General features: G+C 41.0%; 40 protein-coding genes and 1 pseudogene (1 of these 41 running past the window's edge). 16 read left to right on the top strand and 25 right to left on the bottom strand.

Annotated elements, in window-relative coordinates; genetic code table 11:
• From IQ274_RS28035 to rsmI, 4 genes are all read right to left on the bottom strand, one after another.
• A protein-coding gene (locus IQ274_RS28035; protein ID WP_194144129.1) for a response regulator crosses the window boundary here: on the bottom strand, positions 1 to 2,253 show its 5' portion. Its footprint begins 1,383 nt before the window's first position; 2,253 of the gene's 3,636 nt are visible here — the first part of the coding sequence; the start codon lies at positions 2,251 to 2,253; the stop codon falls past the left edge of the window.
• Between the two features lie 989 nt (positions 2,254 to 3,242).
• Positions 3,243 to 4,136: a hypothetical protein gene (locus IQ274_RS28030; protein ID WP_194144128.1), complete on the bottom strand. Its 894-nt coding sequence runs from the start codon at positions 4,134 to 4,136 to the stop codon at positions 3,243 to 3,245.
• A gap of 58 nt (positions 4,137 to 4,194) precedes the next feature.
• The gene (locus IQ274_RS28025; protein ID WP_114083839.1) at positions 4,195 to 4,473 is read right to left on the bottom strand and encodes a GlsB/YeaQ/YmgE family stress response membrane protein; all 279 of its coding nucleotides are present in this window, start codon (positions 4,471 to 4,473) and stop codon (positions 4,195 to 4,197) included.
• A 241-nt stretch (positions 4,474 to 4,714) separates the two neighbouring features.
• Positions 4,715 to 5,575 (bottom strand): 16S rRNA (cytidine(1402)-2'-O)-methyltransferase, encoded by an 861-nt coding sequence (gene rsmI, locus IQ274_RS28020; RefSeq protein ID WP_163928654.1) that lies wholly within the window; start codon positions 5,573 to 5,575, stop codon positions 4,715 to 4,717.
• Between the two features lie 132 nt (positions 5,576 to 5,707).
• Between rsmI and IQ274_RS28015 the strand changes: the two genes are divergently transcribed.
• The 3 genes from IQ274_RS28015 (at position 5,708) to IQ274_RS28005 (ending at position 8,420) form a co-directional block, all read left to right on the top strand.
• A complete protein-coding gene (locus IQ274_RS28015) occupies positions 5,708 to 6,604 on the top strand; it encodes a sugar kinase (protein ID WP_194144127.1) in 897 nt (298 codons plus the stop codon).
• A 264-nt stretch (positions 6,605 to 6,868) separates the two neighbouring features.
• A complete protein-coding gene (locus tag IQ274_RS28010) occupies positions 6,869 to 7,729 on the top strand; it encodes a 3'(2'),5'-bisphosphate nucleotidase CysQ family protein (RefSeq protein WP_194144126.1) in 861 nt (286 codons plus the stop codon).
• Positions 7,730 to 8,105: 376 nt separating this feature from the next.
• Complete coding sequence (locus IQ274_RS28005) at positions 8,106 to 8,420, top strand: RNA recognition motif domain-containing protein (RefSeq protein ID WP_012408942.1); 315 nt, start codon at positions 8,106 to 8,108, stop codon at positions 8,418 to 8,420.
• 126 nt (positions 8,421 to 8,546) lie between these two features.
• Here IQ274_RS28005 and IQ274_RS28000 read toward each other — a convergent pair whose 3' ends face one another.
• The 5 genes from IQ274_RS28000 to IQ274_RS27980 all read right to left on the bottom strand — a co-directional run bounded on the left by IQ274_RS28000 (position 8,547) and on the right by IQ274_RS27980 (position 13,550).
• A complete protein-coding gene (locus tag IQ274_RS28000; RefSeq protein ID WP_194144125.1) occupies positions 8,547 to 9,509 on the bottom strand; it encodes a HEAT repeat domain-containing protein in 963 nt (320 codons plus the stop codon).
• A gap of 26 nt (positions 9,510 to 9,535) precedes the next feature.
• Positions 9,536 to 9,763 (bottom strand): 4Fe-4S dicluster domain-containing protein, encoded by a 228-nt coding sequence (locus IQ274_RS27995; protein WP_012408944.1) that lies wholly within the window; start codon positions 9,761 to 9,763, stop codon positions 9,536 to 9,538.
• Positions 9,764 to 9,929: 166 nt separating this feature from the next.
• Positions 9,930 to 10,637 carry an HAD family hydrolase gene (locus IQ274_RS27990; protein WP_228058406.1) on the bottom strand — a complete coding sequence of 236 codons (708 nt, stop codon included), beginning with the start codon at positions 10,635 to 10,637 and terminating at the stop codon, positions 9,930 to 9,932.
• Positions 10,638 to 12,347, bottom strand: coding sequence for a fumarate reductase/succinate dehydrogenase flavoprotein subunit (locus tag IQ274_RS27985; protein WP_163928657.1), 1,710 nt, complete (start codon positions 12,345 to 12,347; stop codon positions 10,638 to 10,640). It abuts the gene before it with no gap.
• Between the two features lie 132 nt (positions 12,348 to 12,479).
• Entirely contained in the window at positions 12,480 to 13,550 is a 1,071-nt protein-coding gene (locus tag IQ274_RS27980; protein WP_194144124.1) for an Mrp/NBP35 family ATP-binding protein, read from the bottom strand.
• Positions 13,551 to 14,091: 541 nt separating this feature from the next.
• On the opposite strand from IQ274_RS27980, the gene IQ274_RS27975 reads away from it, so the two are divergent.
• From IQ274_RS27975 to IQ274_RS27965, 3 genes are all read left to right on the top strand, one after another.
• On the top strand, positions 14,092 to 15,090 hold the full coding sequence (locus IQ274_RS27975) for a formylglycine-generating enzyme family protein (protein ID WP_194144123.1): 999 nt from the start codon (positions 14,092 to 14,094) through the stop codon (positions 15,088 to 15,090).
• 88 nt (positions 15,091 to 15,178) lie between these two features.
• A complete protein-coding gene (locus tag IQ274_RS27970; RefSeq protein ID WP_194144122.1) occupies positions 15,179 to 17,515 on the top strand; it encodes an arylsulfatase in 2,337 nt (778 codons plus the stop codon).
• Between the two features lie 221 nt (positions 17,516 to 17,736).
• Positions 17,737 to 18,612, top strand: a complete 876-nt coding sequence (locus tag IQ274_RS27965; RefSeq protein WP_194144121.1) for a bile acid:sodium symporter family protein — start codon at positions 17,737 to 17,739, stop codon at positions 18,610 to 18,612.
• A gap of 365 nt (positions 18,613 to 18,977) precedes the next feature.
• Here the strand turns inward: IQ274_RS27965 and IQ274_RS27960 are convergent, their stop codons facing one another.
• The 3 genes from IQ274_RS27960 to IQ274_RS27950 all read right to left on the bottom strand — a co-directional run bounded on the left by IQ274_RS27960 (position 18,978) and on the right by IQ274_RS27950 (position 22,176).
• A complete protein-coding gene (locus IQ274_RS27960; RefSeq protein ID WP_194144120.1) occupies positions 18,978 to 19,517 on the bottom strand; it encodes a DOMON-like domain-containing protein in 540 nt (179 codons plus the stop codon).
• Entirely contained in the window at positions 19,514 to 20,632 is a 1,119-nt protein-coding gene (locus IQ274_RS27955; RefSeq protein ID WP_194144119.1) for a phosphotransferase enzyme family protein, read from the bottom strand. The genes IQ274_RS27960 and IQ274_RS27955 overlap by 4 nt, the downstream gene beginning before the upstream one ends.
• Before the next feature lie 233 nt (positions 20,633 to 20,865).
• Positions 20,866 to 22,176 (bottom strand): Tudor-knot domain-containing protein, encoded by a 1,311-nt coding sequence (locus IQ274_RS27950; RefSeq protein ID WP_194144118.1) that lies wholly within the window; start codon positions 22,174 to 22,176, stop codon positions 20,866 to 20,868.
• A 469-nt stretch (positions 22,177 to 22,645) separates the two neighbouring features.
• On the opposite strand from IQ274_RS27950, the gene IQ274_RS27945 reads away from it, so the two are divergent.
• Positions 22,646 to 22,855 carry a hypothetical protein gene (locus IQ274_RS27945; RefSeq protein WP_163928665.1) on the top strand — a complete coding sequence of 70 codons (210 nt, stop codon included), beginning with the start codon at positions 22,646 to 22,648 and terminating at the stop codon, positions 22,853 to 22,855.
• Between the two features lie 44 nt (positions 22,856 to 22,899).
• Complete coding sequence (locus IQ274_RS27940; protein WP_194144117.1) at positions 22,900 to 29,034, top strand: SdiA-regulated domain-containing protein; 6,135 nt, start codon at positions 22,900 to 22,902, stop codon at positions 29,032 to 29,034.
• 637 nt (positions 29,035 to 29,671) lie between these two features.
• Here the strand turns inward: IQ274_RS27940 and IQ274_RS27935 are convergent.
• Both IQ274_RS27935 and IQ274_RS27930 read right to left on the bottom strand, forming a co-directional pair.
• Positions 29,672 to 31,111, bottom strand: a complete 1,440-nt coding sequence (locus IQ274_RS27935; RefSeq protein ID WP_194144116.1) for an MlaD family protein — start codon at positions 31,109 to 31,111, stop codon at positions 29,672 to 29,674.
• Positions 31,112 to 31,225: 114 nt separating this feature from the next.
• On the bottom strand, positions 31,226 to 32,008 hold the full coding sequence (locus IQ274_RS27930) for an ABC transporter ATP-binding protein (RefSeq protein ID WP_163928668.1): 783 nt from the start codon (positions 32,006 to 32,008) through the stop codon (positions 31,226 to 31,228).
• Positions 32,009 to 32,756: 748 nt separating this feature from the next.
• Between IQ274_RS27930 and IQ274_RS27925 the strand changes: the two genes are divergently transcribed.
• Entirely contained in the window at positions 32,757 to 33,800 is a 1,044-nt protein-coding gene (locus tag IQ274_RS27925; protein ID WP_163928669.1) for a low specificity L-threonine aldolase, read from the top strand.
• 100 nt (positions 33,801 to 33,900) lie between these two features.
• Here IQ274_RS27925 and IQ274_RS27920 read toward each other — a convergent pair whose 3' ends face one another.
• The 4 genes and pseudogenes from IQ274_RS27920 to IQ274_RS27905 all read right to left on the bottom strand — a co-directional run bounded on the left by IQ274_RS27920 (position 33,901) and on the right by IQ274_RS27905 (position 36,928).
• Positions 33,901 to 34,341: a thermonuclease family protein gene (locus tag IQ274_RS27920; protein WP_228058405.1), complete on the bottom strand. Its 441-nt coding sequence runs from the start codon at positions 34,339 to 34,341 to the stop codon at positions 33,901 to 33,903.
• A gap of 82 nt (positions 34,342 to 34,423) precedes the next feature.
• Positions 34,424 to 34,987 carry an HD domain-containing protein gene (locus IQ274_RS27915; protein WP_163928670.1) on the bottom strand — a complete coding sequence of 188 codons (564 nt, stop codon included), beginning with the start codon at positions 34,985 to 34,987 and terminating at the stop codon, positions 34,424 to 34,426.
• A gap of 87 nt (positions 34,988 to 35,074) precedes the next feature.
• Positions 35,075 to 35,422: pseudogene (locus IQ274_RS27910) on the bottom strand (ATP-binding protein); the annotation flags it as partial.
• A gap of 396 nt (positions 35,423 to 35,818) precedes the next feature.
• Positions 35,819 to 36,928, bottom strand: coding sequence for an S-(hydroxymethyl)glutathione dehydrogenase/class III alcohol dehydrogenase (locus tag IQ274_RS27905; RefSeq protein ID WP_163928671.1), 1,110 nt, complete (start codon positions 36,926 to 36,928; stop codon positions 35,819 to 35,821).
• Between the two features lie 369 nt (positions 36,929 to 37,297).
• On the opposite strand from IQ274_RS27905, the gene IQ274_RS27900 reads away from it, so the two are divergent.
• The 3 genes from IQ274_RS27900 (at position 37,298) to IQ274_RS27890 (ending at position 42,112) form a co-directional block, all read left to right on the top strand.
• Positions 37,298 to 38,581: a valine--pyruvate transaminase gene (locus tag IQ274_RS27900; protein WP_163928672.1), complete on the top strand. Its 1,284-nt coding sequence runs from the start codon at positions 37,298 to 37,300 to the stop codon at positions 38,579 to 38,581.
• A gap of 121 nt (positions 38,582 to 38,702) precedes the next feature.
• Positions 38,703 to 39,515, top strand: coding sequence for a ribosome maturation factor RimM (gene rimM / locus IQ274_RS27895; protein WP_175586613.1), 813 nt, complete (start codon positions 38,703 to 38,705; stop codon positions 39,513 to 39,515).
• A 215-nt stretch (positions 39,516 to 39,730) separates the two neighbouring features.
• On the top strand, positions 39,731 to 42,112 hold the full coding sequence (locus tag IQ274_RS27890) for a phosphoketolase (RefSeq protein WP_194144115.1): 2,382 nt from the start codon (positions 39,731 to 39,733) through the stop codon (positions 42,110 to 42,112).
• Positions 42,113 to 42,331: 219 nt separating this feature from the next.
• On the opposite strand, the gene IQ274_RS27885 is transcribed toward IQ274_RS27890, so the two are convergent.
• Positions 42,332 to 43,711 (bottom strand): HlyD family efflux transporter periplasmic adaptor subunit, encoded by a 1,380-nt coding sequence (locus IQ274_RS27885; protein WP_194144114.1) that lies wholly within the window; start codon positions 43,709 to 43,711, stop codon positions 42,332 to 42,334.
• Positions 43,712 to 43,781: 70 nt separating this feature from the next.
• Positions 43,782 to 45,968 (bottom strand): peptidase domain-containing ABC transporter, encoded by a 2,187-nt coding sequence (locus tag IQ274_RS27880; RefSeq protein WP_194144113.1) that lies wholly within the window; start codon positions 45,966 to 45,968, stop codon positions 43,782 to 43,784.
• Between the two features lie 50 nt (positions 45,969 to 46,018).
• Between IQ274_RS27880 and IQ274_RS37510 the strand changes: the two genes are divergently transcribed.
• Positions 46,019 to 46,153 (top strand): hypothetical protein, encoded by a 135-nt coding sequence (locus IQ274_RS37510; protein ID WP_265578573.1) that lies wholly within the window; start codon positions 46,019 to 46,021, stop codon positions 46,151 to 46,153.
• A 138-nt stretch (positions 46,154 to 46,291) separates the two neighbouring features.
• Here the strand turns inward: IQ274_RS37510 and IQ274_RS27875 are convergent, their stop codons facing one another.
• Both IQ274_RS27875 and IQ274_RS27870 read right to left on the bottom strand, forming a co-directional pair.
• A complete protein-coding gene (locus IQ274_RS27875; protein WP_194144112.1) occupies positions 46,292 to 46,510 on the bottom strand; it encodes a hypothetical protein in 219 nt (72 codons plus the stop codon).
• 242 nt (positions 46,511 to 46,752) lie between these two features.
• Entirely contained in the window at positions 46,753 to 47,115 is a 363-nt protein-coding gene (locus IQ274_RS27870; protein WP_194144111.1) for a hypothetical protein, read from the bottom strand.
• Positions 47,116 to 47,884: 769 nt separating this feature from the next.
• Between IQ274_RS27870 and IQ274_RS27865 the strand changes: the two genes are divergently transcribed.
• On the top strand, positions 47,885 to 49,396 hold the full coding sequence (locus IQ274_RS27865; RefSeq protein ID WP_194144110.1) for a DUF1565 domain-containing protein: 1,512 nt from the start codon (positions 47,885 to 47,887) through the stop codon (positions 49,394 to 49,396).
• Between the two features lie 427 nt (positions 49,397 to 49,823).
• Positions 49,824 to 52,040: an FUSC family protein gene (locus IQ274_RS27860; RefSeq protein ID WP_194144109.1), complete on the top strand. Its 2,217-nt coding sequence runs from the start codon at positions 49,824 to 49,826 to the stop codon at positions 52,038 to 52,040.
• 80 nt (positions 52,041 to 52,120) lie between these two features.
• On the opposite strand, the gene IQ274_RS27855 is transcribed toward IQ274_RS27860, so the two are convergent.
• From IQ274_RS27855 to IQ274_RS27845, 3 genes are all read right to left on the bottom strand, one after another.
• Positions 52,121 to 54,559 (bottom strand): hypothetical protein, encoded by a 2,439-nt coding sequence (locus IQ274_RS27855; protein WP_194144108.1) that lies wholly within the window; start codon positions 54,557 to 54,559, stop codon positions 52,121 to 52,123.
• 287 nt (positions 54,560 to 54,846) lie between these two features.
• Positions 54,847 to 55,734 (bottom strand): S-formylglutathione hydrolase, encoded by an 888-nt coding sequence (gene fghA, locus IQ274_RS27850; RefSeq protein ID WP_163938218.1) that lies wholly within the window; start codon positions 55,732 to 55,734, stop codon positions 54,847 to 54,849.
• 84 nt (positions 55,735 to 55,818) lie between these two features.
• Positions 55,819 to 56,610 (bottom strand): ion transporter, encoded by a 792-nt coding sequence (locus IQ274_RS27845; protein ID WP_163938214.1) that lies wholly within the window; start codon positions 56,608 to 56,610, stop codon positions 55,819 to 55,821.
• A gap of 88 nt (positions 56,611 to 56,698) precedes the next feature.
• Between IQ274_RS27845 and IQ274_RS27840 the strand changes: the two genes are divergently transcribed.
• A complete protein-coding gene (locus tag IQ274_RS27840) occupies positions 56,699 to 57,124 on the top strand; it encodes a nucleoside deaminase (protein WP_163938211.1) in 426 nt (141 codons plus the stop codon).
• Positions 57,125 to 57,671: the final 547 nt, after the last annotated feature.

Genomic DNA, 57,671 nt, shown 5'->3' with positions numbered 1-57,671 from the left:
GGTGCTTCCCTGCCCTGGTTTGCTGACTAATTCAATTCTCCCTCCCAACAGTTGAGCCAATTCTCGGCTGATGGACAAACCTAATCCAGTGCCACCGTACTTGCGGCTGGTTGTGCCATCTGCCTGCTGAAATGCCTCGAAAATAATCTTCTGCTTCTCGGCTGGAATGCCTATACCCGTATCGCTAACTGCAAAAGCAATCATCGGATTATCAATTTCGGCTGCGTCAGAAAACATACTAATTTCTAACTTCACGCCTCCCTGTTCAGTAAACTTAAAGGCGTTAGCTAGGAGATTTTTCAGCACTTGTTGCAGACGTTTAGAATCGTTATAAATTGTCGGGGGTAACTTGTCATCTAGTTCAACAGTAAAACTGAGTTCTTTATTGTGGGCAAGTTGCTGGAAAGTCTGTTCTAGAGATGTTGCCAAATCTGCAAAAGCAATTTGCTCAATATCGAGCGACATCGTACCCGACTCAATTTTGGCTAAATCTAGAATGTCATTGATCAATTCCAGCAAATCAGTACCAGCTGAGTAAATAGTCCGGCTGTACTCTACCTGTTTATCGGTCAAGTTGTTAAGAGAATTATCTGCTAACAGTCTGGCTAAAATTAACAAGCTATTTAAGGGTGTCCGTAATTCGTGGGACATATTCGCCAGAAATTCCGACTTATATTTGGAAGACAAAGCCAGTTGTTCAGCTTTTTCTTCCAAAGACTTCCTCGCCCTTTCAACTTCCTGGTTCTTACGAGCGACTTCCCGATTTTGAACTTCTAACAGTTCTGCCTTTTCTTCTAACTCCTCATTTAGTTGCTGTAATTCTTCATTAGACTGCTTGACAAGAAATTGTGATTCCTCCAACTCGTGCGCCTGTTCTTCTAAACGTTGATTGCTCTGTTGTAGTTCTTCTTGCTGAGTTTGCAGTTCTTCTGTCAAAGCAACAGACTCTTCAAGTAGTTGCTGGGTTTGCAATTGTGAAGCGATGTTATTTAAAAATACACCCAGATTTTCACTCAATTGCTCTAAAAATGTCAGATGTAGATGGCTGAAAGATCCAAAAGAGGCAAGTTCAATTACGGCACTCACCTGCGTCTCAAACACTATAGGCAAAACAATAATATTTAGCGGTGGTGATTCTCCCAAGCCGGAACTGATGCGGATATAGTCACTAGGAACTTCTGTGAGGAGGATTCTTTGTTTTTCTAGAGCGCATTGTCCCACCAATCCTTCACCCAAGCGAAACTGATTTGCTAAGTTTTTTCGTTCTTTGTAAGCATAACTACTCAACAACTTCAGTACTGGCTGATCGTCTATAGAGGCCATTGCATAAAAAACGCCCTGTGATGCCCCAACCAGTGGCGCCAAATTCGACAATATCAAGCTAGACGCAGTTTCCAGATTTCGCTGCCCTTGGAGCATCTGGGTAAATTCAGCTAAGTTAGACTTTAACCAGTTTTGCTCTTCATTTTTTTGAGTTGTATTTCGCAGATTAACGATCATCTGATTGAAGGTGCGCGTCAACACGCCAATTTCATCGTAGCGATCGCTATCTGCTAAACTCACCGATAAATCCCCATCCGCCATTTTTTCTGCTAAATCAGAAACTTGCTTTAGAGGTGCTGAGATATGTCTGGTCAAGGCAAATCCGATCAAACCTAAAATTAAAGAAAATAAGGGAATACTATAGACAATACTGGCGATCGTTTGCCGGCCAGCTGCTCTTGCTCTCTCAGAGCGCTGTTTCAGCAGTGCATTCTCCTCAGTTTTCATCGCCTGGATAACTTTCTGAATCTGATCCATTAGCTGTTTACCCTGGTCTGTCAGGATAGCTTTCTGGGAAGCTTCTAAACCCTGGCCTTCCCGTAGCTCAATGACATCTTTCATTACAGCCATTCTTTGAGTTATCAGTGGCTGCAAAGTATCAAGTCGATTTTGTTGGTTGGGGTTATCTGCTGTTAACCTTTGAAGCTCCTTAACTTTTTGATTCAGTAATTCAATTGCAGCGTTATAAGGTTCTAAATAGCGCTGTTCGCCCGTAATAATGTAACCACGTTGACCAGTTTCAGCATTTGTCAGTTGCAGATTGAGGTCTTCAAGCTGACTTAGCACCTGGTAGGTATGAGTTTCTTTGCGCGAAGTTTCAATTAGATCGTTCGTGCTTTGGTAGGAGATTAGACCAATGGTGGTCAGAGTTGCCAAACTCAAGGCAAAACTTACTCCAATCTTGGTTCCAATCTTCAAACGGTTAAACATTATTCCAGGCAGGTATTTAAACTATTTCTGTTTTTCAGACTATTTCGATTACGTTCTAACTATCTAAATTAACTGTAGGATGTTTTGTTTATCTGGGATATGCCTAGTTTTTGGTACGGCAAATATTATCAACTTTAATTCTATATATATATATAAATGTAACGTTATTTTAAATAATTCTCTAAATAAATTTTTCTAACGTTTTTATATTTTAATAAATTTCAACCCTTTAAATAGCATAATCTCTTTCAAAAGAAGCAACAATTTTTTTGAAAATTTAATATTGCATTGCGGTGGATATTTAAACAGTTGTTCTTAGATTATAAATTTAACATCAGACTTTACAAAAACAGGTTGATTTTTATGATCGCAGTAATTGACATAGCAAGACTTAGATTCTGCAAAGGGCAAAAGGTAGAATTTATTGTTGGATTGGGAACCATAAGAGAATGTCATCCTAACTCTGGAAACTGATCGTATCTTGTAGAAATGGAAATGGGCTCAGAACCGAAAATGGGTAGGATTGGTTATGAGACGACTATTTTACTATTTGAAACAGATATTATTTTACTCTAAGGCTAACCTCTTGTTGTCGCTTAGATTTAATTTGACATCATCTTTTTATCAAAAACCCCTGGAGGAGATTAAATAATTTCACAAGATTTTAATATTCTATAGTGAAAGTTAAACCATTTTAGGAATAGACAAAAATCTTGAATAGTAAAATTAAGCTGATGGGATACAGAAAATTAACTTCATTTTCTATAAATGCTAAATATAGTAGTTTTGGCGGCTGGATAAAATGCCATTACTATTGTACACCAATATTAAGAACAACCTTAACCTTAGTTATCGTAAGCAATTTTATGCTAGAAAACTAGGGTTTTAAAAGGCAATATATACTTACGTAAACTATTTCATCTATATAAAAAAATATACTTTCCCTATAAATTTCACGTTATTGAGTTTAACTAGAAGTTAGTAATACTCTAGCGATCGCTTCTAGCCAGATCAAGTTCAGATTGGCTATGTATACTAAAATCTTGGATATTGTTACTTTCTAAAACCGCTCTTGCACCTGCTATATAGATATCAGTGCCTTTTATGACTACTAGATAATTTCCACCTGCGACCTGATGCTGATAATATCTGGCGAGATCGTTAGGAATTCCTAAAGTGGGGTAAATATCTTGAGAACTGCTGATATTCATGTCAAGAATATCACTTATTTTGCTGGTAATTTTAGCAATTATTGATACTTGACTCATCGGAAAACCAGCAGTTCTCAGTTCAGTAAGCGCTCTTTTGAGATTATGGTACTTAGAAAAAACACCAATAGCGTGCTTATAACGGCTATTTGGGGTGGAGTATGGCTCATAAACACCCGAATGTTGAAGATCGCGGCGATTAAAAATCCTCTTAGCTAGACAAATTTCTATGTCTATGCCGGTTATCATCACCAAATGATAACCTTTACAGACTAGATCGCTGTAACCTTCTGCTTGCTCTTTAGGAATTCCTAAACTTACCAATACATCCGGTAAACAACTTGCTAGATTGCTAGCGATCGCTATTGCTTGTGCGCCGGCTACCATGACTTGGCCTACACCAGGAACTACCCAGAAGACTAGACCAGCTAATAAGTCATTCAAATCGCCTAAAGCACTACCAGTAAAAGCTCGATCGGTGTCTTCTGAGGATGTATTGCTAGTGCTATCTTTAACTTCAACACCAGCAATATCACTTTGTTCTTCTGCATTTTTTGCAATTACAGAAACTTTGTGCATTGGAAAATTAGAAGCTTTTAGTTCCTGAAGTGCCAATTGTGCGTCGGAACATTTAGCGAAAACTACTATAGTTCTTCGCTCTTTTTCTAATGTCATTTTATCGGTTTATTGCAGTTAGAAGTGATTCCCAAGATTATTAGCTAATTGAAGGTAATTATACAGCTCGGCGAGTCAGTAAACCCCACAGGAAAATCAGTAGCATAGCACCCAGAACAGCAAATAAAATGCTTCCCAAAGATAAAGCTCCTACAGATGCGGCGGCTGCGGAACTACTCCCTAGTAAAACTTGACCCAAATAACCACCGACTACCGCTCCAAGTATTCCTAATATAATCGTGGAGAGAATACCGCCACCTTGGGTTCCTGGATAAAATAACTTAGCTAACGCACCTGCAATTAAACCCAAAACCAGCCAAGCAATAATGTTAGTCATTGAATCTTTCCTTTGTGAGAATGTGCTTTGTCGTTTTCTTTCGACTATTTCATATTAAAGTTTGCCTCTAAAATTACCGATCTATCTAGAGAACTAAAATCAAAAATCTTTAGATATCATTTGAATATTCACTGATTCTCCGGTAGGGTAAATACCCTACGGAAAGCGTCTCTGCGTCTACATAAATCGCCCCTACAGGGTATAATTTTGCGTAAGCCCTAGTAGTATTTTTATTAGTGTTTCAAGACTCAGGAGTAACGACTAAAGAAAGAGCTAGTTGATAAAGTTGGCGACGGGGAAGGGAGGTAAATTTTGCTAACTGACGGCTAGCTTGCGATCGCGATATTCCCTGACTAATTAAAAGTTTCAATTCGGCTTTCAATTCCTCTTCTGTCAGTTGGGGCTGACTGGCTGGAATTCCTGCCACGACTAATGTATATTCACCTTGGGGTTCTCGTTGGCTGTAGTGAGCGATCGCTTCGGCAATTGTCCCCCGCCAAAATTCCTCATACAATTTTGTTAACTCCCGTCCTAGCACAATTTGGCGATCGCTTCCCCAAACTTGTGCTAAGTCTTGTAAAGTATCTCGCAAGCGGTGAGGCGATTCGTAGAAAATCAATGTACGAGATTCTGTTTGCAGAGATTCTAAATATTCTTGTCTCTGTTGAGTTTTCGCCGGAAGAAAGCCTTCAAAGACAAACCTATCTGTTGGTAATCCAGATGCACTCAAAGCGGTAATTGCTGCACTAGCGCCAGGAATGGGAACTACTGAAATCCCCGCCTCAATGCAGGCTTTTACCAGTTCATATCCAGGATCGGAAATTCCTGGCATTCCCGCATCACTCACAAGTGCGATCGCTTTATCGTTAATTAAATGCTCTAATAATTCTGGGATGCGACTGGTACGATTGTGTTCGTGGTAACTCACCTGGGGAGTTTTAACTTGAAAATGCTGTAATAATTTCCCTGTGTGACGGGTATCTTCCGCAGCAATGATATCCACAGTCTGCAAAATTCGCACCGCCCGAAAGGTTATATCTTCCAAGTTGCCAATGGGTGTACCGACAACGTAAAGTGTTCTTGGTTTTGGATCGGTTTGCATAAGAGAAAGTTAGGAGTTTTTGTAGAGACGCGATTCATCGCGTCTGTGCAGGAGAGACAAGAGAGACGCGATTCATCGCGTCTGTACAAGAAAGAGTTAAAAATAATAATTTATGCAGCTATACGAACATATATGACAAACGGATCGTCCAAAATCCAAAATCCAAAATCGGATCATGGGTTATTTGTCGGTTTAGTAACTTTAGATTTGATTTACCTTGCTGAATCTCCCCCCAAAAATAATCAGAAGATTGTCGCTACTGACTATACTGTAGCGGCAGGTGGTCCAGCAACAAACGCAGCTGTAACTTTTAGGCATTTAGGTAATCAAGCTACAGTCTTAGGTGTAGTGGGTTCTCACCCAATGACACAGCTAATTCGAGGTGATTTGGCAAATTACAAAGTTGCGATCGCAGACCTTGAGCCTACCACTGATTTAGCACCGCCTGTCTCCTCAATCATTGTCACCCAAGCCACAGGTGAAAGAGCCGTGGTTTCCATCAATGCTGTCAAAACTCAAGCCAGCAGCGCATCTATCCCACCAGATATTTTGCAAAATGTCAATATAGTAATGATTGATGGGCATCAGATGGCTGTAAGTTATTTCATAGCCCAAGCAGCTAAAGCCAAAAATATCCCAGTAGTAATCGATGGTGGCAGTTGGAAGCCTGGATTTGAGCAAATTTTGCCATTTGTAGATTATGCCATCTGTTCAGCTAATTTTTATCCGCCCAACTGTCAGACTGGAGAAGACGTTTTTGCCTATCTGGCCGGCTTTAACATTCCTTACATCGCCATTACCCACGGACAAAAACCAATTGAATACTTGAGTCGCACTAAAGCTGGTATCGTAGATGTGCCGCAAATACACGCGGTTGATACATTAGGGGCTGGAGATATTTTCCACGGTGCTTTTTGTGATTACATTTTAAGGGAAAGTTTTACTGATGCGCTGGCACTGGCAGCTAAGATTGCTGCTGATTCTTGTAAATTTTTTGGCACTCGGCGCTGGATGGATTTAAAGTGCTGAATGAAGAAAGGGAAGGGGGAAAGGGGAAAGGGGAAAGGGGGAAAGGGTAAAGGGGAAAGGGAAGCAGTAACTTAAAAGTAGGGGTTTCAAATATGGACACTAATTTTTATAGCACTACGTGTCTTAAAAATCTTCTTTTTTATTCGACCTAGTTAAAAATAGTAGCTTTATACCTTGTGGGGAAAAGTTCTTTATCCTTTCCTTTCCCCCTTACCCTTTCCCCTTTTCCCCTTTTTGGTAATCAGATTAATAAAGGTAAATTTAATGAAAGACTTACAAGAAATATTAGCGATCGCTCGTGAGATAGGTTGGGGTGCAGCAGATATACTGCGATCGTATTACCACGGCACCGCAAAAGACCCTAACTTAGATGTGCAATATAAAGAAAATGAGCCTGTTACCGTTGCCGATGTAGCCGTGAGTCAATATATCTTGCAGAAGCTACAAGCAACTTTGGGTAACGAAGATTTTGCTTACATCAGCGAAGAAACCTATCAGCCGCCAACAACAGGCGCACACCCTTCTACCCCTTGGGTATGGATAATTGACCCTTTGGATGGCACACGAGACTTTATTGAAAAAACTGGGGACTATGCAGTTCACATTGCTTTAGTCAAGGAAACACGCCCGGTTTTAGCAGTGGTGGCAGTACCAGAGTCAGAAAAGTTATATTACGCTACCAAAGGTGGGGGGACATTTGTAGAAACCAGTGATGGTTCTGTTCCTTTACAAGTGTCGTCAGGTAAACCAATTGAGGATTTAACCTTAGTGGTTAGTCGCTCTCACCGCAACCAGCGCTTAGATTACTTACTACAAAATTTACCCTCTCAAAATCAGAAATCTGTAGGTAGTGTAGGCTGCAAAATCGCCACTATTGTCGAGCAACAAGCAGATATCTACATTTCTCTTTCTGGTAAGTCTGCGCCCAAAGATTGGGATATGGCAGCACCAGAACTGATTTTAACAGAAGCTGGTGGTAAGTTTACCCACTTTGACGGCGCTCCGTTGCAGTATAATACCGGTGATATCAACCAATGGGGAGGTTTGCTGGCGAGTAATGGTGAATATCACGAAGCACTGTGCCAGCAAGCAGAAAAGATTTTAGCGCAGTTCGACCATAGCTAATGGGACATTTGAGGATGAATATTTTTTAATTTGCTTTTAAAACAGCTAGTCATGTTATGATTGCACCCACTGCCGATAATAATCTTTACCTCTAAGTCCACAGCTTAATTTTCAAAACACTAAATACCTGCGCGATCGCAGATTAAAAGTGTAACTTTTATAGTACAAGCAACAAAAGCCAGCCTTAGAAAGTCTGCAAACCCGCCTTAAGGGTTTGATTTGTGAATAAAATTCACTATTAGACGATATTCAAAGGCTGAAGGCTGTGTTAGACTCATGGACATAAAGATTATTTTCGGTTGAGTAACTAGTTTTGATTTCTAAAAACCGTCTCTCCGAATTTAACTCTCTACACTCCCTGAATTCGGAGACTTCTATGTCAATTTACGTCGGGAACCTGTCATATCAGGTTACAGAAGAGGACCTAAAGCAGGCTTTTGCAGAATACGGAACAGTAAGTCGTGTTCAATTACCCACAGATCGGGAAACAGGCCGGCCTCGTGGGTTCGCTTTTGTGGAAATGGAATCAGACACACAAGAACAAGCTGCCATTGATGCACTTGATGGTGCTGAATGGATGGGACGTGACTTGAAAGTGAACAAAGCTAAACCTCGCGAGGATAGAAGCAGTTCTCCTCGTGGTAGCTGGGGTGGTGGTAATGCCCGCCGCAACAATAACAATCGCTACTAAAGCCGATTCCTAAAAGTTTCACATTTAGAGTCTCCAGCAGATAAAGCCAAAAGCTGCCCTCTGCTGGGATATTTTTTGTATCTAACCTTAAACCATTCATCTATTGCAGCTTCATAAAAAATGGTACTAGGGAAGAAAGTTTTTATCTACTTGAGCCTTTTGAATTGCGCGTTGCGCTTGGATGGAAACTTCTCTATCGGGATCATCCAACACTTGTTGTAAGGGATTAATAGCATCAGGATGAGCTAAATTACCAAGTGCAATTACTGCTTCTTTGCGAACATCTGCATATTCATCTGTTAATGCTTGAATTAATCTCGGCATAACTTGAATATCTGGGATTTTTTGCAAAGCTTGTGCTGCTGATTTCCGCACTTGCCAATGTTCATCATTTAAAGCTATTTCTAATGCTGAAATTGCTTGATGATTTTCATGAATAGCCAGAGATTTCGCTGCATTCCGACGAACTTGCCAGTCATTATCATTTGTGAGTGCTTGACAAAGTATTGTAATCACTTCTGCATCTTGTAAATGTTCTAAAGTTAAAGCAGCAGCACGACGTACACTTGCTTCCTCATCAAAGATTAAATTTAAAGCTTGTGGACATTTTTTTAGTTGATTGATATATCGTAGTGTACTAACGGCTGTTTCTCTTAACTCAGAATTTTTTGATTCTAAAAATAGCAAAATATAAGGCAATGATTGAATATCATGTATCTTCCGCAAAAGCACCAAAATATTTAATTGAAGATTTACATCATTATTTTGAAGCTTATCTAGTAAAAGTAACAAGTCATCTTGTGTTATTAACTCACTTAATGCTGATGCCGCTTCAGTGCGAATATCTGTATCCGATGAACTAAGGCATTCAATTAAAGCAGGTATTGCTACAGGATTAGCAATTTCCCAAAGGGCGGATATCGCTATTTTTTGAACAGTAATATGTTCATCTTTCAAAGCGATGAGTAAAGCATCTATTGTTTCTTCATCGCCTAAATGCTGTAAGGTTTTTACAGCTACTATACGATCATTTATATCAGGCGATTGCAGCATTTCTAGCCAATACTGGAGGTTGTTATCTTCATTCATTGTTTAAAAGCATAGAAAGAGAATCTTTAACGTAATAAAAAGGGAATCTGCACAGTAATTGCATTCGTTGGACATTCTTTTTCACAAGGTAGACAAAACCAACATTCATCATATTTCATATAGGCTTTGCCTGTTTCTGGATTTTTTGCCAACACATCCAAGGGACAAACCTCAATACAGGCTGTGCATTTTTCTAAACATTTCGATTCATCAACGATCACAGGAACATCTATTCTCTGATTAATTAAAGCCATAAAATAACTCCATGATTTCGTACTCAAACTGCTAATCGGTAAAATAAACGGGGTAAGCTTATATGAATTTTTTCACGATTGTAGGTTGTTTATAGGCATTATCCCGATTTCATGTGTTGGGTTCCACTACGTTCCACCCAACCTACAGGAGAGAGCGATCACACTATTAGTTAAGCAACTCTAGCAATTTTAAGAGTTTACTTATCATAAATTTTGGTTTTGCTTCTTGTGTTAAAGTTTGATTTTTTCTGTTGTAATAGCAAAAATCCATTTTGACTTGTGTTGCTCCTGCATAGTCGTGCTTTAGAGAATCTCCAACGTAAATAACTTCTGCTGGTGTTAAATTTAACCTAGATAAAGCATGATGGAATATCTCAGGAGATGGTTTCGCAAAACCAATTGCTTCAGAAACTACAACTTCTTCAAAAAAATGCTCAATTCCAGCAGCTTGCATTCTCGGTAGTTGCGCTGATACAAACCCGTTCGTAATGACAGCCAAACGATAATTGTGTGCGAGAACAGTTAGCACTTCATTTACATCAGGTTCCATTACGCCCGAATGATTAAAAATATGCCAAAAACTTTGACTAAGCTTGCTGAGTTGATCTGTTTGTATATCTAATTGAGCAAGTGTACTTCGATAAGACCTCTCGATTATCTCACTAGGAGAAAAGATATCTTGCTGTCTCCAATACTTGGAATTATAAGTTTCAAAGACTTGAAGAAAAATAGTCTCACTGACTCCATTTAAATCTAAAGATACTGCACAATCTTCTAATGCTCCTAGAATAGCTTGGCGTTCACATAGCTCAAAATTCAACAGTGTATTATCGAGATCAAAAATTATTGCTTTATAGAGCATTTTCATGGACATTCATTTAACAGCAACATTGTAGACTTCTTTGACTGCATCTACTTCTACGATGTAAGGCTCTACAGGACGCTTAAACAATACCATTTGCTCTAATTTATCTTTCTTTAAATTGACATGACAAAACCATTCTTCATCATTCTTTTCTGGATAATCTAAGCGGTAATGATAAAGACCCCAACGAGTCTCTTGACGATATAATGATGCTCTGGCTGCCATTTCTGCACAGTCCCGAATAAAATGAACTTCTAGACTACGCATCAATTCATGGGGATCGCGAGCGCCCATTAAATCTAATGTTTCTTGATATTGAACGAAATGTTTCAAACCAATCTCTATTTTATTGCCTGTTTTCGGTGGTTGCAGATAATCATTAACTAAGCGCCTTAATTTATATTCAACCTGGGTATGAGGTACACCATTAGGGCGAGTTAATGGGGCATAAATTCTCGATTTTTCTGTTTCTAAAAAATCTACATCTGGTTCGATAAAATCTAAATCTTGAATATATTCAATGGCGTGAGTTCCCGCTATGCGACCGAAAACAAATGCCCCAATCATGTAATTATGGGGAACGCTGGCCATGTCTCCGGCTGCATATAAACCAGGGACGGTTGTTTGAGCATTTTCATTTACCCACACACCAGAGGCACTATGACCGCTACATAAGCCAATTTCGGAAATGTGCATCTCTACGCCGTGAGTGCGGTAATCTTCATTTCTGCCTTGATGAAAGCGTTCTCTACTCGGTCGTTCATTTGCCCAAAGTATTGATTCAATTTCAGCGATTGTATCTTCATCAAGATGGGTCATTTTAAGTTGGACTGGCCCTTTACCAGAGTTTAATTCTTTCCAGATTTCCAACATCATTTGACCACTCCAATAGTCGCAACTAATGAAGCGATTTCCTTCGGCGTTGGCAGTATGAGCGCCAAAAGGGCCGGCGACATAAGCACAAGCAGGGCCGTTATAATCTTTAATTAGAGGATTAACTTGAAAGCATTCAATATTACTAAGTTCTGCTCCTGCATGATAAGCCATTGAATAGCCATCTCCCGCATTGGTGGGATTTTCGTAAGTGCCGTAGAGATAGCCAGAAGCAGGTAATCCTAATCTGCCACAAGCACCTGTACACAAGATGACGGCTTTGGCTTGAATGACAATATAATCACCGTTTCTGACATCAAATCCTACTGCACCAACAGCACGACCTTCTTTAACTAACACCCTTGTTGCCATGACACGATTTGTCACTTTGACTTTGTGGCGTTTGACTTGGCGGGTGAGAATGGTTTTTAAGTCTTTACCTTCTGGCATGGGTAAGACATATTTACCGACGCGATGCACTTGTTTTAAATCATAGTTGCCTTGGACATCTTTTTGAAATTTCACTCCCCAACTTTCTAATTCTTGGATGACTTCATAACCTAATTTGCCTGTTTGATATACGGCTTTTTGGTTGAGAATACCATCGTTAGCTAAGGTGATTTCGCGCACGTATTGTTCTGGAGTAGAATGTCCGGGAATGACTGCGGTGTTTACCCCATCCATACCCATTGCGATCGCACCACTCCGTCGGATGTTAGCCTTTTCTAAGATCAGCACCTCTGCATCAGGATTTGCTTGTTTGGCTTTGATACCTGCCATTGTCCCGGCTGTACCGCCACCAATGACAAGTACATCAGTTTTTATCCGTTGGGTATTGATGTCCATAAGCTTTTAGAAGTGGGGAGGAACTTTAAGGATTTATTACCGTTCCAAACGATGTCTTTGACTTTCAGAACTATAAGCACATTCCATACTACGCTAAAACGAGCAATTTACCGTACTTTTTTGATAAAATATTCACATAGAACCGGAAAAAGTAGCATCTAACGCCTCAGCAACTTGTACAAATACTTGACTAGCTTTGGAGTTCGGGTCAACGAGTGTTAGGGGTTCTCCGATATCGCCACCGTTACAGATGAGGGGATCAATGGGAATCTGCCCTAAAAGGGGTGCTTTGAGTTCTTCGACTAACTTTTGACCGCCACCACTACCGAAAATCGGAATTTTTTCGCCACCATTCCCCATGAAATAGCTCATATTTTCGATAATACCGATAACAGGAACCCCAACTTGACGAAACATATAAACGCTGCGGCGGACATCCGAAATTGCCACATTTTGCGGAGTTGTTACCAATATTACCCCGCAAATCGGGCTTTCTTGCACGATAGTAATTTGAGCATCACCAGTACCAGGAGGAAGGTCAATTAATAAATAATCCAGTTCTCCCCACTCAACTTCATGGATAAACTGGGTGATGATTTTATGTAAAACTGGGCCGCGCCAAGCTAAAGGATGGTCTGCTTCAGCCAATAGTCCCACAGACATAACTTTAATACCGTGGGCTTCTAATGGCACAAACCTTTGACCTTTGGGAGTATCAATAACTTTCACTTCAGATTTACCCAGTCCCAACATTTGGGGAACATTGGGGCCGTAAACATCAGCATCCAACAGACCGACTTTTGCCCCAGCTAATTGTAAAGCTGCTGCTAAATTAACCGCAGTGGTAGACTTCCCCACACCCCCCTTACCACTGGAAACTGCTAGAGTTGTTCTTACTCCTGGAATGGTGCAGAGTTGAATGTAAGTTTTTTTGCTCCAAGTTAGAGATGATAATACAGTTTGAATCTCGGTTTCTAATTGATGTTGATGGGAACCAATATACAAACGCAAATATATATAATCATCAACTATCCGCAGATTTCGCACCATCCCCAGACTAATAATGTCATTTTTTAGGGTGCGATCGCTAATTTGCTTGAGAAGTTGCACAATTTCTTGTTTCCGGGCGATGGTGAGGGAGTCGCCAGAAGAAGCTTGTACTTCTTCATCTGAACGCTGGAAAGGTAATTGATGGCTTGACATGAAGAACTCCGCAAAGATAATCTATCAAATCGGGCGTGCAAATTAAATATTCGACAGCTTGGGTGCTAGTTTTGTGATGCACATAAATTTTGGACAAGTCTGATTGAGAACACTCCCTTCTATAGGATTGAGCGCCCCGACAATGAACGCGCTACGAAGAGAAGTAAGCTATGGACAAGTATTAAATTATGGGGTATTTTGACTCTAAATTTTGAGAAGAAATATTTGCTGAAATACTTGTTTTTTAGTAAAGACTATGGAATACTCCTGATATAGTACAGTAAATCAATCGACAATTAGTATTTTAAGCGCTGGTAAGCTTGCCAGTCAAACAATTGGCATTGCTGAATTCAGGTATGAAAATGATTTTGCGTGATTTCAAAACCTTATATAGAGACGTTCCATTGCAACATTTCTCCACCAAGATTTCTATATCTAATCAGCAACGCTAAATAATTTAACTAGTAGGAGTGAGTTCATAACTTTATTTTGCAACAGAGATTTTTCCGTATTCTGGGTTTAACAGTTTCATCGGCGTAAAATGCGAAAAAAACATTGCTTTTTAACGCTACTGCTGATTCAGCTAGTTGCACTCATATCACTATTGAGCAATTTATCCGCATTAGCAGTTACCGTTAATCTCTGTCCTCCAGAGATGGTACTCATTCCTGGAGGTATTTTCAATATGGGAGCGGATGATTCGGGTTTTGTGGAAGAGCGAACAGCGAAAAATGTTACAGTTACCTCCTTCTGCATTGATAAATACGAGGTGACAAACACCCAATTTGCTGAGTTTGTCAAAGCAACAAAGTATGTAACAGTTGCACAACGCCCTTTGCCAAAAGAGCAATTTCCCGACTTACCAGATGAGCAGAGATTACCAGGTTCTCTGGTGTTTCATCAGCCAAAACAAGGTGTTAAGCAAGTCCAATTTCTCAGTTGGTGGCATTGGACACCTGGCGCTAACTGGCAGCATCCCTTTGGTAGTGATAGCACTGTTGTAGGTAAAGAAAACTACCCAGTTGTGCATATTGCCTACGAGGATGCCCAAGCTTATGCAATATGGGCAGGAAAATCCTTACCAACAGAAGCACAGTGGGAATATGCGGCTCGTGGTGGCTTAGATGGCGCAACTTATACCTGGGGTAATCAATATTCGGAGAAAAAAGCCAACACCTGGCAGGGGATTTTCCCTTTTTTCAATACCAAAGTTGATGGTTATATAGGAACGGCAAAAGTAGGCTCTTTTTCGGCCAATGGTTATGGACTTTACGATATGACCGGTAATGTTTGGGAATGGACTTCCGACTGGTTCAGTTTAGGACATGACAACAAAGCTCACAGTGTTAACCCCACAGGAGCAAGTAAAAGTTTTGACCCCAAAAAACCCACAGAGATTGCTCTTCATGTAATCAAAGGTGGCTCTTATCTATGTGCGCCGAACTATTGCAGCCGCTACCGTCCAGCCGCACGAGAGTCTCAAGACCCCGATACAGGAACTAGCCATATCGGGTTTCGCTTGGTGAAGAACCTGGTTTAAAGCAATTTTCATTAGATTGCATTCTTAAGTCCTTTGGAGTACCTCTGCGTCTCTGCGTGAGAAAAAAATAGCTATAAAAGGTTATTGTATGTTGAGTTTAATTTTTCGGGCAATCGCTCTATCTCTAGTCATCACCTTGTTGATGATTAGTAACCCTGCCCTAGCAGCTACATCAAAGGTTCTCCCTATTCGTCCACCGTCTTTTGAAGGTGAAATTGGCACAACTTACAAAGAGTCAACACCCGATTTTCCCGCCCCAATCACCGCTCCTAAAAATGCTCCTAATGTCTTATTAGTGCTACTGGATGATGTGGGCTTTGGGCAGGCAAGTACCTTTGGTGGTTCTGTAGAAACCCCCAATCTGACTCGTTTAGCGGAAAAAGGATTACGCTACAACCAATTCCACACTACAGCCCTTTGCTCACCTACCAGGGCAGCTTTGTTAACTGGGCGCAATCATCATTCTGTGGGTACAGGCGTAGTGGCAGAGTTAGCAACCGGTTATCCCGGTTACACGACTATTTTACCCAAGAGTGCGGCCACTGTGGCGGAAGTGCTGCGTCAAAATGGTTATAATACTGCGGCTTTTGGCAAATGGCACAATACACCAGATTATGAAACCAGTGCAGTGGGGCCTTTCGATCGCTGGCCGACAGGTTTAGGATTTGAGTATTTTTACGGTTTTATGGGTGGTGATACTAACCAATGGAGTCCGGCTTTGGTAGAAAATACCAAGCGGGTTGCACCACCAATCAATAATCCTGATTACCATTTAACTCCAGATTTAGTAGACCATGCGATCGCCTGGATTCGTTCTCAACAATCTATTGCTCCTGAAAAACCTTTCTTCACCTATCTGGCTACCGGTGCTACCCATGCCCCCCACCACGCCCCCAAAGCCTGGATTGACAAGTATCAAGGTAAATTTGACCAAGGCTGGGATAAATTGCGGGAAAAAATCTTTGTCCGTCAGAAACAACTGAGTGTAATTCCTGCCAATGCCCAGCTTACTCCCCGTGCCAAAGAATTCCCAGCTTGGGATTCTCTATCTCAAGATGAACAAAGAATTTATGCTCATGAGATGGAGGTGTTTGCAGGATTTTTAGCACATACAGACTATGAAGTCGGACGGTTGATTGATGCTATAGACAAACTTGGGGAATTAGATAACACCTTAGTAATCTATATCGTTGGTGATAACGGTGCTAGTGCCGAAGGTGGTTTAACTGGTAGCGTCAATGAGCTGAAAGTCTTTAACAGAATACCGGAAAGCCAAGAACAACTTTTAGCTTCCTTGAATGACTTAGGTAGTCCCAAAACCTTTAATCATTATCATGCAGGCTGGGCTTGGGCAGGAACTACACCCTTTCAATGGACAAAACAAATTGCCTCTCACTTTGGTGGTACTCGTAATCCTTTAGTAGTTGCTTGGGGCAACCAAATTAAAGATCGTGGTGGACTCCGCAGCCAATTCCATCATGTCATTGATATTACACCTACAATTCTCGAAGCGACAGGAATTACTGTACCTACTGAAGTTAACGGGGTGAAACAACAGAAAATTGAAGGTACTAGCCTAGTCTACACATTTGACGATCCTGATGCTTCTTCCCAACGCAAAACCCAGTATTTTGAGATGTTTGGAAACCGAGCTATTTATAATAACGGATGGATAGCTGCGGCTCGCCACCCGCGCTTGCCTTGGCAGGGGACAATCAATGTTGATTTCGAGCAAGATCCTTGGGAACTATACAACATTGAGGAAGATTTCAGCGAGGCAAATAACCTCGCAGACAAAAATCCAGAGAAACTGGAAAAACTGCAAAAGTTGTTTTTATCAGAAGCTCGTAAACACAAAGTTTTACCATTAGACGATCGCGTTTCTGAACGGTTTGATGTCAAAATTCGCCCTTCTCTAGGCGCAGGACGCACCACATTTATTTACTATCCTGGTGCAGTACCCATCCCCGAAGGTAGCGCCCCAAACCTCAAAAACAGATCATTCACTATCAAAGCTGATGTAGAGATTCCAGAAAATGGTGCTGAGGGTGTCTTGTTAACTCAAGGTGGACGCTTTGCTGGTTGGGGCTTTTTTCTTGAAGATGGTAAACCAACCTATACCTACAATTTTGCAAATGCAGAGCGATACATTATTCAATCTCCTGAAAAATTACCCCCAGGGAAAGCAACAATAGGATTTGATTTTGATTATGACGGTGGTGTTGGTGCAGGAGGAACTGGGAAATTGTTCATTAACAATCAACAGGTAGCTCAAGGTCGAATTGAAAAAACTATACCTTATCGTGTGGCTTTAGATGAAACCTTTGATGTTGGTCGAGATACAGGTACACCTGTAGTTGACACCTATCAAGTACCGTTTGCTTTTACAGGTAATTTACAGAAAGTTACCCTAAACCTGAAATAAGTTTAGGGGTGTAGACGTTCCTGGTAACGTCTATACAAAATGTCTTTACACCTCTGCATTCAATACTTCTCGGTTAAGGGGAAAAGGGGAAAGGGAAAATGGAAAGAAAAAACCTTTAACCCTTACCCGATTCTGAGTTAAAAATGTAAAAAACGAGAAGTATTGCCTCTACATCTACTCTTACAAGATCCATAAAAGCGATCGCGCGAAAGCAAAAAATTATGAATGAAATTATCCCCATACTTGACAAACTCGCATTTCTGTCATTTGTCGTTGCAACTATGTTTGGTACAGGGTTGAAGTTAACTTTACAGCAGATTTGGGAACCACTCCGCAATATCCGTTTAGTTATTTTATCACTGGTGGCAAATTTTTTAATTGTACCCCTTTTTATCTATTTGCTGTTGCAAGTAGTACCTGTAACCGAACCAGTGAAAGCTGGTTTTATCATTATGGCGTTAGCATCAGGCCCTCCAGCCTTACCTAAACTGGCTCAAATAGTTAAGGGTAATTTAGCTTTTTCTACAGGGTTAATGATGTTGCTAATGTTTGGCACAGTATTTTATATGCCGATTGCACTACCGTTAGTTTTGCAAGGTGTACAAGTCAATTCTTGGGATATTGCCAAACCTTTAATATTGTTGATGTTAACCCCGTTAGGAATTGGGTTAGTTATTAAGGCAAAATCTGAGGACATAGCCATCAATTTTCAAGCAATTACGTTCAAAATATCTAACTTTGGATTACTTTTAGGTTTAGTAGTAAGACTGGTAGTTCACTTTAACGAGATTATCATTTTATTAAAAACAGGTGTAATCTTTGTTTGTGCTATTTTTATTATCTTCTCTTTTACTGTGGGTTATTTACTGGGTGGGCCTGGTATTGATACTCAAAGAGTTTTAGGAGTAGGAACGGCTCAACGTAATTTTGCTGCTGCTTTATTAATAGGTACAAGCAATTTTGACGATCCTAATGTGGTGAGTACCATTATGGTGACAAGTTTATTAATGATGGTTTCAGTCCTGATTTTGGGGAAAAAGTTAACAGAAGTAGACCAAGGACAGGGTGCAAAAATAGAGTCGGTAGAAATTTCATGAGTAACCCTCCACTTCTCCCACGACCGAGTTGAGTACAATGTTGCTCTAAATTTTAGAATGATAACTTGAGTCAGCTACTCACAGTAAATTTTTGAATAGTATAGGACTTATGCAATAACTTCTCTCAAACTCTTATTCCTTTGCGTCCTTTGCGTCCTACCCTGCGGGAAGCCGCTCCGCGTCTATGCGGTTCGTTTTTTCATTATTTTGCGTAAGTCTTGTAGTATAGGAATCCGCTTTGATTTTTGTTCGCGTAGCGTGGCGTAGCCATATTTACTTGTGTGGGAAGGCAAGAGGCAATAGGAAAGAAGGCTTTTTGAGTTGTACGGAGTTTTTTCAAAAATCAAATATGAGTCCTATAGTATTTACAACTCAATGATAAAACTGTCTCGCAAATGAAAGTCAGCCTCTTTGCCTCGATGAGTTAACGCCCAGTAAGTTACTTCACCATCTCTATCTTTAATAACGCTAGTAATGGCAACTTCAATTGCTTGCTCCATAGAAATGATTTTATCTAAATCAACATTTAAGGCTAGTGCTAAACTATCAGATTGATTTTGAACATTAAAAGGGAGATTTTCAAAAGCTGTTTCCTCTTGCATTCCTTGACGATACACATCAAGGCGATAAACATTCCAGTGTCCACTTGGAGACAGGTTGAATTCCCAATACTGTTGAGAATTTTTGATGCCAAGAAAGAACTCGAAGCAGGTGTCTTTCCACAATTCATGCTTGCGCGACGGTGTATTTGATGGTTGGGCAATCGCAATTTCTTTTAAATCGCCTTCAAGCATATAGTGGATGGTAAATTGATTACCATTGCGGCTGATATTGCCTACAATTTTCAAATTAGGCAGCGATTCAGTAGAAGGAAAGGGTTGTAGGGAAAATATCTGGTTGTTCATTTCATGTCTTTGATAATGTTACGAATCTGCGTTTCTTGAGATTCAATACTTTCGGTAAGCTTAAACTGCACGATCGCTCTTGCCAAGTTATGTTCTGGGTGCTTAACTTTAAAGTAGACATTCCCGGCTAAATAATCAGCAAAAAATCTCAATCCTAATTCAAAGGCAATGAGACGGATAGCATCATATATGTATGCATAGTCATTCTCGGTAAGAAACGCCTTTGCCACAGAGAGATAGCCTTGTAAGATTCCCTGACAGAGGTCAGTATCGAAATGAACACTTTCCCAATTCTCTGTTTCTTCTCCAGCCTGATTGCAGCCCGATCGCAAACAATCGCCAATATCGTAATGTACCAGACCGGGTTTAACGGTGTCGAGGTCGATGACGCTGACGGCTAGCTGAGTAACAGTGTCGAACATAACGTTATTAATTTTGGGATCGCCGTGCATCAGACGCAGAGGTAGTTTGCCCTCAGCTTTGGCATTTTCTAGGATATGTGCAAAGGTTTGGCGATCGCTAACAAACTGTAAACAATAATTAACTTCCGAAGATTGACTAGCACTAGTTTTCGCCAACGCTTCTTCGTAACGCTGGAGGTAAAGCGGTGTAATATGGAATCCTTGAAGAGTGTCAGCGAGTTTTTCTGGTGGTAAATCACTGATTAAATTGTGGAACATCCCCAAGGCATAACCGATTTCTTTCGCTTGTGAGCGATCGCGCATAGTATCGAAAGACTGGGAGCCTTCAATAAAGCTAATCGCCCGCCAAAAGGAGCCATCTGCATCCTGACAGTGGTCTTGAGCATCCTTAGTTAATAGTACGCGCGGTACTTCCCAGCGACGATTGAGGGAGATATGCTGTAACTGTTTATGAACATGCTCAGTGAAGGTACGCATATTCTGCATAATCAGTTTTGGCTGACGAAACACCTGTGTATTGATGCGCTGCAGGACAAAATGTTGTTCTTTTGGGGAATCTAGAGTGACTAAGAAAGTGTCATTGATATTACCACTTCCAAAGGCTTTAACGACTGTAACCTTTCCTACTTGGGCGAATTGATCTGCGATCGCAATCAAATTCTCTGCACGTTGTGTATTAAATTCTTTTGTCATCTGTTTAACCTGCTACTCCTCACATACATTGCACGAAGGCAATAGGGGATATGGTAGCGCGTCAAAATAATTCGTAATTCGTAATTCGTAATTCGTAATTTTTAAAGGTAATAGTGCTAGCACAGGGTGTGACACCAATAGCGAGTATTCAGCAAGCTACGTGCAGCGTCTCGTAGAGAGGATAATAACCCATCGTAGATATTGCTCTTGCCGACCCTGTGCTAATTCAGTAGTTAAGAAATTTCGTCGCTATCAACCCACTCATCATAGGATGAGTCATAACCAATATAGTGAACAAAGTATTGCTGATTTTGGATTTGCTGAATCGTTGCAGAATACCAAGCTTCTTGGTCTTCATCCCAACATTTTACTTTTTGACCAACTGCATATCCATTGTCATCCGCAGCGCGAAGATCGCGAGTCCGAATGTCATCTTCGCCCACCCACTCGTCATAAGATGAACCATAGCCAAGGTAATGAATAAAAAATTGGTCATCTTGAACTTTCTCAATTGTTCCCTGATACCAATCTTCGTCTTCACCATCCCAGACTTCTACTGTTTTGCTGACTTCATACTGAATTTTATCTGACTTGACAGCAGAAGCTGACGAAACATCTTGAATAGGCTTTTGTTGCTCTTGTTTAATTTCCTCTTTTACGAAAGTGTATGCTTCCAAAATCAAGCTGCGAGCGACGCTTTGAGTTCCGGTATGCTCGTAGTAATTGGTAGTTTGATCTAGGAATACTGCGACAAAATCTAAATTATCATCAGCAATCTGAATAAAACTACCCAAATTACTAGAAATTGATTGCGGGGTTATACCTGTCTTAGATACTAAGTTATTCATCCAACCTTGTACGGAGTTAAAACCCTGACTGATAAAACCAACTTTATCAGAGGGATTACTACCTGGTAAAAAGTTATTGATAGCTAAGAAAACCGGATTTTGAGTTATTGCACCAGCATCAGTGCCACTAATAACTCCGTGAATTTTGCTGAGAAAATCGGGGCCTAATGGCAGAATTCCATCTATACAAACTAAAGCTACCATCCGCATTAAGGAGGCATTTTTATAGTTGTTAGTAAGGGAATTAGCAAACTCTTGGGGGTTAGGCTGAGGAATGCCATTTAGTTTACAAAAGGCGATGATTTCGACAGCGATTTTCAGTGCCAAGTCAATAGATTGAGTTACATCAGCTTTGGGAGTAATGTTGCCTAAAAAAGACAGAAAGCCGATTTTTTCACTAACTTTATTCGCTAAAGCTGCCGCTGCCATAGCTGTGTCTGCCTTATCAATTGTTTGATAAAGCTTGATTGCGAACTGGTAGCCTTTTTGAGGATCTTCGTATAACACGACAGCGCGATCGCGGATTCTCTGAATTACCTTAGCATCGGTTTCTCCTGTAATGCTGCGAATACTATTTTCAAACCCTGTCAAATTGCTCCACTCACCTGGCGCTACATAATCAAGAGCCTTTAAAACTTTGACAGTGATATTGTCAGTTGGTAATTCGTCAACCAACTGAATAATTGATTTATCCATCAGCCGATCCTCAAAACTCAAAGTTATGCTTACAACACAGTTCAACTAAACCCACAACAATTAATACCAGTTGCTTACCTTACGGGAAGCCTTTCTCTGGTCAATGCTGCGCGAATTACTGAACCGTATTAATAGAGTTCCCCGACTTGACCAAAAAATAACAAGTGGCGATCGCTACCAATATTTTTCGGTTAAGGGGGAAAAGGGAAAGGGAAAAGGTTTGAATTTACCTTTCCCCAGACCACACCAGAGATGGAAAGTACTTATGCGAGAAGTATTGAATTGCCTCTCATCTGCTGACTTTTCAATTAGCTGAGTCTACATTTGAGCCTAACTCCATGCCAAATATTTGTTTTTTTAACCTTTTGCTAGCTGTTTCTTAAACTTACCGGGATAGGTTGAAGTTGATGAGTACGAATTAATACTAATAAAGTATGTAGCTATTTTTTGCTAGTTACTTTGGTCTTTCATGCCGATATTGTCTCATGTTCGCCCAAACGCTGAAGTAAGTTATTGCATCTATCCTTTTGTAGTTATGGGAGGCGATCGCCGCACAAATCAGTGTAATTGCTGTACTTGGTGTAGCGATCGCTTTTGGACTGTTTACGAAGTGCGGACAACTTTGGATAAATCCCAAGAGCGATCGCACTTAATACATCGCTTCGGATCATTTGGTTGATTTTTTGAGGATCTGAAACAAACTAAAGAGGTTAAATAATTCCTATGGCTTTAACACAAGGGGATATTGCTTTTATATCCTTCAATGCTGATGAAGATGGCTGGTCTATTGTTACATTTGTAGATATAGATCCGAACACGACGATTTATTTCACTGATAATGAAGCTATTAGCACGACAGCTTTTAACACTGGTGAGTCTTATTATCAATGGACATCAGGATCTAGTACGATAAATGCTGGTACAGTAATTCGCTTTACTGGAGTTGATATTGCCACCCTTGCTGCATCAGTTGGAACTCTCTCTCGTTCCACGGTATCAGGTAGCAGTAACTACGGTCTCTCTGCAAGTGGTGACGTTATCTATGCTTTTCTTGGCTCTAGCGCAGCTGCTCCAACTACGATTTTAACTGCGGTATCATCGGGAGATGTTGTAACGCCTGGTGATCCAATTGCAAATGCAGGATTAACGGTTGGAGTTAACGCAATAGTATTAAGAACTAGTGCTGACTATGGTGAATATAGTGGCTCTAGAACTGGACAATCTAGCTTTGCAAACTATAAATCTTCAGTCTTTAATGTTAACAACTGGACGGTTGATCAAACTGATGGTAATTATACTACAACTGCTCCAAATACCACGAATTTTACGATCGCCGCATCAACCCCCACTGTCTCGATCGCTGCCACTGATGCCAACGCCGCCGAAGCTGGCACTGACCCTGGCATCTTTCGCATTTCTCGTACAGGCAGTACCACCGATGCCTTGACGGTAAATTACACCATTGCCACGGGTGCTGGACAAGCCACAAGCGCAGATTACACACCAACCCTAACAGGCACAGCAACCATCGCTGCCGGACAATCCTTTGTCGATGTCACCATTACACCTGTAGACGATCCGACAGTTGAAGGAACTGAAACCGTCACTCTGACTCTGAATACCACCGCCGACTATACTCTGGGTAATGCTACTGCAACAGTGGCGATCGCTGACAACGATACGGCGGTAAGTTCCATCGATCTCTCCACCTACGTCCGCATCGGACGTTACGACCTACCCGAACCTACCCGAACCACTGCACCAACTAACAGCTTACTAGCTCAAGAAGTCTCGGCAGTTACCTATAACAAGGATACCGACACGCTGTTCGTTGTCGGCGATGGCGGCAGAGCGATCGTGCAAGTATCGAAGACGGGACAATTAATTGACTCAATGACGCTAGCTGCTGGCAGCAGTCCCCAAGGAACGGAATTCTACGATACAGAAGGGCTTACCTATGTCGGTGACGGTAAGTTTGTCTTGATCGAGGAGCGAGATAGACAGGCTAATTTGTTTACATATACCCCAGGAACCACCCTTACCAGAAGCAACGTCCAAACCGTAAAGCTCGGTACAACGGTCGGAAATATTGGCATCGAAGGTATCTCCTATGACCCACAGACTGGTGGCTTCATCGCAGTTAAGGAGATTACACCCGAAGGAATTTTTCAAACAAACATCGATTTTGCGGCGGGAACTGCAAGTAACGGTTCACTCACCACAGTCAACTCGACCAACCTTTTCGATCCAGCTTTGGCTGGTCTTGCAGACTTCGCGGATGTTTTTGCATTGTCGAATCTATCAGCCTTAAACGGGCAACCCGACTCAAGCCGTCTGCTAATTTTGAGCCAAGAATCAGGCAAGATTGTTAACATCGATCGCACTGGGAATATCTCTAGCTCATTAACCATCGTCTCCGATGCGGGTAATCCTTTGTCCGTTGTGGATCAGGGGAATGAAGGAATCACGGTAGACAAGGATGGATTGATTTATGTCGTTAACGAGAATGGCGGAGGTGATATCGATCACCCTCAACTTTGGGTCTATGCACCGTCCTCATTTATCTATGCGAATCAACCCCCTATAGCTGTCAGCCTTGCGAATACCGTTACCAGCTTGTCAGAAAGCACCAGTATTGCAACTCCCTTTAAAGTCGGCAACATTATCGTCAGTGATGACGCTCTGGGAACAAATACCCTCAGCTTGACTGGTGCAGATGCCAACTTCTTTGAGATTACGGACAATGCTTTGTTTGTCAAAGCGGGAACCACCCTAGATTTTGAAACTAAGACCAGCTACAACGTCAGCGTCAATGTAAATGACACCACCGTTGGCAATAACCCAGACGCAACTACGACATTTAGCTTATCAGTCACCGATGTAAATGAGAATCCCACCACCAGCAGTATCTTCATCACTGAAGTAGCTCCCTGGAGTAGTGGCAATTCGCCCGTCGGTGCAGACTGGTTTGAGCTTACCAACAAGGGTTTGAGCGCCGTAGATATCACGGGCTGGAAAATTGACGACAACTCGAATAGCTTCGCCTCCTCTGTCGCCTTGAGCGGTATTACAACTATCGGCGCAGGTGAATCGGTAATCTTCCTTGAAGGAGCTACCGCCAATCCTACTTTCCTATCCAACTGGTTCAGCGCAAACCCACCAGTCGGGTTGAAGATCGGCAACTACTCTGGTTCGGGCATAGGCTTGAGTACGGGTGGTGATGCGGTGAATATCTATAATTCCACTGGTGCTTTGCAGGCTAATGTCGTCTTTGGAGCATCTCCAGCCGCAGCCCCATTTGCTACCTTCGATAATGCCGCCTTGTCAAACAATGCTACGATCGCAACATTGAGCGCTGTGGGAATCAATGGTGCATTCGTAGCTGTAAATTCAAGCACGGAAATCGGCTCTCCAGGGACTATTGTTTCGTCTCTACCCACAATTGCGATCGCAGCCCAAGATGCCAATGCAGCCGAAGCTGGCACTGACCCTGGTATCTTCCGGATCTCTCGCACAGGCAGTACTACCAATGCCTTAACCGTAAATTACAATGTTGCAACGGGTGCTGGACAAGCCACAAGCGCAGATTACACCCCAACCCTAACAGGCACAGCAACGATCGCAGCTGGACAATCCTTTGTGGATATCACCATTACACCTGTAGATGATCCGACAATTGAAGGAACTGAAACCGTCACTTTGACTCTAAATAGCAGCGCCAACTATACTCTAGGTACTGCTACTGCAACAGTGGCGATCGCTGATGATGATGCAATTCGGATTCACGACATTCAAGGCGCGGCGCATATCTCACCCTTGAGAGGTCAAACCGTTAGCAATGTAGCGGGAATTGTCACGGCTACAGCTAGTAACGGTTTTTACTTGCAAGACCCCAACCCAGATAGCGACGATCGCACTTCTGAAGGTATTTTCGTCTTCACCTCAGCAGCACCAACTGTATCCATTGGCGATTCCATATTAGTCAATGGAACAGTCACGGAGTTTCGTCCCGGTAATAATGCAAATAACCTGACGGTAACACAAATTACTAGTCCTACAATTGTCACCGTTTCCATCGGCAATGCTTTGCCAACTGCGACAATTCTGGGCAATGGCGGCAGAGCTATCCCAACTACAGTAATCGATAACGATACTACTGGTAATATCGAAACTGGAACGACCACCTTTGACCCTGCCCAGGATGGCATCGACTTCTACGAAAGCTTAGAAGGAATGCGAGTACAGGTTAATAACCCAGTCTCCACTTCACCCACTGGAAACTTTGGGACATCACAGGAAATTTGGGTATTAGCGGACAATGGGGCAAATGCCACTGGGCGGACAGCTCGCGGTGGTAGCCTAATTAGTGCCTCAGACTTCAATCCTGAACGGATTCAGATCGACGATCTCAACAATGCCTTAGTGCTACCTGAGATTAATGTTGGTACGCAACTTAGCACTGTTACTGGTGTCGTTAACTACGACTTTAGCAACTATGAAGTTTTAGTATCGGCTGCTCCCACAGTAGTACAGAACAGTACCCTGCAAAGAGAAGTCACTAATTTAACTCCCACCACTGACCAATTGACAGTTGCTACCTTCAACGTCGAAAACCTTGACCCCAGCGATGGGGCAACCAAGTTTAACAACCTTGCCAGCCGCATTGTCAATAATCTGAAATCACCAGATATCATTAGTCTGGAAGAAATTCAGGACAATAACGGAGCAACGAATAATGGCGTAGTTGATGCCAGCACGACCTTCCAAACATTAATTAATGCGTTAGCGAAGCTCACCGAAGGTATCGCTGCTGCTGGTGGCCCCACATATCAATATCGCCAAATTGACCCAGTAAACGGTACAAATGGCGGTGAACCTGGGGGAAATATTCGTGTGGGCTTCTTGTTTAATCCTGCTCGTGTCAACTTTGTAGATCGCCCCGGTGGTACTTCCACCTCCAGCACCACAGTTACCAACGTCTCTGGTGTTCCTACTCTTTCTGATAGTCCTGGTTTGATTGACCCCACTAACTCGGCTTTTACTAGCAGTCGCAAGCCGTTAGTTGGTGAATTTACTTTCAAGGGTGAAACTGTTTATATAATTGGCAACCACTTCAATTCTAAAGGTGGCGACCAACCATTATTTGGCGTGAATCAACCGCCAACTCTCACCAGCGAAGTGCAGCGTCAGCAACAAGCTACCTTGGTGAAAAACTTTGTCCAAAGTATTTTAGCGATCAACCCTAATGCCAATGTAGTAGTAGCGGGTGACTTGAATGACTTTGAGTTTTCCAACCCTGTCAGCACCCTAGAAAGCGCTGGACTGACTTCCTTAATTGAAACTCTGCCAGCAAATGAGCGTTACACCTACAACTTTGAAGGCAATGCCCAAACACTCGACCACCTTTTAGTTAGTAGCAACTTGCTTGGCAAGCTAGATGCCTATGATGTCGTTCACGTCAACTCAGAATTTGCCGAGCAAGATAGCGATCACGACCCTAGTGTGGCTCGATTTAATCTGCCTGCAAACCAAGCCCCCACAGCCGTAAATGATACAGTCAGCATTGCCGAAGATGCAACGACATCTAATCTCTATGGCACATTACTGAGTAACGATACTGACCCCGATGCTGGAGATCCGAAAAACATCATTGCCGTGAACACCACAGGCACAAAAGGGACAGTTTTATTTGACCAAAACACTCAAAACTTGACTTATACTGCCTCTAGTTTTAACTCTCTACCCCAAGGGCAGACTGCAACTGATAGTTTTAGCTATGCGATCGCAGACAGTCAAGGTTTACAATCTACGGCGATCATTAACGTCAGCGTCACTGGTGTCAACGATACTCCGACGGTAGTGCAACCCCTTGAAGACAGAATCATCTCTACAAGCAAGCTTTTCTCTTTCAACGTCGGTGACAAATTTACTGACATCGATCAAGGCGACACCCTTACCTACACTGCTACGGGCTTACCCACTGGATCTGATATCGCTAACACGGGTCTGATATTCGGCAATATCTCCCAAGCTGGCATTTTTGCCGTCACTGTTACCGCTGCTGATGGCAAAGGTGGCAGTGTTAGCGATACCTTTGACCTGACTGTTGCCAATAACAAAGCGACATCTGGCAACGACATTATCTTTATCGACCAACTTGTTGGTGTGAGCGTATTCAATGCTCTAGGTGGCAATGATCGCGTGAGCGGCACTGATGCCAATGAGACACTCAGTGGTGCAGCAGGCAATGATTACATTGATGCCAAGGGCGGTAACGACTCCCTCTTGGGGAACGATGGCATTGACACACTTTTAGGTGGGGCAGGTAATGACATCCTCGAAGGTGGAGCAGCTGATGACATACTTCTAGGTGAACTTGACAATGACACACTTCTAGGTGGAGGAGGCAATGATAGCCTCGAAGGTGGAGGAGGTAATGATAGCCTCAATGGTGGAGCAGATAATGACACCCTTCTAGGTGGACTTGGCAATGATATCCTGGCTGGAGGTGGTGGCAATGACCACCTGATTGGTTGGGGAGGTGGTACAAACGAAATTGACCAACTCAACGGCGCTCAAAGTGCAGATACTTACATTTTGGGTGATGCTAGTTCAGTTTTCTATGCCAAATCTGGCAATGGTGACTACGCCGATATTGTTAGCTTCAAAGCAACCGATCGGATTCAGCTGAAAGGATCTGCTGACAATTACTTCTTGGGGTCAGCATCAGTATCTGGATTTAGTAGTTCACCTGTGGGCATTTTCGCCAATAATGGGACGCAATTAGAATTAATTGCGGTTGTGGAAAGCGGATTAAACCGCAATTTGGCAACAGATACTCGGTTCGTATTTGTCTAAGTCTACTTTTTTTAAGATAAAAAGGTGCGTTATGCCTTTGCTTAACGTACTGTGACAGGCTAGTAGTTCGCCAAGTGAACTTGGCGGGGTAAAGGGTAAAGGGGAAGGTGGGGCCCCCTCTGGGGATAAGGGGCGGGGGGAAAGGTTTCAAATCCCTTACCCCTTACCCCTGCCCCTTATCCCCACTTCGTGGGGGCCTCACCTTCCCCTTTACCCAGCCATCACGCAGCATTTTTGGGTTGGCAGACTACTAGATCAAAATGATGCGTTACTTCGTTAACGCACCCAATAGCGCAATACTCAAGTTTAAGTCTGTCCCTTTCTGAGTTGGAGAGGGACAGATTTTCCAATACGGTTCGGTTAACGTTTTAATATTTTGAAGATCCGCCCAACCCCTTTTAAAAAGAGGGCTTATGACCCTCTTCTACCCCCTTTCTAAGGGGGTCGCCGCAGGCGGGGGGATCTTAACCGAAAGGTATTGGATTTTCTGTAGAGCGATCGCTCAAGAGGCGCGAGGGGTAGTTCAAGCTCACATTAAATTAAACATCTGGTGAAAAAAAATGTAGAGACATTGCAATGCAACATCTCTACAAAAGTTTCAAGTCAAGCATCATTAATTTCTGGAGATGTCTGTTGCCTATTTTTCCGTCTCCAGTTGCTCTCGTTGCTTACCATACTCCCGCAGCTGTTTTAACAAGACTTCTTGGGATGAGTTAGGAATAGACGGACTGGGGGTTGGTTGAAGGTTGATATCACTACTTTCAAAATTAGCAGGTGAAGGATTAACGTCATAGACGGGTAGCGACTTGTCATTAGACATTGCTTGTTGGGTTGGTGCTGGGGTAGGAATTAGATTATTTGGTTTGCTCACAGCAGCTTTGACCGAATCTAGAGTAGTAGCAACTTGTACTTGTTGCTGCATATCTTGTGTAGAAGAGACTAAACCACTTAAACCATTCACCAATTGCCGCAAATTTTTTCGGAAATTAGGATCGCCTGTCAATTCATCCAAATCAGATGTAATTTTTTGGGTATTTTCAAAGGTGACTCGTGCTGAATCTAAAGTTTGTTGCAGCAGCACCGCATTTTTGGGATCGTTTAAAGTTTTAGAAGCATCGCGTAAATTAGCTGAGGCTTGCGCTGCATTTGCTGAAAGAGCTTCTAAATTGTTGAGTAATTCTCCTTGAGTCAATCGATTGACAGATGGTGATAGGCTACTGACTGTAACACGTAGTTGGTTGCTGGTTTCGGTGATATTATTTAAAGCGCCAACCAGCGAAGAACGATTTGTTGTCAAAAGATTATCCAGGTTGTTGAGCAAACGATTTGCTTGAGATGCAGTTGTACCGAATTTATTTACTGTTTCATTTGCAGATGTATTAAGTTGGTTAGTCGCTCGTTGTACTGAATTAGCAGTGGCTGAAAATGTATTTAGTTGTTGTCGCAAGCTTTTAGTCAAACCTTGTAAATCCTGACTTAGCTCAGTAAAACTGGATGCTGCACTTGTGGTAGTTTCTAGAACCCTATTGACATTTCTATAAAATTTGGGGTCATTGTATGATGAGGCTAGATCGGTTGAACTGCGAATTAATTCATCAACACTGATGCCAATTTGACCTTTTAAGCGAGAGCCATTACAGACAATCAGACTGGAATCGCAACTTTTATCTAGGGGTCTAGCAATTACAACCCCAGCAGGTAAAGTTGTTTTTGGTGTAATGTCAATAATACTTTCGCTAATTAATCCACTTTGATTAGCTTCCACCACGACATTCCGGGGGATAATTAAGTCAGTTTGGGCAATTTCAATTTCTATATCAATCGCATTCGCTTTTGGTAGAACCTGAGAAATAGTTCCTACTTTAACACCTCGATAGCGAACTATTGCTCCCTTTTGCATTCCGCCAGCGTTAGCAAATTCCACAATAATTTTGTATGAACGGCCAGCAGCAGTAAATCTATTTAACCACAAAAAGAGTAACCCAAATACTCCTAGTCCTACCAGGAGCAACAACCCCACAGAGCCTTCTCTAAATGTTCGCCCAGACGCGAAGCGGCTTGTCATAAGACCTCGCATATTTTTCCTCTACCCAATAATTAGTTATGAGTTGGGAGTTTTGAGTTAGGAGTTATGAATTGAATTTAACTCTCATTCCTCATTTTTCACTCCTCACTTTTCACTTTTCAGTTTCTAACCGACGACTTGAATCGGCCCTTGCACGCTTCCACTCATAAATTGTTTGATCAAGGGATTTTCTGTGTTGTATATCTCACTAACTGTACCCTGCCACTGCACTCTACCTTCATAGAGAAATATAAGTCTATCAGCAGTACGGCGAATAGTACTGTCTTGATGGGTAACAACAGCGTATGTACTACAAACTCCATTCAAACATTGCAAATAGCGGATTAAATCTTCGATTACAGTTGAGGCAATAGGATCGAGTCCGGCTGTTGGTTCATCGTATAATAGAACTTCTGGGCCTTCTGACGGATTATCGGGGTTAGACATGATTGCACGGGCAAAACTTACCCGTTTTCGCATTCCCCCGGAAAGTTCGGCTGGGTAAAGGTGGCTTATTGATGGCAAACCGACCATCTCCAATTTTTCTTTTACCAAATCTCGAATGCGCGATCGCGGCAGCTTTGAATTTTGATAAAGTAAAAATCCCACATTCTCCTCCACCGTCAGCGAATCAAATAGCGCCGCCTGTTGAAACACCATACCAATGCCAACTGGCTGTCCACCATCCTCAATCAAACCGTCCCGCCGCACTCCTTGCACATAAATTTCTCCTTCATCAGGAGCAAGTAACCCCGCCATTACCCGTAGAATTGTTGATTTACCAGTCCCTGATGGCCCAATAATCCCTAGTGCTTCTCCCCGGTAAATGGTCAAGTCTACATTATCTAGAACTTTATGGCTACCAAAGGACTTAGAAACACCTTTTAGTTCAATCAATGGTTCAGTCATTAGTTATTAGTCATTAGTCATTGGTGAGCCGGTGCCTTGGGCAGGTTCCCCAATTTGTACCCTTACAAGGAAGCAAGCTACTGGCAGGGCATTGTATAGTACATTATAAGTATATGATTGGCGTTCTAATTAGCGAACTTTATTTTTTTAGCATAATATTTACTTATTTGCCATTTTCAATGTCCTAAAATCTCCTCAACCCAAAGCTGAGAAATACACCGTAGTAACTTAATGTCTCAGTAAAGGGAAACTAAGACTCCAGTTTTCTGTGGACATTAGCAAATCCATTTAATAATATATTCATCCTATTAGAGGCTATAACTACTCAAACAAAAGCCAAGAAATAATTAACTGTTTAATGTAAGATATAGCAATACTATTTTTGAAAATAAAATTTTGCGAACTACTAACTTATTTTAAAAGCTAGGCTTATAGTTATTTAAAAATAATTTACGATTGCTCTACAAATATTGAATTGATTACTATCTGAAGCAATACTTGTCGGTTAAGGGGAAAACGGGAAGGGAAAATAAAAACCTTTAACCTTTACCCTTTAACCTTTTCCCCAAACCCAATTCCGAGTTAAAAATGCAAAACCCGAGCAGTATTGCCATCTGAAGTTATTGTCATTAGCAGAGTTATTATCTAATTTGAGATATTAATATTTTTCCTAAATCTTGTAGTTGTCAACTACAAAAATTATTTACTAATATTATAATAATTACTAAGAAAAATCAAAGTAGAGATGATGAGTAGCAACTTAGAACAGTTTGCAAGTGATAATTCTTCTGGTATTTGTCCAGAAGCACTGGAATATATGATTAGAGCAAATCAGGGTAGTGTTCCAGCTTATGGGAATGATGAATGGACTCAAAAAGCAACAGATTATTTTCGGGAACTCTTTGAAATTGATTGTGAAGTATTTTTCACCTTTAATGGTACAGCCGCAAATTCTTTATCTTTAGCTGCCCTTTGCCAGTCATATCATAGTGTGATTTGCCATGAAACATCTCACATAGAAACAGATGAATGTGGCGCACCTGAATTTGCATCTAATGGTTCTAAACTTTTACTCGCTCAAGGGAAAAATGGCAAGTTAACATCAGAATCGATAGAAGCAATTGTCACTAGACGCACTGATATTCATTATCCAAAGCCTAAAGTTATTAGTATTACCCAATCAACTGAATTAGGAACTTTATATTCTATTGAAGAACTTCTAAAAATTAAACAAGTAGCGAAAAAGTATAATTTAAAAATTCACATGGACGGCGCTCGTTTTGCAAATGCAGTTGCCGCTATGAATAAAAGCCCTGCTGAAATTACTTGGAAAACTGGAATAGATGTATTATGCTTTTGTGGTACTAAGAATGGAATGGCATTAGGTGAAGCGATTCTTTTCTTCAACAAAGAGTTAGCAGAAGATTTTGATTATCGATGCAAGCAAGCAGGTCAGTTAGCTTCAAAAATGCGGTTTATCTCTGCTCCCTGGTTGGGTTTATTAGAAACTGGTGCTTGGCTAAAAAATGCTAGGCATGCTAATCAATGTGCTGAATATTTAGAAAATCAACTGTTAAATATAGAAGGCGTTGACTTGATGTTTCCGAGAGAAGCCAACGCCGTATTTGTGAAATTACCTGAACAAGTCATTCACACCTTAAAAGCAAACAACTGGCAGTTTTATACATTTATCGGTGTGGGAGGAGTACGTTTTATGTGTTCTTGGAACACTACACAATCAAGGATTGATGAATTGATTGATGATATTAAAAAAGCAATCATAGCTATCTGATTGGTAAAAATTGGTGTTATCTAGATATCCGATTTATTTAAAATTCGGGTATCTAATATCAATTACATCTGAGGTTGCTCGCAAACAACCAGATTTGATATTACTTGCTATGAAACTTCAATTGCATGTTTGATTGCTGCCACAATCCCAGATGCTTATTTTTAGCATTAGCTTCTGCAATTAAATATTGGGTTTTGCTTTCGTAGCAATTTTGTAAAGATTCTCTGTCAACGACAGCATTACCTGACTCTACCAAAAGGAGATTTACTGACCGATTATCCACAAACACTTCACCAACTGTACGACCATTTTCGAGTTTTTCTATGCTTCTAATCACAACAGGAGTTTTAGGTGGTAGTAGCTGTTTTAACCTTTGTGTCGCTGCTAAAGTATACACCTGTCCAACCGCCTTTGGTGCATTAATACACGCTAGCCTGACTGGAATTGTCTGTCCGGCATTATTTTTAACTAAAATTGCGTTTCCGTCTGTAACACCAACTACTGTAGCTAGCACCAACATGAGTTCAAGTAATTCCATCATTTTGTATGTAAGAATTTATGCATGAATATCATGTTATTGCAGTGCTTAGATTGCTAGTGTGATTTGACTCACAAAAGACTATTTAATTGATAAATGCTTTGTAATCTTCAATTAACTTTGCCAAGCGGGAAGCAAGAAATGGACTTGCATCCTGCAAAGCTTCATAAATCTGAATACCTTCTTCTCGATATCGAATGATTTTGTCTTGAGTCCAATAATGTGGTGGTGCTTGCAGGTTAGTGATTCTATCTGCTAATTTCACCATCCATATTTCTTTTGGTTGCTTTTTTATCCTTTGTAAACTATCTGTCATTTGGAGATTTTTTGCTAAATTATCATTTTTAGTCAGTGCAAGTACACCATTAGCTACTGATTCACCAAATTCAATTCTGATTTCCTCAAACGTTGTATTAGTATCTTCAATTGTGTCATGCAAAATAGCACATTGAATAGCAAGATTTCCATCATGTTCTGTTTCTACACTTAGGGCTGCAATTACTTCCATACTCACAAGATTTAAGTGCATGAGGTAAGGTATTTCTGAACCTGCCATTTTTTGACCTTGATGTGCGTGTGCTGCTTTCTTTAAGGCTTTAATATAAATTTCTTGTGACCAGTTTTTTGCGCTGAGTTGATATTTTTCCATTTATCGATTTTTCTCATTAAGTGATGCAATGCTATATATCGCAATCCTAAATAGGATAACCGTAGCAGAAGAAGTACTTGATATCAATCAAAAGCTCTGAAAAGGAACTACAGGTAATTGAATACTTACGATAGTACCTGTTAAAAGATCAGAACAAATTGACAGTTCCCCATTATGAGCATTGACGATGCGTTTGGTAATAGCAAGCTCTAGCCCAGTTCCACAAGGTTTTGTGGAGAAGAATGGCTGAGAAAGCTTACTTCGAAATTCTGATGGAATTGGTTCGCCGCCATTGTGGACATTAATATAGACTTTATTTATATGAGAACAATCCACTTTCCACTTAATAATATCTCCTGGTTCAACTGCCTCGCAAGCATTACGAAGAATGTTAATAAATACTTGTTTAAGTTTGTCCTTATCCCCCAAAATTTTTTAGCTTAATCCATCAGAGATATCGCTTGGCTTGAGTTTGCTCCATTTACGATGATATGGTTAAATTTATTTATATCTAAACCTCATCTATGTTGAAACCTAGAGTTTTTTAAAAGATATATTTATGTAGCGACTGTCTTGAATGTCAAGTGCGATCGCAATTTATGTTGGGTTACGCTATCGCTGCACCTAACCTACAAAACTACGGTTCTCAAGGTAGACGAGGTTTATCTCAGAGTTGTTAGCGAAAAAATAAGATTTAATTTTGGAATTTTGAAATTTTATTTAGGCTAAAACACGAGATTTTATCTTGTGTTTTAGCTTAAGTTGACACAACTGACAGATATACTTTCCTACTGTTAATTTTATTTTAAGAAAAAGCTTTGAATCTAACAGCTAAAAAGTCACCACACTCCGAATTGATTCACCTTTGTGCATCAATTCAAAAGCATCATTAATTTGTTCAATGGGCATCACATGGGTAATTAAATCATCAATATTTATTTTGCCTTGCATATACCAATCAACAATTTTCGGCACATCTGTACGTCCTCTCGCACCTCCGAATGCTGAACCTTTCCAAACGCGCCCAGTTACTAATTGAAAAGGACGAGTGCTGATTTCTTGTCCAGCACCAGCAACCCCAATAATTACACTGACACCCCAACCTTTATGGCAGCATTCTAATGCTTGACGCATAATTTTGACATTACCGATACATTCAAAACTGTAATCAGCACCGCCTTTTGTTAAGTCAACCAGATAGGGAACTAAATCACCCTCTACTTCCTGGGGATTGACAAAGTGCGTCATGCCAAACTTTTCTGCCAAAGCGCGTTTGCTGGGATTAATATCCACCCCGACAATCATATTCGCCCCTACCATCCGCGCTCCCTGGATGACATTTAAGCCAATACCACCCAAGCCAAAAACCACTACATTTGCTCCTGGTTCCACTTTGGCAGTATTGATAACTGCGCCAATACCAGTAGTAACACCACAGCCAATGTAACAAACCTTTTCAAATGGGGCATCTTCCCGAATTTTTGCCAGAGCGATTTCCGGCAGCACCGTATAGTTGGCAAAGGTGGATGTACCCATGTAATGATGAATCATCTGCCCGTCGATACTAAAGCGACTGGTGCCATCGGGCATGACACCGCGTCCTTGAGTTAAGCGAATGGCTTGACAAAGATTAGTTTTGAAACTCAGACAATATTCACACTGGCGGCATTCGGGAGTGTAGAGGGGAATCACATGATCCCCTGGTTTGAGACTGGTGACACCAGCGCCTACTTCTACCACCACACCAGCGCCTTCATGCCCCAAAATAGCCGGAAATAAACCTTCGGGATCGTCACCAGATAGGGTAAAAGCGTCGGTATGGCAAATCCCACTGGCTTTTACCTCAACTAACACTTCGCCAGCTTGTGGCCCCGATAGTTGAACGGTTTCAATCGTTAACGGCTTACCTGCGCTGTAAGCCACTGCTGCTTTAACTTGCAACCTCAGCCCCTCCTATATATAGTTAATAGTTATTTGACGTTCTCCACCGTGGTTCAAGACGGGAATTCTTTCACTTTTACGACTTACGCAAAACTACACGCGGTAAGGACGAGTTCTCCAACGGAGTACTCGTAGTCTAGCTGCTTCTCTACGAGACGCTTCGCGAATGCGTCTACATGAATTACCCTATCGGGAAATAAAAGTTTAGGCTATTTTTTGTGTAAGTCCTGACTTTGTTAAAATATCATTCTCTCGCTAGATTGGTTAAGGCGGCGACAGCTGTTTTGGCAACGATGTAAACTAGATGTCAGCAGTAACCCCCAAATAATTTGTCCACCTCTCGATTAATACATTATTTTGTCACAGCTTATGAACCCTGCCCTAACTCAAATTGGCGCTCAAATGTCCAACCTGACTGGCGTAAGAGCAATCATGAAGGATATTATCGAGACATTAAGAGGGGGTGCAGGGCAGCAATTTATTAATTTGAGTGCTGGTAATCCGTTGATTTTGCCAGAAGTAGAGCAGTTATGGCGGGATTGTACTGCACAGCTTTTGGCTAGTCCAGAATATGGTGAGGTAGTTTGTCGTTACGGTTCAAGTCAGGGCTATGCACCATTAATTCAAGCGATCGCAAACGACTTTAACAAACGCTACGGGTTAAACTTAAGCGATCGCAATATTCTCATCACCCCCGGTAGTCAAACCCTCTACTTCTACGCTGTGAATAGCTTCGGTGGCTATACCCCTAGCGGCGAGTTAAAACAAATCGTTTTGCCCCTCAGCCCTGACTACACAGGTTACGGCGGCCTCTCCTTAGTTCCAAAAGCTTTAACTGCCTACAAACCAACTCTCGATATTGATGAAGCCGCCCACCGATTTAAATATCGCCCCGACTTCAGCCAACTGTCGATTTCAGAAAATACGGGTTGTATCCTCTTCTCTCGCCCTTGTAATCCCACTGGTAATGTCCTCACTGAGGATGAGGTGAAAAAGATTGCTGCCCTAGCTGCACCTTACAATCTGCCCGTGTTAATTGACTCGGCTTATGCGCCTCCCTTCCCAGCATTGAACTTTACCGAAATGACACCAGTGTTTGGTGATAACATCCTCCACTGCATGAGTTTATCGAAAGCCGGATTACCAGGAGAAAGGGTTGGTATTGCCATTGGGGATGAAAAGTGGATTGAGGTACTGGAGTGTTTCCAGGCAAATATTGGTCTCCATTCTTCACGTTACGGCCAAGCGATCGCAGCTTATGCAATCAATTCTGGTGCTTTAGTAGAAATTTCTCACACTGTCATCCGTCCTTTTTACCAAAATAAGTTTACCGTTTTAGAAACCAGCTTAGAACAAGCGATGCCTAAGGATTTACCTTGGTTCCTTCATCGCGGTGAAGGGGCAATTTTTGCTTGGTTGTGGTTACAAGATTTACCCATGAGAGACTGGGAATTTTACCAGCTAGTTAAGCAAGTAGGTGTGATTATTGTCCCAGGAAGTAGCTTCTTCCCCGGTTTAGATGAAGAGTGGGCGCACAAGCATCAATGTTTCCGCATCAGCCTCACGGGTACGGATGAAGAGATAGCCACTGCTATGCAACGTTTAGCAAAAGTGGCTGAAGAAGCTTATAAAGGTGCGGCGGTGACTGCCTAGTACTGCAAGGCGGAATTAAAAATTAAAAATTAAAAACTAAAAATGAATACAGTGTAAGCATTTCATTGATTTAGAAGGGGTGGTTTATTTCCGCCGTGTTGTACTAGTAGGAAAAATGGAAATGAAACACGAAGAAGCTAATAAAGAAGAAGCTAATAAAGAGATCAGAGGCAGAGGTGCAGAGGGGCAGAGGGGCAGAGGGGCACAGAGGCAGAGGGGCAAGAGAGTAGGAGGAAATTCAAAAATTCAAAATGTTCAATCTCCAGCCCCTAATCCCCAACCCGTAGTTCCCAATACCCAATCCCTAGTCCCTAATCTCGATAATTGGTTAGAAATTGGTAAGATTGTTTCCCCTCAAGGATTGTCTGGAGAATTAAAGGTTTATCCTGTATCTGACTTTCCCGAAAGATTTGAAGTGCCGGGAAAACGTTGGTTGTTGCGTTTAGATGGCACAGAACCACAACCAATCGAATTATTAACAGGACGTTATATCAGTAACAAAAACTTGTATGTGATCAAATTAGCTGGTGTGAAAACTTGCGATCAGGCGGAGGCGTTGCGTGGTTGTAAACTAATGGTGCCAGTGAGCGATCGCCCCCAATTAGCCGAAGATGAATATCATGTCCTAGATTTGATTGGCTTGGAAGTATTTATGCAAGAATCTGGCGAACTCGTTGGTACGGTGGTAGACATCATCGCCGCCGGCAATGATTTGTTAGAAGTAAAATTACACCCATCTTTTACCACTGACAAAGGACAAATGACAAATACTTCTCTACGAGAGGCTACGCCAACGGCTTCGCTCAGTACAAGTGACAAAAAGCAAACGACGGTTTTGATTCCATTTGTGGAAGCGATCGCACCAGTCGTAGATTTGAAATCTAATCGGATTGAAATTACGCCACCGCCTGGGTTATTAGAAATAAATAATTAGGTCATTAATTAACTGCTCAACAGATTTTTCAAGCGGAGAATATTTCATAATTCATAACTCATAATTCATCGCTTCTCCATTCTGTACCTAAAGCGAAGGAATCTGATAACAAAGGCTGGAAAAATTCATCATGGATAGATGGCAATCATATTGAAAACAAGTATAATTGCTTACTGATGAACTCATCAAAAACCTTTTGGAATGGAGTGTCGATAATGACATTAGCAACGACTCCACAAACAAAGCCTTTAACAGATGAAGAATTACGAAAGATAAACGCCTACTGGCGTGCAGCTAACTATCTTTCCGTTGGGCAAATATATCTACTCGACAATCCGCTACTAAGAGAACCCCTAAAGCTGGAACACGTCAAACCCAGACTCTTAGGGCATTGGGGAACAACGCCAGGGCTGAACTTTATCTATGTTCATCTGAATCGGGTCATTAAAAAATATGACCTCAACACGATTTATATTGCTGGCCCTGGTCATGGAGGCCCTGGACTGGTAGCCAATACCTACCTAGAAGGCACTTACACCGAGTATTACCACAACATCTCCCAAGATGCTGAAGGAATCCAGAAACTCTTCAAACAATTTTCTTTCCCTGGTGGTATTCCCAGCCACGTTGCACCGGAAACCCCTGGTTCTATCCACGAAGGCGGGGAACTAGGTTATGCCCTCGTCCACGCTTATGGTGCTGCCTTTGATAACCCTGACTTAATTGTTGCTGCTGTTGTCGGTGACGGTGAAGCTGAAACAGGCGCTTTAGCAACTAGCTGGCATTCCAACAAGTTTCTTAACCCGGTACGTGATGGTGCTGTACTGCCGATCCTGCACCTGAATGGGTATAAAATTGCTAACCCAACGACATTGGCACGGATTAGCCATGATGAGTTGGAGAGTTTATTTGTGGGCTACGGCTACAAACCATACTTTGTAGAAGGTGAAGATCCCGCAGATGTTCACCAGCAGATGGCGGCGACTCTGGAAACAGTGATCGCAGAAATTCAAAGTATCCAAAGAGAAGCCCGCGTACATGGTTTCACTGAACGTCCCCAGTGGCCGATGATTGTCATGCGAACCCCCAAAGGTTGGACAGGGCCCAAGGAAGTGGATGGTAAAAAAACCGAAGGTTTTTGGCGATCGCACCAAGTTCCCTTTGGGAATATCGCTAAACAGCCAGAACATCTGAAACTCCTAGAAGATTGGATGAAGAGTTACAACCCAGAAGAACTCTTCGACGCTAACGGCGCACTGATTCCAGAACTAGCAGAACTGCCTCCCAAAGGTCATCGACGCATGGGTGACAATCCCCACGCTAACGGCGGTCTTTTGCTGCGCGACCTGAAAATGCCCGACTTTCAAAAGTATGCCGTAGATGTTCTCAAACCAGGGCAAGCGATCGCAGAAGCTACCAAAGTGACTGGCAAATTCCTGCGGGATATCATGCGACTTAACCAAGAAAGTAGCAATTTCCGCATCTTCGCCCCCGACGAATTAGCATCGAATCGCCTAGACCCTGTGTTAGAAGTTACAAACCGGGTTTGGGAAGCCGAGATTTACCCTGAAGATGACCACCTTTCCCCCGACGGTCGGGTGATGGAAATTCTCAGCGAAACTTCTTGCCAAGGATGGTTAGAAGGCTACCTCCTCACAGGTCGTCACGGGTTCTTCACTTGTTACGAGGCATTCATCCACATCATTGATTCTATGTTCAACCAACACGCCAAATGGTTGAAAACCACTAGACATATTCCCTGGCGTAGACCGATCGCTTCCCTCAATTACTTACTCACCTCTCACGTTTGGCGACAAGACCATAACGGATTTTCTCACCAAGACCCTGGTTTTATCGACCATGTACTTAACAAAAAAGCCGAGATTGTTCGCGTCTATTTGCCCCCTGATGCCAACACTCTGCTGTCGGTAACTGACCATTGTCTAAAAAGCCGCAACTATGTTAACGTCATCATTGCTGGAAAACAGCCAGCATTGCAATATCTCAACATAGATGCCGCTATCAAGCATTGCACCAAAGGCATCGGCATTTGGGAATGGGCAAGCAACGACGAAGGCGGCGACCCAGATGTAGTGCTAGCTTGTGCTGGGGATATTCCTACCTTAGAAACCTTGGCGGCTGTAGATATCCTGCGTCAGCACTTCGCAGATTTAAAAGTGCGGGTAGTGAACGTAGTCGATTTGATGACACTCCAGCCAAAAACCGAACATCCCCACGGTTTGAGTGAAAAAGATTTTGACACACTTTTCACCACCGACAAACCCGTTATCTTTGCCTTTCATGGCTATCCCTGGCTGATTCATCGCCTAACCTATCGCCACACTAATCATAAAAACATCCATGTGCGTGGCTACAAGGAAGAGGGAACTACCACCACTCCCTTTGATATGGTTGTTCTCAACGATCTAGATCGCTTCCATTTAGTAATTGATGTAATCGATCGCGTACCCAAACTAGGATCTAGCGCAGCTTATGTGAAACAGCAGATGCAAGATAAGCTGATCGAACACAAGCACTACATTGAGAAGTACGGCGACGATGTGCCGGAAATTCGTGATTGGAAGTGGCCCTATTAACTAATTACTAATTCGTAATTTGTAATTCGTAGTGAAAATTCGATTATGAATTACGAATTATTTTAACGCTCTTCTCTCTGTGTTCTCAGTGCCTCTGCGGTTAAAATAATTAATTTTTAACCGCAGAGGCGCAGAGAACGCTGAGAAAAACAAAAGATTTAACGAGAAATAATTTATAAAAAACTTCAAGTCCTGAAATTGTAATTATTTCGTTTAGCATTACACATCTGTAATTAACCTAGCTTTTCTCAAGAAAAATTGCAGTACCGTTTCTTCACGAGAAATAATATCCACTCTACCTTCCATTCCCAATTCAATGTGACACAGATTTTTGCCTTTACCTAAAACCAGACTTTCCGGCTCAATAGTCACCTGATAAAAAGCACCTGGGACAGCCGCTTTGGGAGTGGTATTGGCATGAGCAGGAGATCCATTTGTGCTATTTGTTGAGGGAGTCATAGCATCTGGAGAAATCGCCTCCACCTTACCCTTGAGAGTGCCATAATCTGGGTAGGGACAAGCACTAACTCGCATTTGAACTTGTTGACCAATTTTGAGCTTACTTTTATCTTCAGATGCCACTGCTGCCTTGACAATCTGCTTTGCATAACTGGGGACAATCTGCAAAACTTCCTCACCAGGACGCACAGTTTGGCCTGGGTTACGCAAGTTTATCTGAGAAATAATACCATCAGCAGTAGCAGTGATAGTGGTGTGATTAAGTTCAATTTCCACTTGCTTGAGTTCCCTAGTATCACGCTCTAACTGTTTTTCTACTTCAATTCGTTGCTTGATCATTCCTTGCAGTTCTTTATCTAAAGCGGCTTTGTTACTTTCACCTGCGGCTTTTTGTTGAGCTATCTGCTCAGTAGCAATTTCTATTTCTGCATGACTGGGATTTAAGGCTGCTTCTGCACGTTGCTTTTTAGCGATCGCAGCAGATACTGCTTGTTCTTGCTGTTTTGTAGCTAACTGTGATTCCTCTAATTTATCCCTAGACAATGCTTCCGCTACACTCTCATATCGCTTTTGCTTTAACTTCGCTGCATTCAAAGCTGCCCTAGTAGAATGGAGATTAGCTTGAGCTTCTTGGAATTCAGCCACAGTGGTAATTTTTTTATCCTGATATTGGCGCTGGCGATCGCTTAATGTCGCCTCGCTAGCAGTCATAATCCGGTTAAATTTAGCAGTTTCGGCGCGAATTTGACTGTTAAACGTTTGAATTTGAGCCTTGATTTGCACTAGCTGCAACTTCGCTTGCTCAATATTAGTATGCAGTTGGCTTTTTTTCGTTTGTAAGCGAGAGTCGTCAATAATGGCGATCGCATCTCCGGTTTTGACGACTTGATTTTCTTTGACATAAATCTGCATAACTTGGCCTTCAGTTGCCGCCTGCACAATTCGCAATTCCCCAGATGGACGGACAACTGCCTGCCCTTTCACTGTCACCTTATATTTGGCAACTGTGGCAACGGGAATCGCTAATCCCAAAACGCAGAGAACAAATAGCCCACCAAAGGTAATCCAACGACTAATTGGTGGGATAAATTCATCTGTTTGAATTGGTTGTAAAAAGTCTGTGTTGTGAACGTTAACCATAGTTAGACACTTCAAAATTGAAAAATAGGTGAAGATATTAGCCAATACAGTTTATTTAAGCCCAAAATCATCATTTAGAGACGCGATTTATCGCGTCTGAAAGACTCAAAGTTACATCATCCAAAAAGTCTAAATGCTCTCCATCAAATTGTCGTAAATCTTCTACTGTTCCTTGAATTTTTAACCGTCCTTGTTCTAGAAAAATAATCCAATTTGCACGCTGGATAACTCTAGGACGATGACTAATCAAAATGGTAGTTTTACCCTGGCGATACTCTAAAAGCCTATCTAGTATTTGTGCTTCACTCACTGGATCGAGGGCGCTGGTAGACTCATCTAAAATTAAAATAGGTGGGTTAGTAACTATAGCTCTAGCTATAGCTAATCTTTGCTTTTGTCCACCAGAAAGATTAGCCCCAAATTCTCCTAAGACAGTTTGATATTTATCAGGTAGTTCGCTGATAAATTCGTCAGCACCAGTAATTTGACAGGCGATAATAATGTCTCTAAAACTAAGGTGAGGATAACTAAATTGGAAATTATCCAGAATAGACCGACTCCAAAAATGGGCTTCTTGTGGTATTAAAACCACCTGTTGCCGCAAACATTCCAAAGATATATCTTGCTGGTTATAAAAACCATAGCGAATATTGCCTGATTGAATTGTATATAAACCAGGAATCAATTTTGCTAGGGTACTTTTGCCACAGCCAGATTTACCAATTAGAGCAATTGCTTGTCCCCCAGGAATAGTTATGGAAAAGTCTTGTAGTAAATCAATTCTACCTGTGTGGTGAAAATTAATTTCAGAGCAAGTAATATCTATATTTCCCGGAATTTCTACCCACTGCTTTTTAAGATCATTTTCATCTTCTGGCGTAGCATCAATAACTTCTGTAAGACGTTGAATAACTATTTGGGAAGTGATAAACTCATCGACTAAATCAATGGCAGAACTTAAAAATCCGAGAAAATTGCTACTCATGCCGTTATAGGCAATCAATTGTCCGATTGTTAAAGTCCGATTAATTACTAAATAGCTACCAATCCAGAGAATACCAATATTAATAAATGTCGAAAGAATACCTGTAACTGTGCTGCTGTAGAGTCCTAGCTGCATGGTACTCCAGCCCAAGTTAGCCAGACGACCAAAATTTCCTTGATATTCTTCCCAAGCTTGGGGTGTAGCTTGGGTAGTTTTTAAGACTTGTACTCCCCGAAATGTTTCTACCAAAAAGCCTTGGTTTTCTGTACCAGAAACAATCATATTGCGGGTTTTCTGTCGCAGTGCTGGTAAGAAAAGCAAGTTAACAGCCGTGATTATGAGAAATGCAACTATAGAAGCTAGAGTTAACTCCCAAGTGTAAAAAAGCATAAAGCCCAAAGACACTAAAGCAATAAAAAATTGACTGGGTAATCCTAGGACAATCTGGGAAACTAAGTTATTGATAGCATGAACATCTGCAATGCGGCTGACTACCTCCCCACTGCGTCGTCCTTCAAAATAAGATAGGGGTAAATGTAAGAGTTTGCGCCCGTATTCTAGAATTAGTCCTAATTGCAATCTTTGACTGAAATAACCGATTAGGTGCGATTGTACTAAACCAATGGCACTTTTAATTAAATTCAGGGTGATTACGCCAATAGCAACAGTGGTTAATAGTTGGGTATCTCCCCGAACTAGGACATCATCGGTGAGTAGTTGCATCATGAAGGGAGATGCAAGGGAAAGTAGACCGATCGCAATGTTGAGGGCGATCGCTTGGGCTATTATAAACCGATAAGGGTAAACCCGTTGCAGGTAACGCCCAAAACCGCCAATCTTATCTGATTCTTGTTGATAAAAGCGGCTTTCATCGGGAAGGAGTAGCAGCATCACCCCATTATTCCAACCTTTAATTAACTCCTCGTGAGTCAGGTAACGGATACCAACACCTGGGTCAGCAATTACATATTTTTTGCCTTTTTGTCCGTATAATACTACCCAGTGATAGCCTTTCCAGTGAATAATGGCAGGTAAAGGAGCTTGATCTAATTGGTTGATGAGTTGAGGAGTGGCTTTAACTTGCCGACTATGGAATCCCAGGACTTCTGCACCCCGTCGTAATCCCAATAGAGTAGTTCCTCTCGCCCCAGTACCAACAGCTTCCCGCACTCGGTTAAGGGTAAATGTGCGTCCGTAATGTTTGGCAATCGTAGCTAAAGTAGCTGCACCACAGTCTTCTTCACTGTGTTGAAGGACAATTTGATATTTCATTTACAGGCGCAATTATTGGGGCGAAAATACAGTGAAAGGAATTGACTATCTTGAATGAGGATTTACGCAGAAAATTTTTATTGACCGTGGAAAAAGATGTTAAGAGCGATCGCAATCATCGAACTGTTAAGGTAAGGGCAGGTTTAGCAAATCAGTTATTACTAAAATCAACAATTGATTTATAAAACCCATCCATACAAAGGTTTTACGTTTATTCAGCAAGCCCTACTTAACAGTATCGATTTCTGTTTTTGTAGCTTCTGTCCTGGCCAAATGCAAAATTAGCCTGTTGAACAGATTCTCCTAATGGTTTTGGAGTGTCGCTACCATTTATCAGGATCTTCTGGGTCAATCACAGGCCCTGGGTATGGAATTGGTTCATCTTTTACCTCGTAAAAAGCATATATTTCTTTATTCAACAAATTGCCAGATTGACCACCAGAAATTATTTCTGCTGCTTGTTCATCAATTTCTTCTACCAAAGCAATATTTTCTAAAATACTTTGGTTGTTTAACAAGGTTGTTGCGATAGTAATAGCCATTGAAGTCTGTCCTTAAATTTAGTCTATTTCATTGGTCAATACTTGTCGGTCAAACGCAAAAAATGAAATCAAGTATGTTGGGTTGAGGAAAGAAACCCAACAGCGAAAATAACCCTAAGTAACCTGAAAATTCAGATTACATTACTCAGCCCTAATAGAGATAAATCGCATCTCAACCAGGCTTGACTGGCAATGCTTACCCTACGAAATATTCAGGGTTATAGACTTTAATTTTTGCAATATTACACTTGACGATATAATTCAATCCTATTGGAATTATTCGTCGCATTACTATAAAATACATATTTTCCAGAATCTCTTAGGTCATATACTTTCGGTCTTACTACTTCATCCCTACTATCTCCATCGAATCTAATGTCCCCACCTAGATCGGTACGAATTCTATGGTTTTCACCGGGTTTTATTACAGCTCGGACGCCATCCAGTGTGTAATAAATCGGCTTCTGTGTTTCATTTCTAATTGAAAATCTCTCAAGGCCACCAGAAATTATTTCCGCAGCTTGTTCGTCAATTTCTTCCACCAAACCAAAACTTTCCAAAATGCTTTGGTTATTTAACTGGGCTGTTTCTACTGTCATAATCATGTGATTTTCTCCTAAAAATTGGTGTTTAGGAAATACGCTCAATATTTATCACCGATAACCGCTGATAGGTTAGGTGTTACTGATAGATAATATGTAAATCTCACCTATACAGCATTTCCCCTTAATGTCATAGAAAACTACCAGTTCCCACACAGTAGTCTTTCTTGCAGAGTAGACATAAAGGCAAAAAACAAAAGTCATCTCTCTTAAGAATGATAAGAGTTAACTTTTTCGCGCCAGGATTTATTTCGAGAGGAGGATGATTAACTCGCTTATTTATACTATATAAGGAGAATAGAATTTGTAAATACGAATTAAATAAATTTTATTTTTTCTTTTGCTTTTCACAGAATCGGAAAAACTCCTCTATAAACATTTCCCCTACCCAGAAAAAACGCATCTAATTTGTTTTGACAAAATACAACTTATGTGGATACAGAAAAAGGGAAGTATTAGTAGGTTTATATCAATGCAATAGATATGTGCAAAGAAGGTTTGATGGTAAATGCGTTTCTATAAGAATCGATAAGCTTATTCCCGCCCAATCTTGAGTGCTGGATTGAGCGTGTAATAAATTCTCGTTCCCTAAAAGAGGTATTGCAAATTATCCTTCTTTAATAGCTTTTGCGAGAATAAAAACTTATACAAATGCTTTTGCATAAGTTTTTCACTTTGCAGTGAGAAGTACTTTAAGTTACTTAACGCATCCAACGCTACCCACTTTCACGGTTAGCGCTAGGATAGCTATGTATTTTATTAAAGTATAAATATGGCTCAAGCTTTTTACGTAAATCCGGCATCAGGAAGTGATACCAACGTCGGTAGTCAACAAGCCCCCTTCAAAACCATTACCCAAGCCCTTAAGGTAGCTACTATTGATACCAAGATTCAACTGGCAGATGGTAATTACAATGCTGCTAGCGGTGAAGTCTTTCCGCTAACGGTTCCATCTGGTGTGACAGTGCTGGGTAATGAAACAAACACTGGCAAGGGCATTTTGATTGAAGGCAGTGGTACCTACTTGAGCCGTACTTTCGCTGCTCAGAATGTCACATTTGTGTTGCTAGATAAAGCCGAACTCAGAGGGGTAACTGTAACAAATCTGGCTAGCCGTGGTAGTGGTGTCTGGATTGAATCAACTGCTCCTACTGTTGCTAATAACACTTTCACCAACTGTAAGCGGGAGGGAGTATTTGCTACAGGTGAGGCAAACCCAATTATTTTAGGTAATTTGTTCAGTGAGAATGCAGCCAATGGAATTGCGATCGCTAAAAATTCCAAAGGCCAAATTCAAGGTAATACCTGCTTTAAAACAGGTTTTGGCATTGCAATTAGTGATACTGCATCACCCATCCTTCGAGATAACAAAATTTACGAAAACCGTTCTGGGATTGTCATCTCTGGTAGTGCCCGTCCTCTATTACGTAACAATGTCAGTGAAAATAACACTGATGATGGTATCACAGTAATTGGAACTGCTTTACCGGATATCGGCAGTACTAATAACTTAGGTGGTAATACTTTACGCAATAACGGTAAATTTGATTTGCAAAATGCCAGTTCCAACAAGCTGGTTTCTATAGGAAATAAAATAGATACGTCTAAAGTCGCCGGAAGTATAGAGTTTGCAGATAGTTCGGTTCCCACGCCAACACCCACACCAACCCCAACCCCAACGCCAACCCCAACCCCCACACCTACTATCGAATTAACCGATATTAGTAATCATTGGGCAGGTGGGTTTATTCGGGAATTAGTCAAATTGGGGATAGTTAATGGTTTTCCCGATCGCACATTTAAACCCGATGCTACGATGACACGGGCACAATACGCCGCATTATTGGTAAAAGCTTTCAACCCATCGCCAAACCGCCCCGTGGTGAAATTCAAAGATGTACCCGCAGATTTCTGGGCATCTAAGGTTATTCAGCAGGCATATCAAGGTTCATTTCTCTCTGGTTTTCCTGACAATACTTTCGGCCCAAACAAGAATATTCAGCGCGTGCAAGTGATTGTCTCCCTAGTGAATGGGTTGGGGTTATCTGCTGATGGTACAGCATCTATTAAAGCTTTCGATGACCAAGCCAAGATTCCTGAATATGCCAAGGATGAGGTAGTGAAAGCTATAAGCAAGGAGATTATTGTCAATCACCCGAACCTCAAACAACTTAATCCTACCCGTGATGCTACACGCGCTGAGGTAGCGGCGATGGTATACCAAGCTTTGGTAGATGCTGGTCGTGTAGCGGCGATCGACTCGCCTTATATTCTGACTGCTTGATTGTTCAACTAATTTATTTTGCACAATCGGATGATTTTTTTAGGGGCAATTCATGTAGACGCATTCGCAGTTACATGAATTGCCCCTAAAAAATGGTTTTAAATTAGAGACTGATCAAATTCATATTTAATTTCAAAAAATGCCGTTTTTAGTTTCTACTCGAATGAGGGCAAATTATTCGGGTTACATCAAATTATCTAAAGCATAACTTTGGCTAAAATTGGTTATACAGCCTTAGCAATCTCTGGGACATACACCTGTGAAGCTTAGTTGGCAATCATTCTGTCAATGATAAAGTAGCAAAAGGTGCATTCTAATATTCACTTTCTGGAAAAGCTCTCACTTGCCCACGATGAATTAGAATAAATCTAAATATATAAAAATATTAAAAAATCCAAATAAAACTTTTGTTTTGTTAACAAAAACAATGCAGTTGAATCGAAGTAATTTTCTCAGGTCTCTGATCCAGCCAGAGCCAGGAAAACCAGCAATATCCAACGGCTTGCGAGCTGCATTAGCGTTGGGGGTTCCGATGCTAATTGGGCAACTCATCAACCAAAGGGAAAGCGGATTATTTGTCGGTTTAATGGCTTACTTTGTCAACTTAGCAAATGTTGGTGGCCCTTACCAGATTAAAGCTAAGGCAATGGTGGCGGCTACTTTGGGAATGGCTGTTTCAGTATTTGTGGGTACTCTAGTCGCTAAAATTCTAGGATTATCTGTAGTACTGACATTTCTCTGGGGACTTGCTTCAGGTTTTGCGTCGATGTATGGTAACGCTGGTGCAAATGTCGGTCTGGTTGTAGGGGTATCATTTATCTCCACGATCGCACAGCCAGGAAATCTGGAAGCCGCACTCATGCGATCGCTGCTATGTCTAATTGCAGGTGGATGGGCGATGTTACTTTCTTTAGTAATGTGGCCTTTTAGACCTTATGACCCACTAAGGATGGCTTTGGCTGATTGCTTCAGTGGAATTGCCAAGTACATTCAAGCATTTCTCGGTAGGGTGACAACACCTGAAAATATTCTCGAAATTAGACAGTCATTAGAGACAGCACGGACTACTTTAGGTACTGCACGGATTGGAAAGCCGGCTCGGAGTTGGATGGATGAGCAGTTATTGGTGCTAATTCAAGATGGCGATCGCTTGCTTGGCTCAGTTATTGCCTTAACAGAGTTACTAGAAACACACTTTCAACAACAGCAATATCACGCAGTTCAGCAATTAGTAGACGATGCACTAGAACAAATATCAGTCATTCTGCAAGCCATAGCGAAAGTCATATCACGCAAGCCTGCTAGCATCGATCTGGGAAATCTTAACCGCATTTATGAGGCACTAAAGGAACAAGAAAGTCTGCAAAGAAAAGCAATTGCTGGGAGTGAGACAGACTACACAACCCTCGTTGCTTTCACTAACCTGGTGCTGATGATAGAAAAACTGATTAAGCAGTTGCAATATACGGCTCAGACAGCTAAATCTCTGGAAGAACGTAACAAGATGAGTCGCCGAGATATAGATAAACTTCTTGTAGTTGAAGATGAACAGCGATCGCTCTTAAGTTTACTCAAAGACAACCTTACCTTAGACTCAGCAATCTTTCGTCATGCTCTCCGCATTAGTGTAACTCTCACTCTAGGCGTAATCTTATACAGCATTACTAATTTACCAATGGGGTATTGGGTAACACTAACAAGCATCCTAGTCCTCAAACCGAACTTGGGCGCAACTTTCCAGAGGTTTTTTCAGCGAGTTGGCGGGACGATCTTGGGAGCCGTGTTAGCAGCTGTCCTAGTCGCAACCATCACCAGTAAGACTGTATTAGACATCATCATCTTGCTGACAGTATTTTTTGGCATTTCCCTAATCAGTGTCAACTATGGGTATTCGGTGATTTTCTTATCAATATTTGTCTTACTGATTATCGATATTGGTAATCCCATTGGTTGGCAATTTGCTGGCTTTCGCGTCTTGAATACATTAATTGGGGCGGGATTGGCTTTTGCAAGCCATTACTTTATATTGCCAAATCGGGAACGCGATCGCTTACCCAGTCAACTCGCCACTGCACTGCGAGAATGCCACAAGTACTTTTGGGATGTGATGGCTGTTTACCAGGGAACAAAAGAGCATGACTCCAACATTATCAGTCAACGGCGACAAACGGGATTGGCAATTGGCAATGCTCAAGCCTCATTTCAAGGATTGCTGCGCGAACCCCAAATGCCCAAAGAATTGGTAGAACCAGTGATGACGCTGTTGGTGTACATGGGACGTTTTACTAACTCCGTGACAGTTTTGGCAGTACATCTCGAACATTTTCGAGGAACAGTGCCACTGCCGGAATTAGAAACTTTTGTCCGCCAAGTTTCGCTAATGTTAGAGCAGTTAGCTGATTCAGTACAACTGGAAATTACCCCACCACCCTTACCTGGCTTGGAAGAAACGCTGCAAAAAATCCAACCGCACTTGCAAGCACTGCGTACAGCCCGAATACAAGAGCTAGCTGTCAATCAAGGACATACACCCGTTCGTCAAGCAGTCATTGATTACAGCATATTAGATTTGGAGATCGATCAGATTGTCCGCCGGTTAACTGCTATGCACTCAGCGATGGAACGGCTAATTTCCACGAAATAAAGCGCATTTTTTTCTCCGCAAGTCCCGATTTTTCCCGAATCAAATTAAGACTGCTATATATTTTGTTCCTTTCTGATCTTTCAAAAATGAATTAGTGGCAAAAATTTCATAATATTTGTTACTTTCTTTAAAGTTTTTAATTCTGGGATATCTGGTTTTAATTGTTCTGCGATCGCTAATTTTTGTTCTGCTTGTGCAGGTTGAAAGTCATACAAATAAACAACAGCTAAATAAAGATATATGTAAGGATTTTGAGAATCATATTTAGTTAATTCTATTAAATTTTGGATTAATTCTGTAACTTGGCGCTGTAAAAGTTGTGATAAGACTAGAGTGTAACGCCAATTTAAGTTATTTGGCTCTCTTTGCAGATGATAATTAGCCGCAAATCCAATCTGTTTTAAATAATCTTGAGTAGGATCGTATAGATTGAAATTATCTATCTGTGCAAATATATTATTTAATTTACCTTGTTGTAACTCTTGTGCTAGTTGTGAAGTTCGAGTAACGAAATCTAGAGGTGGAGATTTTTCTCCTGTTCCTACATTTGTTACATCTACAGTAATATCTGGAATATTTAAAGATGTGACTTTATTGGTTCTTCTATCTAAATATAGTGCTGATAATTTATATTTTCCTACTGGTAACGTTTTCGGAATAAATGTAGCTAAGGCTTCTTTCACCTGGAAAGTTCCTTCAGGATGACATTTGATACCACAGTATAAATTTCCCAAGCCAATGGCATGATCGTGATCCCAAGATGATTGGCTATTTTGCCATTTTAATAGTAAAATACCATTTTGCAAATCATCCCATGAACCTGTTATCTGATATGTTACTGGGTTATTTTTATCTAAAATTAATTGTTGAGGAATCGCAACCCTTTCTAGATTAATTACAGACTCAGTATTGCTGATTTTTTGAACAAGTACATAAGGATTCTTGCGGTTATATAATCGAAGTTTATCTCCATTAGGCAATATCCAATCGCCCTGTAATTTCAAATCAGTAGAATATTTAACTAAAGAGTTTAATTTCCGTTTAATCTCTCCACTGTCTCCTGGTTGGTTTGGTTCATTATCTCTAGTGACATACCAAGAAAAATATTGTAAATCTTCCTCTACCTGAGATAAATTATATGTGAATTTTCTACCATATACGCGGAAATCTGCTAACGCGCCAAAAGAATCTAAAGTAAACTCATTTACCTGAGGTGTAGAAACAGGAATTACCCCTAAAGTTGATCTTAAATATATATTTGTTTCAATAATTTTATTTATAAGTTGATCCAATGGATATTTGTTGCCATCATTATTAGGGAAATGTTTACCACCCCATACTTGAATTAGGGGTAAGGGAAACAAATTATTGACTAACAATATACTACTTAATACCAGAGTTGCTAGTCTCAGCCTATCAAAATATATATTTTCAATTAAGTTAAATAAATCCGCCAATATTAAACTAATTATAGGGAAGCATGGCAGAATAAATCTAATGTCTTTATTTGTACCCAAAGTACAAATTATATAGCTACTGACTAAGGTAACTAATAACCATATTCGAGCGGATTTATGGAGAGATCCGGGAATTAAATCATTAGTAAATTTATATCTAATAAGATAAACCAATAAAATGCCAATACTTACAGATAATATTGGTAAACCAACGCTTTCTGGGATCATCTTTGGATAAAACAACCATCCAGCAATAGTTGTGGACGAAGGGTCGCCTTCTCCTTTTCCGACCTGGTTAGCGTTTAATGCCGATGTAATAATTGTTAACCAATTTAAGCTATACCAAAAACCACAAATTAACCAAGCTATCATCAAAGATAAGCAAGTTTGTATTAGCTTGATGAATTGACGTTTTCTAATAAAAGTAATTAACGTCCAAATACTAGGAACTAAAATAAAAATAAATCCTGTAGGTTTAGTCAACAATATTAAACCTATACCTATACCCAATATGATAGTTAAACCCCATGATAAAAACCCAACATAACTATCTTTCCAAATTGTCAAAATTGTGAAAGTTACTATAACAATTGCTGTTAGCCCATAATCTAATAAATAATCTGTCCGTATCATTCCTAAAATAGGAAATAATAAACAAAATACGCTGGCAGTTATGCTAGTTTTTCGGTTTTTAAATAAAAAGTTACCTAAATGATACACTGAAAGTATAATCATTGCAGTATATAATAAGTTGACCAAGCTTGCCTGGTCATATCCACGCCCAAACAACATCAAGAATGGTACGGTGCAAATATATAAAAAAGGAGCGCGATAACTTGGAGTTAATTGCCACAGAGATAACCACCAATTTCCTGACAAGATATTAAAGTTTTGAAAAATTCTATAATGATGTAATGCTGTCGTTAAATGTGCGCTTTGATCGTAGGATGGAATCGAATTATCTAATAAAAACCAAGTTCTATCTATAGCTAATGCTATTAACCAAATTATTAAGAGGATGATATAGTCTTTTTTCCTCTGAGGAGGCACAAAATCATTCATATTTATTGCTCAAAAATAAAGCTCAACTAATTATATATCTGTCATGTATCGCCGTTTCACTAAATATTATGCCTGCTTAACTACTTATTAAACGCCAAGAATGCCCCTTGATCCTAGAAAGGATTAAGAGATGGGGTGCAATAATTGTGTGAACCATAACTGCTCTTTTAGAGGATGTTTGAAAAGTCCTCTTGTCGGTATCAAAAGCTTTAGATTCTGCTAAATCCCCCTATAAATTGGGGGAATTTGATTCCGGTTCCCCATTTTCTCGTATTCTTGTTCAAAAATCAAAATAGAAACGTGGGGTTTAAATAGATAAAAACTGCTGTAATCAATAAAGCGAACGCATGGTGGCGAATATGATCTTCAATAAAACTGGCGATGAAATAATAACTGTGGTCATAGCCTTCTTGGTAACGCAAGTTTAGGGGCTGCTTAACATCTGCACAAGCTTTTTCAAACACTTCCGGTAGTAATTGTTCTGCTAAAAATTTATCAGCAGTCCCTTGGTCAATAAGAATTGAACTGTGATATCCTACTTGTTTGACTAATTCACTAGCATCATAAGCACGCCAACTTTCTTGATTTTTGCCAAGATAACCACCAAAAGCCTTTTGTCCCCAAGGACAACGCATAGGTGCAGTGATAGGTGCAAAGGCTGATACTGATTTGTAAAGTTCTGGGTTTCTCATTGCACAGACAAGCGCCCCGTGTCCCCCCATTGAATGACCGAAAATACCTTGTTTTTCAGGTTGGGTGGGGAAATTTGCGTTAATCAAAGCAGGTAGTTCGTGGACAACATAACTATACATTTGGTAGTTTTTACGCCACGGTTCTTCTGTGGCATCAACATAAAAGCCTGCACCTGTACCAAAGTCCCAGTCATCATCCTCGCCTGCAATGCCAGTATTACGCGGACTGGTATCTGGTGCAACCAGCATCAAGCCGTACTCAGCCGCAAAGCGTTGCACTCCCCCCGCCTTCACCATAAAATTCTCTTCCGTGCAAGTCAACCCAGAGAGGAAATAAAGAATTGGCGCAAGTTTATGAGTTGCTTGTGGTGGTTGATAAACAGCAAAACGCATTTCACCATTACAGGTTGAGGAGAAATGACTGTAAAAGCCGAGTTTGCCACCAAAGCTTTTATATTCTGAAATGACGTTGACGTTAGGCATTGACTATATTCTCGAAGTACCCGGTAATTAGCACTATATACCGCCCTAGGCGATGGCGTACCCGCCCGCCGTAGGCATCGCATTTCAATCAACCCTGTGACTAGGTAACTTAGTCCCGCACCTTTTACAAAACCCAGCATCTATATCATGGAAAGCCAATTCACAGTTGGAACAAACCATTTCTACCTGATTAGCAGTTTTCACAACTTGCTTAATTAAATCCCCCACTTGCCAGGGAATCAGTGCAATTCCTGTGAAAATCATCAATACCGTTAGCAAACGTCCTAATTCAGAAATTGGAATAACATCACCAAATCCCACAGTTGTCATTGTGACAACAGAGAAATAGAATGCATCTAAAAATGTCCCGTAATTTTGAGGATTAACCGGATGCTCTACTTGATAGATTAAGCCAGAATAAATAAAAACAATTGCGAATAATGTAAATAATATTCGCGCAAAGATCATGCCATCTTCAGTGCTGATAGTAGCGAATAAAAATCTTCTATCTATAAATCTGATTAATCGTAAAATCCGAAACCATCGCAGTAGCCGGATAAAGCTAATATCAACCATCCCTATAAAGAATGGCAAAATTGCCATTAGGTCAATAATCGAATAAAAGCTAAAAATATACTGAATTTTGTTTTCTGCACTCCACAAACGGAGTAAATATTCCACCGCGAATATGATGACGATCGCAGTATCGACTAGATGTAATTCAAATCGCACAAAATCAGGAATATTATAAGTTTCTGCGACAAAAATTCCTGATGATAATAGTACCAAAGCGGCAAGTGTTAAATTAATCGCCTTACCTATTGGTGTTTCTAGGTCTTTTAAGTAGAATTCTGTTTCTTGTCTGCTCAATAACATATTCGACTATTAAATAATTTTAATTCCCACTTATAGCATCAGAAATACGATATTATTAATCACTATCCTTATATTAACCTCACTTTCTATGATTCCAGAATATTTTATGGGTTTAGCTTTGGCGCAAGCAAAAGAAGGAGATACACCTTACGGTGCTGTGATTGTTAAAGATAATGAAGTTGTTGCCGTAGCTCATAATACTGTTATCAGAGACAACGATCCATCAGCCCATGCTGAAATCAACGTTATTCGTAGTTTAACAGCTAAACTTAAAAACCATTTTTTAGAAGGTTATAGTATATATACAACTTGCGAACCTTGTCCAATGTGTGCAACTGCTTGTGTTTGGAGTGGTTTATCTGAAATTGTATATGGTGCTTCAATTCAAGACTTAATCTCGATAAATCAATCACAAATTAATCTATCTTGTGAAGAGGTAATAGCTAAATCATTTAGAAGCATCAAAGTTACCAAAGGCATTTTAAAAAATGAATGTTTGGAGTTATTTAAATAAACTACAACACATTTAGCTTTTTCATTAGGTTAAGTGCAAATCATTGTAGCAACTTTCTTCAAAGTCGTTATGGGTATTGGTTGGAATATTTTTTGTCCCCAACACCGTTATATATAAGGTTGTATATAAGCCAATACGCTTGGGACGGTCTAACACTTCTTCTAAGATACAAGGTTGAGTTGAGGAACGAAACCCAACATACGCCAGTTTTAGCTTTTAGTCTTAACCCAAGCGTATTGGTATATAAGCGGCTTCAGCTCCTTGCCTTATCAAGGTTGGTTTTGTGCAGCTTCATATAGAAATAGTATAAGTAACCGCAATATTGCAGATTTGGGCAAGCAATCGCGGAAATTCATTTGAAATCAAATCCTCTCGCTTGCTCGTAACTTGGGCTGTTGATAAGTAAAACTGATGAGTTCCATCAGGTTTACAAAAGTGAAATAGTTGATTAAAAATTGTAAAGCATTGTAAAGTGTATTCACAGGCGAAAACGAAATTGCCTGATTCATAAATCACTAACCGCACTTATAAAACAATGACAACAACC

The sequence above is a fragment of the Nostoc sp. LEGE 12447 genome (assembly GCF_015206985.1).
GTDB lineage: Bacteria > Cyanobacteriota > Cyanobacteriia > Cyanobacteriales > Nostocaceae > Nostoc.
Note: the sequence above shows the minus strand (reverse complement) of the source record. Positions and strands in the feature narration are given on the sequence as shown.

Coding starts and splice junctions, on each gene's coding strand:
- IQ274_RS27955 (WP_194144119.1), bottom strand. CDS start 20,632: ATGACAAAAGAATTTAATACACAACGTGCAGAGAATTTGATTGCGATC.
- IQ274_RS27855 (WP_194144108.1), bottom strand. CDS start 54,559: ATGAATGATTTTGTGCCTCCTCAGAGGAAAAAAGACTATATCATCCTC.
- IQ274_RS27840 (WP_163938211.1), top strand. CDS start 56,699: ATGATTCCAGAATATTTTATGGGTTTAGCTTTGGCGCAAGCAAAAGAA.
- IQ274_RS27870 (WP_194144111.1), bottom strand. CDS start 47,115: ATGATTATGACAGTAGAAACAGCCCAGTTAAATAACCAAAGCATTTTG.
- IQ274_RS28005 (WP_012408942.1), top strand. CDS start 8,106: ATGTCAATTTACGTCGGGAACCTGTCATATCAGGTTACAGAAGAGGAC.
- IQ274_RS27880 (WP_194144113.1), bottom strand. CDS start 45,968: ATGAAATATCAAATTGTCCTTCAACACAGTGAAGAAGACTGTGGTGCA.
- IQ274_RS27985 (WP_163928657.1), bottom strand. CDS start 12,347: ATGGACATCAATACCCAACGGATAAAAACTGATGTACTTGTCATTGGT.
- fghA (WP_163938218.1), bottom strand. CDS start 55,734: ATGCCTAACGTCAACGTCATTTCAGAATATAAAAGCTTTGGTGGCAAA.
- IQ274_RS27950 (WP_194144118.1), bottom strand. CDS start 22,176: ATGGATAAATCAATTATTCAGTTGGTTGACGAATTACCAACTGACAAT.
- IQ274_RS27940 (WP_194144117.1), top strand. CDS start 22,900: ATGGCTTTAACACAAGGGGATATTGCTTTTATATCCTTCAATGCTGAT.
- IQ274_RS28030 (WP_194144128.1), bottom strand. CDS start 4,136: ATGACATTAGAAAAAGAGCGAAGAACTATAGTAGTTTTCGCTAAATGT.
- IQ274_RS27995 (WP_012408944.1), bottom strand. CDS start 9,763: ATGGCTTTAATTAATCAGAGAATAGATGTTCCTGTGATCGTTGATGAA.
- IQ274_RS27885 (WP_194144114.1), bottom strand. CDS start 43,711: ATGGTTAACGTTCACAACACAGACTTTTTACAACCAATTCAAACAGAT.
- IQ274_RS27865 (WP_194144110.1), top strand. CDS start 47,885: ATGGCTCAAGCTTTTTACGTAAATCCGGCATCAGGAAGTGATACCAAC.
- IQ274_RS27990 (WP_228058406.1), bottom strand. CDS start 10,637: ATGTCCATGAAAATGCTCTATAAAGCAATAATTTTTGATCTCGATAAT.
- IQ274_RS27925 (WP_163928669.1), top strand. CDS start 32,757: ATGAGTAGCAACTTAGAACAGTTTGCAAGTGATAATTCTTCTGGTATT.
- IQ274_RS28025 (WP_114083839.1), bottom strand. CDS start 4,473: ATGACTAACATTATTGCTTGGCTGGTTTTGGGTTTAATTGCAGGTGCG.
- IQ274_RS27890 (WP_194144115.1), top strand. CDS start 39,731: ATGACATTAGCAACGACTCCACAAACAAAGCCTTTAACAGATGAAGAA.
- rsmI (WP_163928654.1), bottom strand. CDS start 5,575: ATGCAAACCGATCCAAAACCAAGAACACTTTACGTTGTCGGTACACCC.
- IQ274_RS27975 (WP_194144123.1), top strand. CDS start 14,092: ATGCGAAAAAAACATTGCTTTTTAACGCTACTGCTGATTCAGCTAGTT.
- IQ274_RS27970 (WP_194144122.1), top strand. CDS start 15,179: ATGTTGAGTTTAATTTTTCGGGCAATCGCTCTATCTCTAGTCATCACC.
- IQ274_RS28015 (WP_194144127.1), top strand. CDS start 5,708: ATGACAAACGGATCGTCCAAAATCCAAAATCCAAAATCGGATCATGGG.
- IQ274_RS27920 (WP_228058405.1), bottom strand. CDS start 34,341: ATGATGGAATTACTTGAACTCATGTTGGTGCTAGCTACAGTAGTTGGT.
- IQ274_RS27860 (WP_194144109.1), top strand. CDS start 49,824: ATGCAGTTGAATCGAAGTAATTTTCTCAGGTCTCTGATCCAGCCAGAG.
- IQ274_RS27965 (WP_194144121.1), top strand. CDS start 17,737: ATGAATGAAATTATCCCCATACTTGACAAACTCGCATTTCTGTCATTT.
- IQ274_RS27945 (WP_163928665.1), top strand. CDS start 22,646: ATGCCGATATTGTCTCATGTTCGCCCAAACGCTGAAGTAAGTTATTGC.
- rimM (WP_175586613.1), top strand. CDS start 38,703: ATGAAACACGAAGAAGCTAATAAAGAAGAAGCTAATAAAGAGATCAGA.
- IQ274_RS27930 (WP_163928668.1), bottom strand. CDS start 32,008: ATGACTGAACCATTGATTGAACTAAAAGGTGTTTCTAAGTCCTTTGGT.
- IQ274_RS27915 (WP_163928670.1), bottom strand. CDS start 34,987: ATGGAAAAATATCAACTCAGCGCAAAAAACTGGTCACAAGAAATTTAT.
- IQ274_RS27845 (WP_163938214.1), bottom strand. CDS start 56,610: ATGTTATTGAGCAGACAAGAAACAGAATTCTACTTAAAAGACCTAGAA.
- IQ274_RS28010 (WP_194144126.1), top strand. CDS start 6,869: ATGAAAGACTTACAAGAAATATTAGCGATCGCTCGTGAGATAGGTTGG.
- IQ274_RS27875 (WP_194144112.1), bottom strand. CDS start 46,510: ATGGCTATTACTATCGCAACAACCTTGTTAAACAACCAAAGTATTTTA.
- IQ274_RS27900 (WP_163928672.1), top strand. CDS start 37,298: ATGAACCCTGCCCTAACTCAAATTGGCGCTCAAATGTCCAACCTGACT.
- IQ274_RS27980 (WP_194144124.1), bottom strand. CDS start 13,550: ATGTCAAGCCATCAATTACCTTTCCAGCGTTCAGATGAAGAAGTACAA.
- IQ274_RS28000 (WP_194144125.1), bottom strand. CDS start 9,509: ATGAATGAAGATAACAACCTCCAGTATTGGCTAGAAATGCTGCAATCG.
- IQ274_RS27960 (WP_194144120.1), bottom strand. CDS start 19,517: ATGAACAACCAGATATTTTCCCTACAACCCTTTCCTTCTACTGAATCG.
- IQ274_RS27935 (WP_194144116.1), bottom strand. CDS start 31,111: ATGCGAGGTCTTATGACAAGCCGCTTCGCGTCTGGGCGAACATTTAGA.